Source organism: Mycobacterium sp. E1386, from assembly GCF_001672745.1.
Taxonomy (GTDB): Bacteria; Actinomycetota; Actinomycetes; order Mycobacteriales; family Mycobacteriaceae; genus Mycobacterium.
Genome location: NZ_LZKH01000192.1, coordinates 1 through 42,238, shown reverse-complemented (window position 1 = coordinate 42,238; position 42,238 = coordinate 1). Strand labels below are relative to the sequence as shown.

The window sequence follows — 42,238 nt, the reverse complement described above, 5'->3', positions numbered from 1 at the left end:
CAGCTCGCACTTCTCGGGACCACCCGCGATCCCGACGACACGAGCCCCGGCGGCCTTGGCGAGTTGGCCGGCGACCGACCCGACCGCGCCGGCCGCCGCGGAGACGACGACCGTCTCGCCCGGTCGCGGCTTGCCGATGTCGCGGATCCCGATCCACGCGGTGAGCCCGGTCATCCCGAGCGCACCCAGGTAGGCGCTCGGCGAGATGCCCGCTGCCACGTCCACCGGATTCACCATCGCCGTGTCCGAAAGGACCGCGTACTCCTGCCAGCCGAGCAGGCCCTGCACTTTCTGACCGACCGGATACTTGGAACTCTTGGAGGCGACCACCTCGCCGAGCCCGCCCGCGCGCATCACCTCGCCGATCCCGACCGGAGGCAGGTAGGACGGGGTGTCGTTGATCCACATGCGGTTGGTCGGATCCAGCGAGATCCAGTCGACCCGCACGAGCGCCTGGCCGTCGCCGATCTCGGGCACCGCCTCCTCGCTCAGTGCGAAGGTGTCCGGGCCTATGCGGCCGGTGGGGCGTTCGCGGAGCAGAAAACGGCGGTTTCGATCGGACATAAGCGCACCGTACCCTTCAACCAGGGGGCCGCCGAACGAAAGGTTTTGCGCGGTGAACGTGATGTCGCGAATCGTCGTTGTTCCCGTCGCCGCGCTGACGGTGCTGACAGCGGCCGCCCTGTCGCTGCCCGGGACGGCCGCCGCAGATCCGCCGCCCACCCAGCAGATCACCGTCGTGGCCGTCGGACCCGATGGCCAACCGATGAACGGTTACCACGTGGCGTCCGGACCGGGCAACGTCGGCCAGGCCAGCGAGTGCTCGTCACCGTCACCGTCAGCGCTGGCCGACAACGTCTATTCCTGCTCACCAACCGCGGTGGGCGCCCTCACCTGTTGGCCGTCGACGCCCGGATCGCTGCTGTGCGTGGACAATCCCTGGGACAGGAGCATGCATCGGGTGAACTACGACGGCCCGCTGCCGCCCGTGCAGGCGCCAACCACTCCGGACCCGTTCGCGCTGACTCTCGATGACGGCACGCGCTGCCTGTTCCGCAACGGTGGCGCCTGGGGTGGTCGCGCCGACGGGTATGTCCCGGTCTACGGGTGTGGCCCCGGCGGTGGCGGCAATACCGCGGTGTTGTGGCTGCCCAGCCAGGGCGCCGGGAGTTGCATCGACCGCTCATCATCGGCGTGGACGGTCAAGGTCGGTCAAATCGGCCGAGCCGACACCGTCTATCCACCGCCCCAGACCCGCGCGGTGACGGAAGCATGGTTTGCCGGGGGCAAGGCCGGCCAATAGGGCCTCGGCCGTGCTGCTATAACGCACGTATGTCAGCCCCCAGATACACGATCACCCACGTTTCAGACACCGCCCGCTGGACCGCGTTGCACCGGGCGACCGAAACCGCCCGTCCCGACGCGCTGTTCAGCGACCCGCTCGCCGAGCGCCTCGCGGGCGAGCACGGCCGCGAAATCGTCGCCAACGTCCCACGGTCGACCCGAAACGGCTGGTGGCTCGTCGCGCGCACCAAGATCATCGACGACGCCATCGCCGAAGCGATCGCCGGCGGCTGCGACCGGGTGCTGAACCTGGCCGCCGGTCTGGACACCCGCCCGTATCGGCTGGAGCTTCCGGCCGACTTCACGTGGGTGGAGGCGGACCTACCCGACCTGCTCGCGGAAAAGACGCAGCTCCTTGCCGACGAGGCGCCCCGGTGCCGGCTGACCCGCACCGCCGTCGACCTGGCCGACGCGGCGGCCCGCGACGCCTTCCTGGACGAGGCTCTGCGCGGCGCCACCAAGGCGCTGGTGCTGACCGAGGGCCTGTTGATGTATTTGGAAGACAGCGACGTCGTCGCGCTCTCCGCGGCGATCAAGCGACCCGAGGTCGCCTGGTGGCTGCTCGACTTCGCCGGTCCCGGTCTGAAGAAGATGCTGAACAAGAAGATGGCCGGCATGCTGCAGAACGCGCCGTTCAAGTTCGCACCCGAGAACGGGTTGGCCTATTTCGAAAACCTGGGCTGGCACACCGTCGAAGTCGAGGCGCTCTACCTCGCGGCCCACCGGTTGCATCGCTTGCCGGTGTGGATGCGCCCGCTCGCGTGGCTACCCCAGCCGGACCCGCGGCACCCGGGCGGCAGGGCATGGAGTGCGACCGCCCTGCTCACCCATTGAGCGCGCCTACCAGACGCGGATCCAATCGACGAGCATGTCGGCGGGATAGCTTCCCGGCCCCGGGTCGCCGCCGCCGGACCCGGCCACCGCCAGGTTGAATACCGGGTAGACCGTGTAGCCCGGTCCGTTGAACGGCCAATCCGGCAGCGAGCTCGCCGGCACGTCGAAATACGGCTGGGCCCCTTCGGAATAGTCCTTCCAGAACCGGATGCCGGCCTCGTCCCACTGCGTGCGCCAGGTGTGCCACGCGCTGTCCATCGCGATGTTGTGGGTTTTCCACTCGCCGCCGTTGGCTTTCGCGTGAACGGTGGTGGCCGAGGGCCAACTGCCGTTGCCGTACCACTCCATGACGTCGATCTCACCCTGGTCGTCATTACCCAGCCAGTAGGCGGGCCAGGCGCCCGCAGTCAGGCAATTGAGCTTGATACGGGCTTCCCAGGTATGGCCGACGCCACCCCGCCAGAGGCTTTGGACCTTGCCGCTGTAGTAGGTGGGGCCGTCCTTGGCGGCGCGCAGAACCAGGTTGGAGTTGCCGTCGAGGAAGACGTTGCGACGGTCGTCGCGGTACTGCCCGATGTGCTCGGGCAGCTCCCAATACGTCGGATCCTTGATGGATTCGCGGGCCTTCGCGACCGTCCACTTCGACGAATCCGGCGCCGAGCCGGCGGCTCCGTCGAATTCGTCGTGAAAAATGTAGGTGCCGGTTTGGCCGCTCGGAGTGGCGGGAGCGGGTGCGCGATTCGGGCGGGCCAGGGCCTGCGGCGCAGGCAGCGCGGCAGCGAGCACGCCGATCCCGGTCGTCAACATCATGCGGCGGCGGTCCATCTTGGGCATACGCGGGGACGATAGCAGCCACCGCCGTCCAGACCGAACTCCGAAATCTGTCGGTGCTCGCCGCTAACGTTTCGAATCGCCGGCGGGCCAGCACGGACGGCGGAGTGGTAACGGCGGCAGGATTAGTCGAAATTCATGGCTAATTCTCAACTTGGTGGGTGGTTTGGTCTCAGGATCGGCCGGGCATTCTGAGATCACAAGCCGATAACCACAAGTCGTAGAGTTTTTGCGGGTTGCACTGGGAGGAGTTAACGATCGTGGCGAATTCAACGGGAGCGACGGTTATTTCCCTTCAGTCTCACCCGCGATGGGCTGCGGCTCGGCGTCAGGAGCGCGAACGCCGTGAGGCTATGCGCCGTCATCCCGCTTTCCGCGCCAGCCAGCGTGCCGCGGTCGCCGGTGGCGAGGTCATCCCGCTGATCCGCGACTTCAAGCTCTACTCGAGCACCAACACTTCGGCCTGAACAATTCCGCGCGCAAATTGCGCAAAAGGCGGCCGCGGCGTGGGCTTGCTCGCACACGTAATCGGGCCGCGGAAAACGTTCCGATAACTTCCCCTCTCTCTTGAGGGAGCGCGCGGCTGCCCCCGTTGGGGAGCCACAGCCGGCCGCCCGAATTTTCGGATTGCACCCGTTTACATCATTCCCGCCGTTTACTACCGTGGGTAGTAGAAGTCGTTGGGAGACGCGATGTCGAACAATTCGTTTTCGAGTACAGCGCACCGTCCGCTCACCGCGGCGATGGTCGGGTTCGCCGCCGCGTACGCCCTGCACGCGATCGATCACCTTCGGCGGGGAATGGCGGCCTCGCCGCCGTCGATCATGGTCGGCGGCACGATCCAGGGCATCATCGTGCTGATCGCCGTAGTGCTCGTGGTGCGTCATCACCCGCGGGCTTGCGAGGCGGCGATCGCGGTGGGTTACGGCAGCGCCGCGCTGTTCGTCTATGCCCACGTGCTGCCGACGTTCCTGCCGGACTTTCAGGACAGCTTTACGTCCGGGCCCCGCATCAACGTCACCTGGTTCTCGTGGGTCACCGCGGCCGCCGAGATCGGCGCGGGCCTGGCGCTCGGGTACGTGGGAGTGCGGGCGCGACGGCGTTGGGCCGCGAGCTTGCCGGCACGGGTCGCGTCGCAGGCCTAGGTCGCGCACAACCGCGTCTAGCGATCCGCGCGCCGGATCGGATCAGAGCTTGCCGGCGACGAAGTCGGCCGCCTGGTTGGCCATCCCCGCGTCGATGTACGCACCGGCGAGGTGTTGCGGCCAGTTCGCCTTCCAGGTGTTCGGGTCGGCGGGGTTGCAGATGGGGTCGGCGCCGTGGCACAACTCGATGGTCCGGTCGTTATAGATCGGGCTGAAGTTCGTGATCGGACCGACCCACTGGCTGCCGTTGCCGAAGAGGGCCACGGCAGCGATGTGCTGGTCGGCGCCCGGCGGCAGCGGGCTGTCGAAGCCGAACGCGCTGATGGGCGCCGCGAGGACCACGTCGGTCACCGCCGCGCCGAGCGAGTAGCCGCCGAGCACCAGCCGGCTGTTCGGGCATGTGTTGATCATGTCCTGAACGTGGTGGCTCATGTCGTTGGCACCCTGAGCAACCTCGGTGTCGGCGGGGTAATTCACCGCGTAGACGCCGATGTTCTTGTTGACCTTGGATCGCAGTGCACTGATGAACGCGTTGCCCAGCGCTCCCGGTCCCGGCGATTCCATTCGGCCGCGGGCGAAGACCACCTGTGCCTGTGGGCAGTTCGCGGCCGCGGCGCTGGGCATTACGGACGAGGGGAGCGCAGCGGGCAAAGCGGCCGCGGCCACGATGAGGACCGCCGCCAGGCCGATGTCACCGAGTCTGCGGGGAAACACAGCATGATGGTAAAGCGGTCCCGGCCCGGCCGCTGGGCTTAGGCAAAGCGCCCTCAGTCCGGTCGCCTCGACCACCGTGGGGACGCCAGTGGCGCGAACGATAGGTTCAGCGGATGAGTCACGTCGATGCGAGTGCGCCCGAGCGCCTGTTCGCGCTGGCCGAACAGGTACCAGGGTTCCTGCCCGCCGACGAGGGACGGGCGCTCTACGACGCCGCGCTGCGGTATCTCGACGGCGGCGTCGCCGTCGAGATCGGCACGTATTGCGGCAAATCCACCCTGTTGCTCGGCGCCGCGGCCCAACAAACCGCGGGCGTGCTCTACACGATCGACCACCATCACGGCTCCGAGGAGCACCAGGCCGGCTGGGAGTACCACGACGCCTCGCTGGTCGACGAGGTCACGGGATTGTTCGACACACTGCCGACCTTCCGTCGCACGCTCGATGCCGCGGGGCTGGACGACCACGTCGTCGCCGTCGTGGGCAAGTCGCCGATCGTGGCCTCCGGATGGCGGTCGCCGCTGCGCTTTTTGTTCATCGACGGCGGCCACAGCGAGGCTGCCGCGAACCAGGACTTTGACGGATGGGCGAAGTGGGTGACCGTTGGCGGCGCGCTGGCCATCCACGACGTCTTCCCGGACCCGAGGGACGGCGGCCGACCCCCTTACTACATCTACTGTCGCGCACTCGATTCCGGCCAGTTCCGGGAGGTTTCGGCTACCGGGTCGCTGAGGGTCCTCGAGCGTGTCAGCGGCCAGCCGGGCGAGGCGATCTAGCCGGATTCACGTCAGCGGCCGGGGCCGGCCGAGACGCATTCGCAGTCGAAGTCGGTCTGCAGACCCATCGGCAAGCCCTCGGCACGGAAAATGCCGGCGCCCGCGGTGGTGTTGGACAGCGCGTCCGCGGCGAGGATCATCGCCGCTCCCGTCCACGTGGTGCGCTCCTCGGGCCAGCGTTTCCCATCGGCGAACACCAAACCCGTCCAATAGGAGCCGTCTTCCTCGCGGAGATGCTGCATGGCGCCGAACTGTCGATGGGCGGCGGATCGCTGACCGATGGCGTCCAGCGCCATCACCAGCTCGCATGTCTCGGCGCCGGTGACCCAGGGTCGGTCCACCACACAGCGAATGCCCAGTCCGCCGACCACGAAGTCGTCCCACCGCTGTTCGATTCGCGCGGCCGCCGCGGGCCCGCGCATCGCGCTACCGAGAATGGGGTAGTACCAGTCCATCGAGTAGCGGTCCTTCTCGGTGAACGCCTCGGGATGCGCGGCTATCGCGTGCCCGAGCCGGCCCAGCGCCAGTTCCCACTCCGGCTGCGGCTCGCCGACCAGGGCCGCCAGCGCCAAGGCGCACCGCATGCTGTGAAAGACGCTTGCGCAACCCGTCAGCAGCGCTTCGTCCAAAGGACCGGCTTCACTGCGGGCCCAACAGATCTCGCCATAGCCGACCTGCAAGTCGATGACGAAGTCGATCGCCTTGTGCACGACCGGCCACATCTGAGCGGCGAAGCGCCGGTCGCCGGTGACGAGCACGTGGTGCCAGACGCCGGTGGCGATGTAGGCGCAGAAGTTGCTGTCGCTGTTGGCATCTTCGATGACCCCGGCGCGCAGCTGGATCGGCCATGAGCCATCCGGCCGCTGGGTGCGGCGACTCCATTCGAACGCGGCGCGCGCCGGTTCCAGCAGCCCGGCGGCGGTGAGCGCCATCGCGCACTCCACGTGATCCCACGGGTCGGTGTGACCCCCCTCAGACCAGGGGATGGCCCCGGTGGGTTCCTGCATGGCTGCGATTGACAGCGCGGTTTGACGGCATTGCTCGGGGGTAAGGACGCCCGGGACCGATGGTGGGTTAGACCGACGCAACTGAATATCCCACCGTCGCTTCGCTTTCTGCTTGCGGCTGTTTGACGAAATACATCGCCACACTCTTGCCGACCAGCGGATTGAGTAGCGATTCCGCCAGCTGCGTGATCTTCGGCCGTTGCATCAGGTCCCACACCAGGAGTTGGTGGTACGCCGACACGGCCCGGTGATCGGTGTTAGACACTCCCACAGCGCATTTCAACCACCAGAAGGGGGAATGCAGTGCGTGCGCGTGGTGGGAATGCGTCATTCGCATTCCGCCATCCGAAATCTTGGCGCGCAAATCGCTGGCCCGGTAGATGCGTACGTGGCCGCCCTCGTTGCTGTGGTATTCATCGGACAGCAGCCAACAAACCCGCTCGGGAAGCCATCGCGGCACACTGACGGCCAGGGTGCCGCCGACCTTGAGCACCCTGATCAATTCGGCGATGGCGGCGTCGTCGTGCGGTATGTGTTCCAGGATTTCGGACGCGATCACGCAGTCGAATGTCTCGTCGGCGTACGGCAACTTCAACGCGTCACCGAGGACCACCTTCGCCGATGCGCCGGCGGGCGCCTCACCGCCCTCGGCCATCGCGCGCAAAATGGTGTCCACCGAACGCAATTCGCTCTCATCGCGGTCGAACGCCACGACGTCGGCACCGCGTCGATACGCTTCGAACGCATGCCGGCCGGCTCCGCAGCCGACGTCGATGACCTTCGTCGCCGGTCCCACCCGTAGCCGGTCGAAATCGACTGTCAGCATTGCGCTTCCCCTTCGGGAGCGGCCGGGGCGGCGTTGCGCGCGATCGCCCGCTCATACACCCGGACGGTTTGAGCGGCCACGGCCTCCCAGCTGAACACGTTGACCGCGCGGGTTCGTCCCGCCTTGCCCAGACTCCGTCGCTTCTCCGGCGAATCCAGCAGGTCTCCGAGGGCGCGGGTGAGCGCGTCGACGTCGGCGGGCGGTACCAGCTCGGCGCACGCGCCGTCGGTGCCGAGAACTTCGGGGAGCGCGCCGACCCGACTCGCGACGATCGGAGTCCCGCTGGCCATCGCCTCCACCGCCGGTAGCGAAAACCCTTCGTAGAGCGAGGGAATGCAGGCGACTTCGGCCGAGGCGAACAACGCGGCCAGCTCGGCATCGGAAAGCCCGCTGGTGATGTGGACCATGTCGGAGATGCCGAGCTCGGCGATCAGTTTGTGGGTGGGGCCGTTGGGTTCCACCTTGGCGACCAGCCGCAGCTCGAGATCCCTGCTCGTACGCAGCCGCGCGACGGCGTGCAGCAAGGTGCGCACACCCTTCAGCGGCGTATCGGCACTGGCAATCGCGATGACCCGCCCGGGTTGCCGGGGAAGGGATCCCGGCTTGAACAGTTCGGTGTTCACGCCCAGCGGCACCACGTGCAGCTGGTCGGGCGAAACCCCGAAGTCGCTCACGATGTCGGCGGCCGACGACGACGAAACTGTCAGCAGGTCCGGAATCTGGCGCGCCACTTGCTGCTGCATCGCCAGAAATCCATACCAGCGCTGCACCAACGGCTTTCGCCACCATCGCGCGGCCGCCAGGTCGAGCACGCGGTCACGGGTGATGGGATGGTGCACAGTAGCCACCACGGGCAGTCCCGCGCCCGCGATCGTGAGGAGGCCGGTGCCCAGGCTCTGGTTGTCGTGGACGACGTCGAAGTCGGCCGTCCGGGATGCCAGCAACCGGGCGGCGCGCATGGTGAACGTCCGCGGTTCCGGAAAGCCCGCCGTCCACGTGGTGAGCAGTTCCAACAGGTCGATCGAGTCGCGGATCTCACTGGGCCGTGGCACCCGGAAGGGATCGGGTTCACGGTAGAGGTCAAGGCTCGGCACTTGGGTCAGCCGCACCCGCGGGTCGAGCAGGTCGGGGTAGGGCTGGCCCGAGAACACCTCGACGTCATGACCCAGTTCCACCAGACCGTGGCTGAGATGGCGCACGTAGACGCCCTGTCCGCCGCAATGGGTTTTACTACGGTAGGACAGCAGGGCAATTCGCATACTCAACTCTTCTTTGCTGGTGAATGACCGCGGAATGGCGCCGAATCCATCGCGGTCAACGGGCTCCCGAACCCCGCGACAGCAAACTGGACATGTGTCCAGACTATAGTTCGATCACCTAATCGAGCGCAACGAGCTCGGGCGTCACCGGGTCCCGGGTAAACGGTCTGACGGAATTCCGGCACCCAAAGATCATGCCATTAGGCCCCGAACGGAATTGAACCGTTCGAGCCACCCGCGCGTGCTCCCAGGTATAGGAAGCTATACCCAGCTCGGGATGAGGAGTGGCCGTGGGTGCCGTGTTGAAACCGCGTTACGACGTCATCGTGTGTGGCGCCGGGTCCACGGGGTCGGTCGTCGCCGCCCGCCTCGAGTAGCAGCACCTTCACGTCCGGGTTCTCCGCCAGGCGGGCGGCTCCGACGACCTGCCGGCGGTGAAGGAAGCCGGCCAATGGCCGTCCAACCTGGGAAGCGACCGCGACTGGGGCTTCGCCGCCGAACCCGACCCGCGCCTGCACGGGCGCTCCATCCCGTTCTCGATGGGCAAAGTGCTGGGCGGCGGGTCGAGCATCAACTTGATGGTGTGGTCGCGCGGACACCGCGGCGACTGGGACCACTTCGCCGCCGAATCGGGCGAGCCCGCGTGGGCGTACGCGCGGGTCTTGGAACTGTATCGGCAACTCGAGGACTGGCAGGGCACAGGCGAGCCGGATCATCGTGGCAGGGGAGGACCGGTGTTCGTCGAGCAGGCCGCCGGCCATCCGCTTGGACCGGCGGTCTTGGACGCGGCGCGGGCTCACGGCATCCCCACCTACCAGAGTCCGAACGGCCGCTTGATGGAGAATGCGCGCGGCGCCGCTGTTGCCGACCTACGCAGCCGCAACGGCAGGCGCGAGTCCGTGTTCCGCACCTACGCCGGCCCGGTGCTGGGCCGGCCGAACCTGACGGTGTTGCCGCACGCGATGGTCACCCGCGTCATCTTCGAAGCCGACCGGGCGATGGGCATCGAAGTCTTGCATGCGGGTGCGGTTCATCAGGTGGCCGCCGAGGCGGAGGTCGTTTTGTCACTCGGCGCGATACATACCCCCAAGGTGCTGATGCAGTCCGGCGTGGGCGACGCGCAGGAATTGCGGCGTGTCGGAATCGCCGTCCGCCGGCACCTACCCGGCGTCGGACGCAATTTCCAGGATCATTTCGGGTTCGACTGCGTGTGGGAGTTTCCGGATTCGGTGCAGGGCAGCACCCAGGTTGCGGCGACGATGTTCTGGGACTCGGGAGCGGCCGATGTTCAGGGACCCGACCTCTTCGCCTGCTTGGGCCCCTTCCCCAAGGCGACCCCGGAGAACGCCGCGAGATACGGCCTGCCGGCCAACAGTTGGATTCTGTTCGGCTCCCCAACTCACCCCACGAGCCGCGGGCGCCTGCGGTTGTCGGGGCCGAACGCGGCCGACCCGATCCGCATCGAGGCGAACGCGCTGTCGAACCCCGACGACCTCAAGGCCGCGATCGCCTGCATCGAGACGCTGCGCGAAATCGGCAACTCCGCCGAACTGCGCCCGTTCGTCGCACGCGAAGTCATGCCGGGTGACCTCTCGGGCGCCGAACTCGATGATTACCTGCGTTATGCCGTGACCACTTACTGGCACGAATCGGGGACGGCGAAGATGGGTCGTGACCCCGCGTCGGTGGTTGACGGACGCCTGAAGGTGTACGGCATCGAGAACCTGCGCGTCGCCGACGCATCGATCATGCCGCGAATTACGAGCGGCAACACCATGGCTCCCTGTGTGGTGATCGGAGAGCGCGCCGCACAGTTCATCAAGGCCGAGCACCGGCTTTGAGCTGTTTGTTACCATCGCGCGGTGCAGGGTTCGGCTGCATCAGGTGAATGCCGCGGGCGGCGATCGGCTTCGCGACGCGACGTTCTGAAACTTGCCCTGGCGCCGGCTTTCCTCAGCTTCGTGACGTCGGCCGCCAGCTCCACCGCGCCAACGGCATCCGCCGCCGACATACGGCTGATCGACTTCGCCGAGCGCAGGATTTCCCCGGACGAGATCAAATCCGCGGGCTATGCCGGGGTGGTGAATTACGTTTCCGAGTCGCGGCCGGGCGCGAATTTCGAGGCCAAGCCGATCACCCGCGAGTACGCCGACGCGCTGCGCGCGGCGGGCCTGCAGATCGTCAGCAATTTCCAGTACGGCAAACCGGGGTGGCCGGACCCGTCGGACTACACCCGCGGCCACGACGGCGGGGTGGCGGATGCCCAGACGGCGCAACGGCTGCACGCCGCGGCCGGGGGCCCGGCGTCGGCCCCGATATTCTTCAGCGTCGACGACGACATCGACGAGAACACCTGGAACAGCATTGCGGTGCAATGGTTTCGGGGGATCAACTCCGCACTGGGCGTGGGCCGCACCGGCATCTATGGGCATGCCAATGCGTGCGGCTGGGCGATCCGGGACGGCGTCGTCGGGAACTCGACCACGCCCGGGCATCGGTGGGCGTGGCAGACCAAGTCGTGGTCACACGGCGCTCGTGAACCCGCGGCGGTGCTCTACCAGGCGGTGGTCAACAGCCCCGCCAACCCCAGCCCGCTCCTCGGCGGGATCAACGTGGACATCGACGAGGTGTTGGCCGCCGACTACGGCCAGTGGGACTTCGCGCGCTGACCTAACGCACGGCGCCCCGCGAGCCCATGGCCCGCGGGGCGCCGCTTGGTATCCGGGTGTTACTTCAGATCGAACCGGTCGTTGTTCATGACCTTGACCCACGCCGCGACGAAGTCCTCGACGAACTTCCCCTGATTGTCGTCCTGGGCGTAGACCTCGGCCAGCCCGCGCAGCACCGAATTCGACCCGAACACAAGGTCATTCGCGGTCGCGGTCCACTTGATCGCACCCGAGGCCCGGTCGCGGCCCTCGTAGACGTTCTCCGCGGTCTCCGACGGCTTCCACTCGGTACCCATGTCGAGCAGGTTGACGAAGAAGTCGTTGGTCAACGCTCCGGGCCGGTCGGTGAACACCCCGTGCTTGGTGCCGCCGTGGTTGGCGCCGAGCGCACGCAGGCCGCCGATGAGCACCGTCGTCTCCGGGGCGGTCACACCGAGTAGGTACGCCCGCTCCATCAGCAGGTGCTCCAGGGGAGCCTTCTCTCCCGCACGGACGTAGTTGCGGAAGCCGTCGGCCCGCGGCTCGAGCACCGCGAACGACTCCACATCCGTGTTCTCCTGGGAGGCGTCGGTGCGCCCCGGCGCGAAGTGCACCGAGATCTCGTAGCCGGCGTCCTTCGCCGCCTTTTCGACCGCCGCGGATCCCGCCAGCACGATCAGATCGGCCAGCGAGATCTTCTTGCCGCCCGATGCCGAGCCGTTGAAGTCCTGCTGGATCTTCTCCAGCACGGGCAACACCTTGTCCAGCTCGGAGGGCTCGTTGCACTCCCAGTTCCGTTGCGGCTCCAGGCGCAACCGCGCCCCGTTGGCGCCACCGCGCTTGTCGGTGTTGCGGTAGCTCCCGGCCGCCGACCAGGCGGTCTTGACCAGCTGGGGAACGGACAGGCCCGCCCCGAGGACCTTGGTCTTCAGCTCAGCGACGTCGTTCTCGTCGACCAGCTCGTGGTCGACGGCCGGAACCGGGTCCTGCCAGAGCTGCGGCTCGGGAATCCACGGGCCGAGGTAGCGGCTGATCGGTCCCATGTCGCGGTGCAGCAGCTTGTACCAGGCCTTGGCGAACGCCTCGGTCAGCTCCTCGGGGTGGTCCAGCCAGCGCCGCGTGATGTCGCGATAAATCGGGGACTCGCGCATCGAGATGTCGGTGACCAGCATCGTCGGCGCCCGGCCCGGCCCGCCGAACGGATCGGGGATGGTCCCGGCGCCGGCGCCGTCCTTGGCGACGAACTGCCAGGCATCACCGGGGCTCTTGGTGAGCTCCCACTCGTAGCCGTACAGCGTCTCCAGGAAGGTGTTGTCCCACTGGGTCGGGGTCGGCGTCCAGACCACCTCCAGGCCGCTGGTGATGGCGTCCTTGCCAACGCCGGTGCCATACGAGCTCTTCCAGCCCAGCCCCTGCTGTTCGATCGGGGCGGCCTCGGGCTCGGGTCCGACCAGATCGCCACTGCCGGCGCCGTGGGTCTTGCCGAAGCTGTGCCCGCCGACGATGAGCGCGGCCGTCTCCTCGTCGTTCATCGCCATACGGCCGAACGTCTCGCGGATGTCGATCGCCGCGGCGATGGGATCCGGCTTGCCTTCGGGCCCTTCGGGATTGACGTAGATCAGACCCATCGTCGTCGCCCCGTAGGGCTGGGCGAGGTCGCGCTCGCCGGAGTACCGCTTGTCGGTGCCCAGCCAGGTGTCCTCCTCGCCCCACAGGATTTCTTCCGGCTCGAAGACGTCTTCGCGGCCGAACGCGAAGCCGAAGGTCTTGAACCCCATCGATTCCAGGGCGCAGTTACCCGCGAAGATGATCAGGTCCGCCCAGGAGATCTTGTTGCCGTACTTCTTCTTCACCGGCCACAGCAGCCGGCGGGCCTTGTCCAGGCTCACGTTGTCCGGCCAGCTGTTGAGCGGGGCGAACCGCTGCATGCCCTGGCCGCCGCCGCCCCTGCCGTCGAAGATGCGGTACGTGCCGGCCGCGTGCCAGCTCATCCGGATGAAAAGGCCGCCATAGTGGCCGTAGTCGGCGGGCCACCAGTCCTGCGAGGTGGTCATCACCGAGATGACGTCTCGCTTCAGCGCCTCGACATCGAGCTTGGCGAACTCCTCGGCGTAGTTCCAGTCCTCGCCGTAGGGGGTCGATTTCGGGTTGTGGGGCTGCAGCATCGACGGGTCGACCTGATCCGGCCACCAGTCGCGGTTGGTCAGCGGCCCGCGCGCCTTCGGTTCGGGCGAGGAGATCGCGGGGTTTTCGCTCTCGCTCCTGCTGGCCGTCTTGGAGTCGTCGTGCGGCGGCCGGCTTTCGGATATATCTGACACAGCAATCCTTCCTTGGTGATTGGGCTGCGATCTAGGGACCTGCAGTCGAACAGTCGGGGCACACGCCCCAATAGATGACCTCGGCCTCGTCCAAGACGAAGCCGTCCAGAACGTCGTTGTCGTCAGACGGTGTGAGGCAGGGCGCCTCACCGACCGCACAGTCGATGTCGGCGATGACGCCGCAGGACCGGCACACGACGTGGTGGTGGTTGTCGCCGACTCGCGACTCGTAGCGGGCGACCGACCCGGACGGCTGGATCCGGCGCACCAGACCCACCGTGCTCAGCGCGTTGAGGACGTCGTACACGGCCTGGCGGGAGACATCGGGCAGCCCCACGCGCACCGCGGAGAAGATGGTCTCGGTGTCCGAATGCGGATGAGCGTCCACCGCCTCCAGCACGGCGATCCTCGGTCGGGTCACCCGGAGATCGGCCATCCGCAGTCGCTCCGCGTAATCGGCCGTCGATGACACCGCACCAATATGACGCACTTATCTGGAACGAGTCAAGAGTTTACTGTGAAGTGGCGCACAACTCACGGTGACGAATGAGCTACATCACGCGATTCTAGGTTGGCTTTAGCGCGCTGCCTTTGCGCCAGTCGTCCCAACTGATCGTCCAGTCGCCGTTCTGCGCCAGTGTCAACGGGGGGCCGCCGCTGTTGCGGACCTCGACCACATCACCCGGCACGGAGAAGTCGTAGAACCATTTCGCATTGTCGGCGTTGAGGTTCAGGCATCCGTGCGAGGTGTCCCGATGGCCCTGGGCCCAGACCGTGGCATCGAGCTCATGCAGATAGATGCCGTCGGTGCTGATCTTGGTGGCCCAGTTGATGGTTTCGCGGTAGCCCAGGCGGGAGTTCTTGGGCAGCCCGAACGTGGAGGAGTCCATCACGACGGGGTTGCCCTTGTCGAGCACGGTGTAGACGCCCGGGGGAGTCCACAGCGAGATGCTCTTGCCGCCGACGTTTTCGGTCCCGCCCATCCCCATCGAGGTGGGCATCGTGCGGACCAGGGCGCCGTTGTTGAAGACGCTGACCTGATGGGTCGCGTCGTCGGCGATGGAGACGTGGGCGTCGCCGATCCGGAACGACGCCTTGGTGTCGTCTTGCCCGAATAGGCCGTTACCCAAAGCGATTCCATAAATCTTGGCCTCGGCCGTGACGGTCGTGCCCGGCGCGTAGTAGTGCTCCGGGCGCCAGTGGGCGTTCTGGTCGTCGACCCAGTACCACGACCCCTCCACCTTGGGGTCGGTGGTCACCGCCAGATGCCGCTCCGCTTCGGCACGGTCGGCGATCTGCTCGTCGAAGTGGGCGACGATCACCATCCCGACGCCATAGGTCCCGCCGTCTTTGAGGGCGGCCTCCGACGTGGTGGTGAACGAAACCTTGGTCTGGTTAGACGGCTTCAGCGTCGAAAAGGACGAAACTTGCGTCGAGGCAACGCCATTGGGGCCCCGGCTGGTGACCGTCAGGGTGTAGGTGCGGCCATAGCCCAGGGGGACGGTGGGCTTCCATACGGTGCTATCCGGTGTCATGACGCCCTGCACGGACTTGCCGCTCTCGTTGACCATGCGGACCTCGGTCAGCGTCCCGGCGTCCGCCTTGACCATCACCTGTGCGAGCGGGTCCACGTCGCGCGCATCGGGGCCCGGCGTGATCGTGACCTGTGCCGGTCCAGCGGGTTTCGACGATGAGTTGCGATGACCGCAGCCACCTAGGGATGCCGCAACCAGGACCACGCCCATAACTGCGGCGACCACGAGCAGTAATCGCCGCAGCCCGCCGCTCCTGGGGATCCGGCGAACGGACCGGTCACTGGTCTTGGACATCATTGAGCTATCGGATCCTTGCGTTCTGTTGGGTGCCGGGTCGAATCGCTGCCCAGGCGGCCATGTTGTCCATCAGATGCCACGGACGTGCGGTTTTTAAACCGACCGGCGCACGGGCGAGGATCATGGCGGCATGGTCGACGACGAACTCGACAGTCTGTATTCGGCGCCGCCGAAGGATTTCACCGCGCAACGCACCAAGTTGGCCGCGGCGGCCAAGCGCCGGGGCGACGACGCCGGAGCCAAGCGGATTTCCGCGGCCAACAAACCCACCACCGCGGCATGGATCGTCAACCGGCTCGCGCTGCGCCACGCCGACACCAAACGGCGCCTGACCGACCTGGGCGACCGCCTGCGCGCCGCGCACGCGGCGATGGACGGCGCGCGTATCCGGGACCTGTCCGCCGAACAGCACCAGCTCGTCGGCGAGCTCACCCGAGCCGCTCTGCAAGCCGCCGATGTCAGCAACCCATCCTCGGCGGTGCGCGACGACGTCACCAGCACGCTGCAAGCGGCCATCGCCGACCCCGAGGTCAGGGACCGGCTCGGCCGGCTGGCCCGGCCCGAGCAGTGGTCGGGTTTCGGCGACTTCGGCGCCGCGGCACCCGTGACGGCCGCCCGGGCAGGGCGGGCGAAGGAGCGGTCCGCGCCGGCGCGGCCACAGCCGGCGAAACAGCCCGTGCGCGACGCCGCAGCGCAGCGGCGGCTCGAGACACTGACCGCAGCCGTGACAGCCGCTGAGCGCGAGCAGGCCGACGCCGAGGCCACACTCTCCGAGCGCCGGGCGGAGCGGGCCGCGGCCCGGCAGCGCCACGAGGAGGCGCTTGCGGCTCTGCGTGTCGCCGAGCGCGAACTCGAACGCGCCGAAGCGCACTACGAGCGGGCCAAGCACGCCGGCCGCGCCGCGGCAGAAACGGTCAAAGAGGCGAAAGCGCAGTTGAAGCGGGGCTGACAGGGTCCGCCGAAGCGCGGTGGTGTTTCCATGTGTGCAGCCGGGGTACTAGGCCACGCGTGACGTCTTTATGGTTGGCCGATCGGCCCGAACAGCCTTGGGCCGCAAGCAAGCTTGACGAGGGTCCCCGCTCCGCGGATGTCATCGTCGTGGGCGCCGGCATCACCGGGCTGATGACCGCGGTTCTGCTGGCCCGCGCCGGCAAGGACGTGCTGGTGCTCGAAGCGCGCACAGTGGGCGCCTGCGCCACCGGGAACACCACCGCGAAGATCAGCCTGCTGCAGGGCAGCCACCTATCGAAGATCCTGCCCAGGCATGGCAGGGAATTGGCTCGCGCCTACGTCGACGGGAATCGTGAAGGCCAGGACTGGGTGCTCGATTACTGCGGGTCCCATGGCATACCGGTGCAGCGCGAGGACGCCTACACCTACGCCCAGTCCACCAAGGGAGTGCCGTCCGCGCGCCTGGAGCTTCAGGCGTGCCAGGCGGTGGGGCTGCCCGCCGTCTGGGACGACGACGCCGGCGTGCCGTTCCCGTATCACGGCGGCGTGCGGCTGCCCGATCAGGCCCAGTTCGATCCGATGCCGTTCCTGGATGCGCTGGCCACCGAGCTGCTCAACCGCGGCGGACGGCTGGTCGAGCACACCCGAGTCCGCCGGGTGTCGAGCCGCGGCGAACGCGTGCGGGTCCACGTCAATGACGCCGCGCAGCGCGACGTCGAACTCCAAGCCGGCCAACTGGTTCTCGCCACCGGCATCCCAATCCTGGATCGCGGCGGATACTTTGCGCGCGTAAAGCCCAGCCGGTCCTACTGCATGGCGTTCAAGGTCCCCGGCAACGTCACCCGGCCGATGATGATCTCCACCGACTCGCCGACCCGCTCGGTGCGCTACGCGCCCGTCGCGGACGGGGAGCGGCTGATCGTGGGCGGGGCCGGCCACACCGTGGGCCGCAAGAAGAGCCCGTCGAAGGCGCTCGAGGAACTCGCGTCGTGGGCCCGCAAGCACTACCCGGGTGCCGAGCAGACGCACTTCTGGTCGGCGCAGGATTACACGCCCATCGACCAGCTGCCCTATGTCGGGCCCATCCTGCCGCGCACCGAAACCATCTTTGTGGCAACGGGATTCAACAAGTGGGGAATGACGAACGGCGCTGCCGCGGCGTTGGCGCTGTCGAGCCGCATCCTGGGTGGCCGGATGGACTGGGCGAGGGCGTTCGCCAGCTGGAGCCCGCATGAGTTGACCGGCCTGCCAACCGCCATGCAGGCCAACCTGGAGGTGGGCTTCGACCTGGCCAAGGGCTGGATCACCCCGCTGCTGCGGGCCGGACGGCGCAGCCCGGGGGCCGACGAGGGCGGCGTGGTCAGCGGCCCGCCGTGGCATCTGGAGGCGCGCTGCCGGGTCAATGGCACCGAGCACCGGGTATCGCCGGTGTGCCCGCACCTCGGGGGAATCGTGAACTGGAACGACGCCGACCAGGCGTGGGAATGCCCGCTGCACGGGTCGCGCTTCGCCCCGGACGGCACCCTCCTCGAGGGGCCGGCCACCCGAGACCTATCCGCCTGAATCCGCGCGAAGGGCTCAGTCCGTCTTTTGGTAGACGAGCCAGCGTAACTCGACCGGCGAGTGCTCACGGTCGACGTCGAACACATCGAGACCGTTGGCCCATCCCTCGAACCAGCCCGTGGGCGGCCAGGCGGCCTCGGGCAGGTGAGCCTTCTCGTATTCGTAGGCGGAATCGTCGGCAACCAGCTCGAGGGACAGCCCCGCCGCCGCGGTCTCCAGCTGGTCGCGCGTGTAGATCATGGTGTTGCACTGCTGACCGAATTGCAGCACGGATTCGTCGGGGACGTAGCCTTCGCGGGGCAAGAAGGCGTTGAACACCAGCCGCCCGCCGGTAGCAAGGCATTCGGCGGCGAGCTCGAATACGCCGCGCAACTCACGGGTCGTTCGGAAGTCGGGCACCACCTCGGAGAGCACCATCAGCTGGTATTCGTCGTGGACGCTTTCCATCGCGGTGAAGACATCGCTCTGGATCACGTGCACGGCCAGCGACTCGCTCTCCGCCTCGGAGCGCATGACGTCGGCGAGCTTGGCCGCCATCTCCACCGCGTCCACCGGGTGGCCGCGGCGTGCCAGGGCCAGGGCGTTGCGCCCGGTTCCCGCTCCGACGTCCAGCACGCGGTAAGTCGTCGGGTCGGCCGCTTCGGCGGCCAGCGCCAGCACCCGCGCGTCGGGCTCGGTGCCGAACAGCGGCGCCGGGCGCACGGCCACCCACTCGTCGTAGTCGGCGTCGAGCGTCCGCCACTCGGCCTTGACGCGGATGTTGATGCTCGTTCCGAAGTACGCGTTGAACGAGATGAGGATGTCCGAGCGGGGGGAGGCCTTGAAGCCCTTCGCCAGCTCGGTCTCGAGCGAGATCCGCAGCTGAGCCGACTGTTCGGGCGTGTGCCAGACGCCCAGTGTGGCGCACAGGTTGGCGCACAGCTGTACGTATTCGTCGATCAGGCTCGGGACGGCCGGCACCCTGATGTGCCCCTCGGCCGAGGTCCGGCGATACAACCGCCTGACCATCGCTTCGTAAAGCATCGACGGGTCGACAGGGCCGGAAGGCGGATCTTGCACCAGAACCTTCTACACGACCCGGCCGCTTTGCACCACCGATCGGACCACCGCGTCGATCAGTCCGAGCGGGCGGCGTCTTCCACGAGGTCGGCGGCCTTGGCGACACTCTCGGCGGGCTTGCTCATCTGCGCGGCGACCTCACGGGCGCGAGCCGCGCATTCCGGAGTCAGCACAGAGCGTAGGTCGGCGACCAGCGAGTCCAAGGTGCTGTCCAGAAAGCGCCGTCCCGCACCGACTTTCAGTCGTTCGACGGCTTCCGCCCACATCGGCTGATCCCATACCGTCCAGAGGATGAGCGTGGGAACTCCGGCGCGCAGGCCTGCCGCCGTGGTGCCCGAGCCACCGTGGTGGACCACCGCGCGGCAGGCGGGGAAGACGGCCGCGTAATTCAGCGCGCCCACCACCTTGACGTGGTCGAACCGCGGCACGCCACCGAAGTCGTTCGCGCCGGCGCAGATCAGCGCACGCTCGCCCAATCGCGCGCAGGCGGCACTGATGACGGCGACGGTCTCGGCGGGAGAGTCGATGGGTGTGCTGCCGAAGCCGAAGTAGATCGGCGGCGTGCCGGCCGCAATCCAGGACAAGGCCTCATCGTCGGCATCCGTCGGCAACTCCAGAGTCAGCGACCCGACAAAGGGGCGTCGACCGCCCGGCTCCACCCATTCGGCGGCCGGCCCGGGCAAGCACAGCTCGTCGTAAGTCTGAAGTTCGAGCAATCCGTCGTCGCGGGCCGCCGGGACGGCCGCCTCGGGCAGGCCGAGCGCACGGCGTTGGGCTTCTCCGGCCTCCCTCGTGATTCCCGAATACAAGTCGCTCGACGGCATGATCCGCGCCGGGAAGACGTGCAGCGCGGCGAGCGGAATCCCGTGATGTTCGGCGACATTGGCAGCGAGCGCCTGGTCGTTCATGTGCGCCAGGAGCAGGTCGGCCCCCTTCGCCACCGATGTCAGCGTCGCGCTCTTCTTCGCCCAGATTCGGTTAACACGCTCGCTGGCTTCAGACAGCGCGCCGATCCCGTACTGAAAGCGGCCGAGAAACTCCGAGGCCGCATCCATCGAGCCTTGGGTATCCGGCCCGTAGGCGACCGCGGGGACTTCCGCCGACTCGACGAAGCCGACCTTGTCCGGCGGGACGGCCAGGCGCACGTCGTGACCCCGGCGCGACAGCTCCCGGCCGAGGGCGGCGCAGGGCTCGATGTCGCCCCGCCCGCCGTAGCTTGCCAGCACAAATTTCATCCACTCCGACCTAACTCGCGGTGACGGTATTGATCCAAGCAGACCGGCCAGTCGGGGCCGCCGGACGCGGACCCCGCCGGCGCCGCCCGCCTTCGGCGTGGCGCGTCCGGTGCGGTTGACGGGTTTGGCGGCGATCCGGAGGTAACTTATCGGTGCTCTGGGACACCCCAACGTCGTTGAATTCCTGGTCACCGCCCATGCTCGAGCCCCTGCCGCAAAGGCTCCGCGGCCAGAGGCCAGGGCCCGGTCGACCGTCATCGCGGTACCTGTACTACTTAAAGGATCGAAGATTTGTTTGCTGTCCGTTGGGCAACCCCACTACGGCCAGAAACGGGCCGTTCACACTGCGGCCACCAGTTGAACCGTCCGGAGGAGACGACTCATGGATTTCGCAGCACTACCTCCGGAAATCAACTCCGGGCGGATGTACACAGGGCCGGGGGCCGCGCCGATGCTGGCCGCCGCGATGGCCTGGGACGCGCTGGCCGTCGCGTTGCATTCGGCGGCGGACTCGTACCAGGTGGAGGTCACGGCGTTGACGGGCGGGCCCTGGCTGGGGCCATCGGCGGCGGCGATGTCGGCCGCGGCCGCCCGGTACGTGGCCTGGACACGGGCCGCCGCCGCGCAGGCTGAACAGACCGCCACCCAGGCCAAAGCCGCGGCCGCCGCCTACGAGGCGGCGTTCGCGGAATCGGTGCCGCCGCCCGTCATCGCGGCCAACCGCAGCCTGCTGATGTCGCTGATCGCGACCAACATCTTGGGGCAGAACACGCCGGCGATCGCGACCACCGAGGCGCAGTACTCGGAGATGTGGGCGCAGGACGCCGGGGCGATGTACGGCTACGCGGCGTCGTCGGCGGCGGCGACGCGGCTGACACCGTTCGCCTCGCCGCAAGAGAGCAGCAATCCGGGCGGGTCGGTGCGGCAAGCGGCCGCCGTCAACGCCGCCGGCACCTCGGCCGGAAAGGTGCAGAGTGCCCTCTCGCCGACCCAGCAGGCCTTCACCGCGACGCCCGACGCGTTGCTCAACCTCGCAAGCCCCCTCGACTATGGCTTCGGCGGACGCGACCTGCTGGGCCTGGCGGCGGACCTGAGCGCGGTGTTCGTCGACCCGGAAGTCGGAACGGCGGGGCTCGCCGCCGCGATCGTAGCGCTTCCCTACGACGTGTCCGGCGCACTGACCGGTTTCCACACCGATGACATCGTCAGCGGCTGGGCAGGGGTGCAATCCTGGCCCGGGTGGGCACCCGTGCCCCCCACCCCCTTCCCGGTGATCACCAACCTGGCGGGCGGTTCGGCCGCGACCGCGAGCCTGGGCCAGGCGAATATGGTCGGCGGTTTGTCGGTTCCGCCGGGCTGGGCGGCGGCCGCCCCCGCGGTACGCCCCGCCGCCCTGGCCTTGCCCGCCACCACTGTCGGCGCGGCCGCGCAGGCCTCGTCCAGCGGCTCCGGAAGCCTGTTCGGCGAAATGGCCGCGGCGAGCATGGCGGGGCGCGCTATGGCCGGTACGACAGGTGCGGGTGTCGCCGGCCGCGCCGAACGGCTCAGGGCCACAACGCAAAAGGCGACGCAGGATGGTTCGGGGGCGCCGCAGGTTCCGGCGGGCGGCCCGATCACCAGCATCGCCGCCGAGCTGCGCGAGCTGGCATCCCTGCGCGATGCGGGAATCATCACCGAGGACGAATTCAACGAGCAAAAACAACGGCTGCTCCCACACTGACTCCAAAAACCGGGGATAGCTGATCGCGTTCCGTTCACTGCTTCCCGAATGATGTCCAATATCGACAGATGTCGCGGGCAATTGTTTCGTACGATATTTGTATGTCGCGGCGACATTTCGCGATTGATATCGAACCGAACTATGAATTGATGAGCAGGTAAGCGGCGCGCCATTCTTCGCCTATCACGGCAAGCCGAAGTGTTACCGTTTGCACGCGCCAAGCTTTTCCGATCGAACTTCGCGAGCGCCCATGTTCACTTCCACGACAGCGTCCCCGCGCCGCACCGCGCTGGTGGCGGCGTGCGTCGGCGTGTGCCTGCTTTCATCGTGTCGCCCGGCGCCGCCCTCTACACCGCAAGCGAACGCGCCGTCGGCCATCGTCAGCAGCGCCCCCAGCAATCCCACGCCGACGCCGGCGGCCGGCGCGCATCCGTCGATCGAAGGCGGCGTCTACGGCGATCCCGCTACGGCCGCAAAGTATTGGCAGCCACAGTCGCTGGAGGACAACTGCGGGCTGATGTCGGTGGCCGACGTGGTCGGCGAGATCACCGGCCACGCACCTACGGAGCAGCAGATGATCAAGCTGGCGGAGTCGACGCCCTCACAGACCAATCCCGGGCCCATCTACGCACCGCGCGACGACCCGAGCCACGCCAGCGGTGACGGCGGCATCGAAATGGCCGATGCGGTAGTGCTACTCGACCACTACGGCATCAAGTCGGAGGTAACCTACGCGGCGCATCCGGATCAGACCGGTCTACCCGCGCTCGAGCGGTACCTCGCCGATAATCGCAAGGTGATCGCCTGGGTCAACTCCGCCGTCATCTGGAACACCAGCGACCAGCGGACCAAGGCCGATCACTTTCTGGTCGTCACCGGGATCGACACCAACAGGGAGATCGTCCACCTCAACGACCCCGGGGTCGATCACCCCGACGAACAGGTCACCATTCCGACCTTCGTGACCGGCTGGCAAACCGGACAGGAATCGATTGTCGTCACCGCGACTCCTGGCTGAGTGCCGGCTTTCCCGGGCAGACGGACCGGCCCTCCGGGGTGTGATCAACACTCACGCCGAGGTCACGGAAATGGTCCCGGCCGCCGATTACCACGACAACAGCAATTTTCTTAGTTTTAATATTCGCCGCATCGCCCGCTCATATACTGACCCCACCTCGACACCGACAACAAAAGAAGGGCACGAAATGCTTGCACCGCGTTGGCTGGCCAAACTGACAATTCCCGTCATGGTTGGCGCTGCCCTCACCGCAACCACCGCGATTGCCTCGGCCGACAGCACGGACGACGCATACATCGCGAAACTGCACAACTTGGGATTCACCTGGCCGTCGGGGAGTGACTCCGACATGATCGCAATGGGGCACGCGGTCTGCGCCGACCGGATGGCCGGCAAAACACCGGATGCGATTGCCGCCGATTTGCATTCGAGCATGAGCTCGAAGGGCTTCTCGTTCGCGGACATGACCGGCTGGGTCAGCGCGGCGGAGTCGACCTACTGCCCGGGCTGATCGCTCCCTGACCCACCACTCGGTTTCGCGCCCCGCCCGCATACGCTGAGCGAGACAGTTGGTGCGGTCTCGCCGAGTGGGGATGGGCAGTGGAGGGTTCGACGGCCTTTTCAGGTTTCGCGGCGGTGGACATGCAGGTGCACAGCCTGCTCCGCTACCCAGTGAAGTCGATGCTCGGCGAAGCCGTGCCCGACCTGTACGTCGACGAGCATGGCGCCGAAGGCGACCGGCGGCTGGCGTTGCTCGACGCCGCCACCGGGCATGTGGCCAGCGCCAAGAACGCCCGGTTGTGGCGCGGCCTGTTGAAGTGCACTGCGAATGCGGACGCCGGTCGGGTAAGCATCGGACTGCCCGACGGCACCAGCGTGAGTGCCGACGACCCCGGCATCGACGACCTGCTTTCCGCTCTGATGGGACGGCCGGTCCGGCTGATCGCGCAGCGCCCCGAGGGCGCCACGCTGGTGCGTCCGGACCCGGAGAAGTTGCTCGAGCTGGGCTTGGACGCCGAGGTCGGCGGCCGCATCCTGGAGATCGCCCAGGCGACTCCGGGCGATGCCTTCACCGACGAAGCCCCACTGCACGCGATCACCACCGCCACGCTCGAGCACATCGGCGTCGAGGCGCTGCGGTACCGGCCCAACCTGGTGATCACAACGCCGCCGGGTTACCCGCCCTACGCCGAAAACGACTGGGTCGGCGGGGAGATCGCCGTCGGCGACGCACGGCTGCGGGTCCTGACTGCCACATCACGGTGTGTCGTACCCACGCTCGAGCACGGTCCACTGCCACGCGCTCCGCAGGCGCTCCGCACACCTGCGGCCGAAAACCGTTGGGACACAGGGGGTCACGGCGCCCAACCGTGCGCTGGCGCCTATCTCGCCGTGGTGACGCAAGGGGTCATCCGCGTCGGTGACCAGGTCACCATCGGCGGGTAGGCGGTTCAATCGGTGCGCGGCGGTCTTGTCATGCGCCAAGTCAGGCGCCCAGATTGCGCAGCGCAGTGTCGAGCTCCTCGGCCTGCTCGGCCAGCTCGCGTTCCGAGAGCTGCGTGCCTCCGGCCCGCTCCAGCACCTCCTGGCGCGTCGCGATCTGCAGGGCGCCACGGTAATCCGGTGCATCCAACTCCGCCGGCGAGGCGACGTCGATGCGGCCCTCGATCGCGACCAGCGCCGCGTGTTCATCCTCGGCGGCCAGCAGCCGCCGGACATCGTCAGCGTTGACGTTCATCTCAAGTCGCCCCAACCATTTTCATGACAAGCAATACCGCTACCGCGAGGAAGACCACGGCGAAGACACAAACGGCGATCACCGTGAGTAGGGAACTGGGGGTGAATCGCCCGGTCGCCGGCGGCTGGTGTTCACCGACGCCCGACGTTTGCGGCGCCGCAGGGGGAGTGGATCCCGGTGGCACGCCGCCACCGGCCTCTAGGCCGGGCGTTTGCACCGGGTCGGGATTAGGGGGTTGTGCTGTCATCGCTGACGCCTGTCCTTCCTGGGCTTACGGTGTCGCTCGCACCGGGTTTCATACCGGGCCGCATCGCCACCCGCGCACCGCGTTGCATTCCCGCCCAGAACGCGCCCAAACGGGATGCTGCGATTACTGGCCGATCATCGGCGCCCGCCCTGCGATCACGTTGTGTATGAGAAGCATTCAGGCGGCCGGAGGCCAGGCACCTAGGATTCCGAGTGCGGAGTGGGGCTTTGCGCGGATTCCCACTTCGCCTCCAGCGACCTGGTCACCGTCGTGCCGGCGGGCAGGTCCAGCTGAAAGGTCTCCCCGTCGTCGTCCTGGAAGGTGACGATGTAACCGGCGTCGGTGGAGTCTTTGAACACCACCTTGTAGGGCTGTTCACCCGAGCCACGATCGACGGCGATGACGTCGCCAGGCGAGACGTCGTCGATGAGGTCGTTACCGGAGGCTTTGGACATACGGTCGACGGTAGCCGATCAGGCGACCGCGCCCGTATCTCGATCACATTCGCTCCCCGGCGACCACCACCCTGCGCACGAATTCCGTTGCAGCGCTGGCACGTTCATTCGCACCCGGGAGGATGATCCGGCCCCCACGCGCGGGTGACGCAGGTCACATGCGTGTTTGATCGGCGTCATCGGTGGAATCACTGCCTTGATACGAACGAACGCAATTCTTGGCTAAACGCCGCAAGGAGATTTTCGATGAGCGAGCAGAACAAAGCCGACGAAGCGCGCAGGGGCCTGATCGATTCGGTCAAAGGCAAAGCCAAAGAGGTCGTCGGGGCGGTTACCGGCAACGAGTCGCTGACCGCCGAGGGGCAGCTCGAGCAGACCCAGGCGCACGAGCGCAAGGAAGCGAACGCGATGGAGGCCGTGGCCGAGGCGCAGGCCAAGCAGGCGCAGGACGCCGCGGCCGAGGCCAAGGTTGAGGGCGCCCAAGAACGCGTCGCGGCAAACGCGCAAGCCGTCGCCGCCGAGGAATCGATCGAAGCCCAGGAGGCGGCTCAGAAGCGGGCCGCCGAGCAGGCTGCACGGCAGCGGGCGACCGCCGAGAAGACTCAGGCCGAACTCGACGCGCAGCGCGAAGCGCAGCGAGCGAAGGCCGAGGAGCGCGCCGAGATCCGTGAAGCGTCGGAGGACATCATCGACGCCGTCGCCGAGCACCAGACGTCGGTCCAGGTGGCGCGCAACGAAGAGTCGGAGGCCGACCGCCTGCGACGCCAGGCCCAGAACGTGACCGACGAAGCCGACCTGCCCTGACGGCGGGCCACACACAGGAGAAGTTGATGAAGATATCCGAAGTCCCGTTCGCGGTTTTGCGGTTCCACTACCAGCTGGCCCGTTTCCCGTTGCAGGTCATCGAGGACCGGGTTGTCACCCGAATCCCGACCGAAGCGCCCGCTCGCCTGCTGTTCGAGCGTTCGCTCGGCATGCTGGACACCACGGTCGGCAATGTGCTCGATGACCCAAAGCTGGTCGAGCGTGGGACGGCGCTCGTCGAGCGCAGTGACGCGCTGGGCCGCGCGGCGCAGCTGGACGCGAAGGCCGCGGCCCGCAAGGAACAGGCCGACGCGAAGCTGAAGGGCGCCCGCGACGAGGCGATCGAGGACCGGCAGGAAGCGCAGGCCGCCACGCAGCAGGAGATCACGCAGGCCCGCAACGCCGCCGAGCAACGCAAACAGGAAGCCGCACAATCGGCCCAGCGGCAGAGTGCCGCGGCGAAGCGGCGCGCCGACGAGGCGGCGGACAGGCAGAAGCGCACGGTCGAGTCGGCCAAACGCCAGGTGGAGACCAGAACCCAGGCCGCCGAGAAGGCCGCATCCAAGGCCGCGGCGGCGAAAATCGACGAGGCCGAAGACAAGTTGGGCGACGCCGCCGACAAGCGCTCCGAGGCGGACCGGGTCGCGGAACTGGCGGCCGCCGAGAAGCGGCTGCGGCAGGAGGAACGCGCTAACGACTGACGCGCGCGCAGCTCAGACCCGCGGCGGCGGCCCCTGGTTGACCTTGTTAGCGGCGAATGTCGCGGCCTGGGCGGTCATTCCGGCGTCGATGTAGGACACGTGCGCCATCAGGTTGCCGCCACCGGAGCAGATCGGGTCGTCGGTCGCACACAAGCTGATGACCTTCGATCCATACGCCGGGTTGATCGTGGGTAGCGGTTGGCCGCCCCACAACATCGTCGAGAGTCCACTGCTGGGCTCGCCGAAGAGGGCGACGGCGGCGACGTGATCGGCGACCGGAGCCGGCATCGCGTTGGTGGCCAGGTCGATCACCGTCGAGCCCTGGGAATAGCCGCCGAGCACGATCCGCGAGTTCGGGCAGCTGGCGACGGTGTCTTGGACGTGTGCGCTGGCGTCATTGGCTCCGGCATTCGCGCTGTTGTGGTAGTCGTCGTTGGCCGGGTAGTTCACGGCGTAGACGTCGACGGACTTCCCGCCGAGTTGCGCGGTGAGCGAGTCCACGAACGCCTGCCCGATGTTGCCCAGACCGGGCTCCTGATGAGTGCCGCGGGCGAAGACCACCGAGACGTCGGAGCACGCATCGGCGGCAGCGGTGGGCAGGGCTGATGATTCCCAGAAGGGGCTGCTCAGCACCGCCCACGTCGCCACCACAGGGAGACCAACAATGCGAGTAAGTCTGCGTGCACTCATGCCGAAATCCTGTCACATCAGTGCACGCCTGGGTGCCGACGGTCGGCTCTACCGTGATGACGCGGGAGCAGGCAGCCGAATCGCTCTGGCGCACAAGGGATTCTCAGTCGGCAATAGTCCGGATGCGAATGGGGCCCGCCCACTCATCGTCGGGATCGACGACGGTGCCGCGCTGCGTTATCTCCACGTGGCCCGATTTCGCCAGGTCACGCGCGGCGTCGCGCGCGTCCGGCATCAGCTCACGCCAGTCCGCACCACCCACGGCACGGGCGGCATCAGAGGGGCAGATGCTGCTGCGCGGGCCGCGATGCTCGGCCAGCGCGCGGATTGACGATTCCAGTCGGTGCCTGATCGGCCCATCCCCGAGCGCGACCCCGGCATGGTCGGCGCCGGGGCCACCGCCGTCAAGCACCCGGCGGAGTTCGGCTCGTAATCGCTCAGCCACGCTTAGCGGCCGCGCCATTGGGGCTTGCGCTTCTCGGCCCAGGCCCGGAGACCCTCGGCGACGTCCTCGGTCACACCGGCCACCTTGCGCATGGTCTCGCCGAAACGGACCGACTCGATCCAGCCCATGTCCGCCGTCCGCCACGCCACTTCCTTGGTCGCCCGTTGGGCCAGGGGAGCGGCCTCGGTAAGGGTCCTCGCCCAGGCCCGGGCTTCGGCCTGCAAGTCGTCCGGCTCCACCAGCTTCCACACCAGGCCGATTTCCTTGGCCCGCTCGGCGCTCATGGGCTTGCCGGTCAGGAGCAGTTCCATGGCGTTGGCCCAGCCGACCCGCTGGGGCAGCCGGATGGCCCCGACGATGGTGGGCACGCCGATCGACACCTCGGGAAAGCAGAACGTCGCCTCGGTGCTGGCGATGACGAAGTCGCAGAAGAGTAGGCCGGTCACTCCATAGCCGATGCAGGGCCCGTGCACGGCGGCGATGGTCGGCTTGAACAACTCCATCCCGGACTCGAAGGAGTTGATCGTCGGCTTCTCCCAGAAGGTGCCGCCGAAGGTGCCCACCGAGCCCTCGCCGTCCTTGAGATCGCCGCCGGCGCAGTAGACGCTCCCGTTGGCGGTCAGGATCGCGACCCACGCATCCAGGTCGTCGCGGAACCGCTCCCACGCCGCGTTCAAGTCCTGGCGAAGAGGCCCGTTGATGGCGTTGCGAGCCTCGGGGCGGTTAAGGGTGATGGTGGCGATGTGGTCGTCCAGCTCATACGTGACGAGACTCATGGGTTCACCCTAGGGCGCCGAGTGTGCCTGCTGAGTACGAGAACTGGCCTGAATTCGTCCATACGTCCGACACTCGGCGGACGGCGGGCGGCCCGACCCCCTAAGTACGGCAAGTCGCGGTGACCCCTGGGGTTTGCAGCCGCCCGGCAAGCCAGGGCAGCGTCGCGGCGAATGCCGTTGCGGCAGAGGGCCAGTCGTGCCTTCCGGGCAGTTCGACGATGCTGCAGTCGATGCCATGGGCGGAACCGAGACCGCAGAGCGATTCCGCGGCGGTCTGACCGACCGCCTTCGGCCGGGCGCCATGTCCGCCCGGAACCGCGAAAAGCCCGGACAGGTCGGAGTAGGTGCCGTGGCGCGCGATGACCGTGCTGGGATCGAACGACGACCAGGCCTCCGAGTCGCCGCCGAACAACCGGTCGACGGTTTGGGATCGCGTGCCCGCATTGGGCGCGAGGTCACCGCCGACGTCGACGAAGGCGCCGAACGTGCCGGGATGCATGACGGCCAAATCGACCGCACAGGTACCGCCGGAGGAGAAGCCGACGACGCCCCACCTCGCCGCCGCGAATTGGACATTGATCGCGGGAACGACATCGGCGGTCAGGTGGTCGGCGGCATTGCCGCGTGACCCGTTCACACACTCGGTGTCGACGCCGAACCCGCCGGTCGCGTCGGCGAAGACGGCAATAGGCGCGTTGCCGGCGTGCGTCGCGGCAAAGGCGTCGAGGGTGCTGACGGCCTCGCCGGCGCGAATCCAGTCGGCCGGTGTGTTGAATTCACCGCCGAGCATGAGCACCGCCGGCAGCCGCACTGGTGGTGTGCTGCTGAACCAGGCCGGTGGCAGGTAGACCCATTCGCCGCGGTGGCGAAAACCCGACGCTTGGTCACCGGAGTCAACCGCGAGGACCACACCTCGCGACGGCTTGACGCCTTTGTGCCGCATCGCCGCAACGGCATCCCAGTCGGCTTGGCCGGGCAACGGCGCATTGGTCAGTTGGCCCCAGGCGGCGTAGACGGTGGGGAAGTAGCCCAGCCAGCCGTTGATGGTCAGTCCCGTGCTCAGCAGGCAGAACGAGGCCGCGAAGACGGACGCGTTGCGGCGCCACCAACCGGCACCACGCCAGCCGACTACCGCGATCACAACGGAGAATCCCGTGAGGGAGACCCACAGCCACATCGGCCACGGCGCCGGCTCGCTGGCCAGACCGAGTGTTTCGTAATGCCAGTGAATGATCGCGCCGAACAGGGCGCCCGTAACCGCCCCCGCCGGCACCGACAGCACCCGCCAGCGGCGCCCCCGCCATCCGATCGCGTACACCAACGCCACGATCGTGAGCAGCTCGACGGCGATCGGGATGGCGCCCCGCATCAACGAGATTCGCCACAGGGGATTGGTGTAGTCGGCCGCCTGCGCGAGACGCGAAATCGCCGCCGGCTTGGGATATTCCATAGCCGCTGTGGACTACCCGCGCCGCTTGCGCGCGAATCACCGTCGCCCGACCCGACGATGTCCCCGGGCGGGCACGCCTATCCTGGCCCGAGTGGCCGAACTGTCCGTCGCGGAACTGCGCACCCGCCTCGACGGTCTGACCATCCGCGACGCCGCGCGCCTCGGGAGGCGCCTGAAGAATCTGCGCGCAGCCAAACCCGACCAGCTTCGGCAACTCGCCGAGCAGCTCACGCGCGCCGAAGCGCTCGTCGCCGCGCGGCAATCCGCGGTGCCGGCCATCAGCTATCCCGAGCTGCCGGTCAGCGCGCGGCGGCAGGAGATCGCCGACGCGATTCGGACGAACCAGGTCGTCGTCGTCGCCGGTGAAACCGGTTCGGGCAAGACCACGCAACTGCCGAAAATCTGTCTCGACGCCGGCCGGGGCGTCCGCGGAACCATCGGGCACACCCAGCCCCGGCGGCTGGCCGCCCGCACGGTCGCGCAGCGCATCGCCGACGAATTGGGCAGCCCGCTCGGCGAGACTGTCGGCTACACAGTCCGGTTCACCGATCAGGTCAGCGACCGCACCCTGGTGAAGCTGATGACCGACGGCATCCTGCTCGCCGAGATTCAGCGCGACCGCCGGCTGCTGCGCTACGACACCGTGATCCTCGACGAGGCCCATGAGCGCAGCCTGAACATTGACTTCCTGCTCGGTTACCTGCGCGAGCTGCTGCCGCGCCGCCCGGACCTGAAGGTCATCGTCACCTCGGCGACGATCGAGCCGCAACGGTTCGCGGATCACTTCGGCGGTGCGCCGATCCTCGAGGTGTCCGGGCGTACGTACCCGGTGGAGATCCGCTACCGGCCGCTGGAAGTCCCCGTGTCAAGCGGTCGGGAGGATGATCCCGACGACCCAGACCACGAGATCGTGCGCACCGAGACTCGCGACGAGGTCGAGGCGATCGTCGACGCGATCGCTGAGCTCGAGGCCGAGCCGGCCTGGGACGTCCTGGTGTTCCTCTCGGGCGAACGCGAAATCCGGGATACCGCAGAGGCTTTGACTTTCTTGACGGGCGGCCCAGACTACACCGAGGTGCTTCCGCTGTACGCCCGGCTGCCGACCGCCGAGCAGCAGAAGGTGTTCGCGGCACACACCGGGCGCCGGGTCGTGCTGGCAACCAACGTCGCCGAGACGTCGCTGACGGTGCCGGGTATTCGCTATGTCGTCGACCCCGGCACCGCCCGCATCTCGCGCTACAGCCGCCGCCTGAAGGTGCAGCGGTTGCCGATCGAACCGATCTCGCAGGCCTCTGCCGCCCAACGCGCAGGGCGCTGCGGCCGGGTCGCCGCCGGCGTTTGCATCCGCCTGTACTCCGAAGAGGACTTCGCGGGCCGTCCGCGCTATACCGAGCCCGAAATCCTGCGGACCAACCTCGCCGCGGTGCTGTTGCAGATGGCGGCGCTGCGGCTAGGAGAGGTCGAAAACTTCCCGTTTCTCGACCCGCCGGACCGGCGCAGCGTCCGCGACGGGGTGCAGCTGCTGCAGGAATTGGGAGCTTTCGACGCCCAGGGCGGGATCACTGATCTCGGCCTCCGCCTGGCTCGCCTGCCGCTCGACCCCCGGCTGGGCCGGATGATCCTGCAGGCCCACACGGAGGGATGCGTGCGGGAGGTCCTGGTGTTGGCCGCGGCGCTGACCATCCACGACCCGCGGGAGCGGCCCACCGACCGCGAGGAGGCTGCCCGTCAGAAGCACGCCCGCTTCGCCGATGAGAACTCCGACTTCCTGTCGTACCTCAACCTCTGGCGCTACCTTCGCGAAAAGCGGAAGACCCTGTCGGGCAACGGCTTTCGCCGTATGTGCCGCGACGAATTTCTGCACTACCTGCGCATCCGCGAGTGGCAGGACCTGGTCGGACAACTCCGCGGCATCGCCCGCGACCTGGGCATAGTTGAAGGCGCCGCGTCCGATGAGCCTGCCGACCCGGCGCAGGTGCACGCGGCGCTGCTGGCCGGGTTGCTGTCGCACGTGGGGATGCGCCGCGAGGACGGGCGCGACTACCTGGGGGCGCGCAACTCGCATTTCGTCCTCGCACCGGGCTCAGCGCTCACCAAGCGGCCGCCGCGATGGGTGGTCGTGGCGGAGCTGGTCGAAACCAGCCGCCTGTACGGGCGCACCGCCGCGCGCATCCAGCCCGAGGTGGTCGAGCGGATCGCGGGCGACCTCGTGCAGCGCACCCACAGCGAACCGCACTGGGACGCCAGACGCGGCGAGGTGATGGCCTACGAGCGGGTAACGCTTTACGGACTGCCGCTGGTGGCGCGCCGCCGCGTCGGATACGCCCGGGTGGAGCCGGCGCTGGCGCGGGAATTGTTCATCCGGCATGCGCTGGTCGAGGGCGACTGGCAGACGCGCCATCACTTCTTCCGCGACAACGCGCGGCTGCGCGCCGACCTCGAAGAGCTGGAGGAGCGGGCCCGCCGCCGCGACCTGATCGTCGGTGACGACGAGGTCTACGCGCTCTACGACGCCCGCATCCCGGCCGAAGTCGTCTCCGCGCGGCACTTCGACGCCTGGTGGAAGAAGCAGCGACACAGAACACCCGAACTGCTGACCTTCACCCGTGGCGACCTGTTGCGCACCGTCGACACCCCCGATGCCGAGCGGCCGACCGCCTGGCATTCGGGCGATGTCACGCTGCCCCTGACCTACCGATTCGAGCCGGGCGCGGCCGACGACGGCGTGACGGTGCACGTGCCGATCGACGTGCTCGCGCGGTTGGGCGGTGACGAGTTCGCCTGGCAGGTTCCGGCGCTGCGGGAGGAGCTGGTGACCGCGCTCATCCGCTCACTGCCAAAAGACTTGCGCCGCAACTTCGTTCCCGCCCCCGATACCGCCCGTGCCGTGCTGGCAGGGATCGACCCGGCGGGGGAGCCGTTGCTGGAGGGGCTGCAGCGCGAATTGCGCCGCCGCACCGGCGTTCTGGTGCCCGTCGACGCGTTCGACCTGGACAAGTTACCGGCGCATCTGCGGGTGACCTTCGCCGTCGAGTCCGCCGACGGTACCGAGGTCGCCCGCGGAAAAGACCTCGACGCGTTGCAACTACGGCTCGCGGCGTCCACCCGCCAGGCCGTGGCCGAGGCGGTCGCCGCCGAGCTGGAACGGTCGGGCCTGCGCAACTGGCCCGACGACCTCGACGAGCTGCCGCACGTCGTCGAGCGGACGATCGACGGCCGCGCCGTGCGAGGCTTTCCCGGCTTCGTCGACACGGGCAGCGCCGTCGACCTTCGGGTCTTCACGACGCCGGCGGAGCGGGACAACGCGCTGGGGTCGGGGATGCGGCGGTTGGTCCGGCTGAGCGTGCCTTCGCCGGCCAAAGCGGTTGAGCGACAACTGAGCCCGCGGACACGCCTGGCGCTCGGCGCGAACCCGGATGGCTCCCTGACCGCGCTGCTCGAGGACTGCGCCGATGCCGCGGCGGAGGCGCTAGGGCCCGGGCCGGTGTGGACCCGCGCCGAATTCGCCGCGCTACGCGAGCGGGTGGGCAAGGCGCTAGTGTCCGCGACCGCCGACGTCGTGGCCCGCGTGGAGCAGGTGCTGGCCGCCGCGCAGGACGTGCAACTCGCCCTGCCCGGTCGGCCGTCGCCCGCGCAGTCCGACGCGATCGCCGACGTCCGCGCTCAGCTGGATCGGCTCTTGCCGCCGGGATTCGTCGCAGCCACCGGACGCGCCCATCTCGCCGATCTCACCCGCTACCTGACCGCAATCCGCCGGCGCCTCGAGAGGCTGCCGCACGGGATCGAGGCGGACCGGGTGCGGATGCAGCGCGTGCGAGCCGTGCAGCGCGCCTACGAGGAATTGACACAGTCGCTGCCTCGCGCACGGCAGGCGGCGGCCGACGTGCGCGACGTTGGGCGGCAGATCGAGGAATTGCGGGTGAGCCTGTGGGCCCAGCAGCTGGGCACCCCGCGGCCCGTGAGCGAGCAGCGGATCTACCGAGCGATCGATGCGCTGCGCGACCGTACGTGAATTATTGCCCTCCCACTCTCAACCTATAGCGCACCGGGGGGCTTGTGGCAAGGGCGGGGTGATGCCGCACAATCGCTGGCCGAAGCCAATTTTCGCTCTTATCAGGGGGTTGAGAGTGTCCTCACACGAGAACGTCGACCACGCGGTGCTGATCGCTGGAGGAGGCCCGACGGGCCTGATGCTGGCCGGCGAACTGGCGCTGGCGGGGGTCGATGTGGCGATAGTCGAACGGCGCGCCGGCCAGGACCTCATCGGTGCGCGCGCCGGGGGTCTGCACGCGCGCACCATCGAGGTCCTCGATCAGCGGGGTATCGCCGATCGGTTTCTTGCCCGGGGTCAGGTCGCCCAGGTCGCCGGGTTTTCCCAGATTCGGCTGGACATCAGCGACTTTCCCACCCGGCATCCCTACGGTCTCGCGTTGTGGCAGAACGAGATCGAACGCATACTCGCCGACTGGGTGGACGAGCTGGGCGTGCGGTTCTATCGCGGACACGAGGTGACGGGTATCGCCCAAGACCGCAGGGGCGTCGACGTCGCGTTGTCCGACGGCCGATCCCTGCGAGGTGCATACCTCGTCGGCTGCGACGGCGGGCGCAGCGTGGTCCGTAAAGCCGCAGGCATCGAGTTCCCCGGCTGGGATCCGACGACGAGCTACCTGCTCGGCGAGGTTCAAATAGATTGGGGGACAGGCGATTCACCGGTGTGGGGAATCCGCCACGACTCACTCGGCGTGCACTCCCTCGCCGCCCCGGAGGAGGGCGGACCGGTGCGTGTCATGGTCACCGAGCGGCGCCTCGGGTCAAGCAGCGAGCCCACGCTGGGCGATCTGAGTGAGGCGCTGATCGCCGTATACGGAACGGACTACGGGATACACAGTCCCGCTTGGCTTTCCAGATTCACCGACACGGCACGGCAAGCCGCAGCCTATCGCGACCGACGCATCCTGCTGGCCGGGGACGCCGCGCACGTCCACCATCCGGTGGGCGGGCAGGGGCTGAACACCGGCGTCCAGGATGCGGTCAATCTGGGATGGAAGCTGGGACAGGTGGTCAACGGGACGTCGCCCGACAGCTTGCTCGACAGCTACCACGCCGAACGGCACCCGGTCGCCGCGCGCGTTCTGCGCAACGCGATTGCGCAGATGGCGCTCCTTCGCCCCGACGACCGAACCAAGGCGCTGCGCGACACGATGTCCGACCTGCTCGCCATGGACGAACCTCGCAAACGGTTCGCCGCGATGATGTCCGGCCTGGACATCTGCTACGACCTGGGCGACGCACACCCGCTGCTCGGACGCCGCATGCCGGATCTTGATCTGGCCACCGCCGAGGGGACACTGCGGGTTTTCACGCTGCTGCACCGGGCCCGCCCGGTGCTGCTCAACCTCGGGGAAGCGGGCCGATTCGACAAGGCGTCCCGGACCGACAGGGTCCAGCTGATCGACGCGGAATACGCCGGTAACTGGGAACTTCCAGCAGTCGGCACGGTACCGGCCCCCGATGCGGTCTTGATTCGTCCCGACGGGCACGTCGCCTGGGTCGGAAACGGCACTGGTGACGGCTTGGGCGACGCGCTCACGGCCTGGTTCGGCGCCCCGCCCGGCGCTTAGGGCTAGTCCGGCGGTTCGTCGCCCGAGCCGAGGGTGGGGGCGCGTTCCCAGTCGCTGGGCTTGCCGGCAACACCTTCGGCCTCCCGGTCGTCGGCGACCTTCTCCTCGAGCTGGTCGACGATGTCTTCCAGCTCCTGAGAGTGACCCCGGAGGTCTTTGTCGGGTTTCGTCATATCGCTTTCCATCGACTGTGGTCGGGCAGCGCCCGTCGCTATCCAGTACCCCATCCACCGGCTGGTAATCGGCTGGGGATTGTGATCCTCAACATGGCAGCGAAGGCCGCGTTGACCGAGCTAGGAGTGACGGACGCGACATTACGCCCCAGCGGTGGAAGTATCGCAAGGGTGGCCGATAAGAAACCGCAGACCATCTCCTACCCGGCGGCCGACAGGCGTCCGCGCCGCCACGAATCCGAGCCGCTCGATCCCCACGTCATCGTTCTGTTTGGTGCGACGGGGGATCTGGCGAAACGCAGGCTGATACCCGGCCTGGCCTACCTGGACCAGTCCGAGCTTGCGCCCGACATCCAGATCGTCGCGACGTCGCTGGAAGACCTCAGCGACGACGAGTTCCGAGAGATCGCCAAAGATGCGATCGAGTCGTTCGGCAGGCACAAGCTCACGTCCGAGCAGTGGGCCAATTTCGCGAAGATCATCACCTACGTCCCGCAGGGAAAGGGACCGGAAGCGCTGGCGGCGGCGGTCGCGGAAGCCGAAGCCGAGCTGGGCCCCAACGTCAGGCGGCTGCATTACCTGTCGGTGCCGCCCAAGGCCGCGCGCGAAGTCATCACCATGCTGAGCGACGCCAAGCTCGTCGAGCGCTCGCGGGTGGTTATGGAGAAGCCGTTCGGAACCGACCTGGCCAGCGCGGTGGCGCTCAACGATTTCGTGCACGAAACGTTCGAGGAATCCCAGATCTTCCGCATCGACCACTTCCTCGGCAAGGAGGCCGCGCAGAACATTCTGGCGTTCCGCTTCGCCAACGGACTCTTCGAGCCGATCTGGAACCGCAACTTCATCGACCATATCCAGATCGACATCCCCGAGGCCCTCGGCCTGGATCAGCGGGCGAACTTCTACGAGGAGACCGGCGCCTACAAGGACATGGTCGTGACCCACCTGTTCCAGGTGATGGCGTTCGTCGTCATGGAGCCGCCCACTGCGCTCGAGCCGTTTGCCATCAGTGAAGAAAAGAACAAGGTGTTCCGCTCGATGCTGCCGGTCAAGCCCTCCAACGTGGTGCGCGGCCAATACAACGGATACCGCGAAGAGAAAGGCGTGGCAAGGGATTCCGACACCGAGACGTTCATCGCCCTCAAGGTCGGCATCGACAACTGGCGCTGGGCGGGCGTGCCCATCTATCTGCGGACCGGCAAGAAGATGGCCGAAGGCATCCGCATCATCTCGATCGCATTCAGAGAGGCGCCCCGGACGATGTTTCCGCCCGGCTCGGGGGTTGGGACTCAGGGGCCCGACCACCTGACGTTCGACCTGGCCGACAACTCAAAGGTTTCGCTGTCTTTCTACGGCAAGCGGCCGGGCCCCGGGATGAAGCTGGACAAGTTGTCCATGCAGTTCTCCTCGCAGGAGATCGACACCGTCGTGGACGTGCTGGAGGCGTACGAACGGCTCATCCTCGACGCGATGCGCGGTGACCACACGCTGTTCAACACCGCGGAGGGCATCGAATCATTGTGGGAGCGTTCGCAGGAGCTGCTCGACGACCCTCCGCCGGCGAAGATGTATCAACCGGGCACCTGGGGTCCCAACGCCATCCATCAATTGATCGCACCCAATGCGTGGCGGTTGCCCTTCGAGCGCGAGTGGCGCGACGCCAGGCCCGACTCGTAGCCGGCGCGGTCAGCCCAGTTCGGCGCTGATGTAGGTGATGGCGTTCCGAAATTCCTTGAGCATCTCATTGTCGGGAACGACGAAGCCGTAGCCGGCGTATAGCTGATCGGTGGGGTGGTGGGTGACGATCCAGCCGGTGGCGGCCAGGTGCTCCGCGGCGGGTTGGCGCGCCCCCTCCCACACCAGATCGGCGACGTCGATGTCCAGTCCGTGCTTACGCCAGGTGGTGCGCATCGCCCGGGCGCGCTCGTCGGTGAACACGCCCATGTTGGTGATGTTCTCGGTGGCCAGCCGACTGCCCGGTGCGCTGAGCGCGGTGATGCTGTCCAGGAGCCGGTCCTGCGCCTGCGGCGGCAGGTAGGGGAGCAGACCCTCGGCGATCCAGGCCGTCGGCGCCGTAGGGTCAAACCCATTGCCGCGCAGCGCGGTTCGCCAATCGTCGCGCAGATCGATACCTACCGTTCGGCGTTCGGCGGTCGGTTCGGCGCCGATCCGGGCCAGCGTTTCGCTCTTGAAGGCGATGACCTCGGGCTGATCAACCTCGTAGACCACCGTGCCCGCGGCCCACGCCAACCGATAGGCGCGGGCGTCCAGCCCGGCGGCCAAGATCACGGCCTGACGTATCCCGCTGCTGGACGCCGATGTGAGGAAATCGTCGAAAAACCTGGTGCGCACGGCGATCTGCTCGCGACGCTGCTGCAGGGTCACAGGCATGTCGTCGTTGTCGAGCGGGATCTGGCCATCGAGCATGCGGACGAAGAACGGGTGGCCGACCGCGCGCACCAACGGCTCGGCGAACCGGTCATCCAGCAGCGGATCGGGCTCGCGGGAGGCCAGCGCCCGCGACGCGGCGACCATCGTCGCGGTCGCCCCAACGCTGGACGCCAAATCCCAGCTGTCGCCCTCGGTGCGCGCCGAACCAAGTGATGACACTCGCCGCTCCCTCCTGGAATTCGGCCGCCGCGGCGGCATGATTTCGGATGTTCGCCGCCAACGGGGCGCGGCTACACCACCTGGGTCGAAGGGTACTTTCTGCCTAAGCCGCACTCACCAAGCCCCCGCTGAACTCGAGACAGGAAGCGAACCACTGGATGGCACCGACTCTGCGCCCGCGCCGCTCGGCGTTGTACCTGCCCGGCAACAAGCCCCGCGCATTGGAGAAGGGGAAATCGCTGCCCGCGGACGTGGTCATCCTCGACCTCGAGGACGCCGTAGGACCTGACGCCAAAGCCGATTCACGGGCCGCTGTGTGCGGCGCGATCTCCCCGGAAAGCTACGGGCCCCGGGAGGTCGTGGTGCGCGTCAACGGCCTGGACACCGACTGGCACGACGAGGACCTGGCCGCCGTGGCCGGTTCTGCCGCTCACGGCGTGCTGGTGCCGAAGGTCGAGTCGGGCGATCAGGTCCGGGCGCTGGCCGCGACACTGGTCAAGCTAAACGCCCCGGAGTCGTTGCAGCTCTGGGTGATGATCGAAACGCCGCGGTCCTTCCTGAGGGTCGAGGAGATCGCCTCGGCCAGCGACCGATTGGCCGCGCTGGTGATCGGCACCAACGACCTGGTGAACGATCTGCACGGCTTGCATGTGCCGGGCCGGGCACCGGTCGTGCCCGCGTTGTCGTTGGCGGTGCTGGGAGCCAGGGCGGCCGGAAAGGTGATCCTGGACGGCGTGTTCAACGACATCACCGACGAAGACGGATTTCGCGCCGAGGCCCGGCAGGGGCGTGAAATGGGTTTCGACGGCAAGACTTTGATCCATCCGTCCCAGATCGGCCCGGCCAACGACCTGTTTGGTCCGTCGCAGCGGGAAGTCGCGGACGCCCGCAAGGTTGTCGCGGCCTATCAGGAGGCACGGGCCGCGGGGACCAGTGTCATCACGGTGGACGGTCGGATGATCGAGAGCCTGCACGTCCGCAATGCCGAGCGAATCCTCGCGCTCGCGGACCTCATCGCGGAACTGGCCTCCGCCTCCTAGGCGTACGAGGCTATTGCTTGTCGACTCGGCCGCCGATCTGGCCGGCAAGTTTGACCGCCACGTCCGCTCCCGCTGGCGTTGGAGATCGGTCCCACTTGGAATTCGCAGGAAGGGACGCCAACGGGCGTCCGGACACCCCGTGCTCTACCGTGATGGCAGGCGGGGACAGGGGTGCCCAGTTTCGACGAGGGCGCCATGCCCGGACCGGTGAGTCGACGGTGACCACGCGGTAGGTTGAACGCGGTTCCGAACGACTCGAGAGGAGACACCGTGCGTCACAGCGCGGCCATGCCCGAGGCCGACCGCACGTGGATGGTTGACACGCTGCTCGCGCTGCTGCAGACACCCAGTCCGGCGGGGCGGACGGACGCGGTGATGCAGCTCATCGGCGACATCTTCGACGACTTTGGTGTGCCGTTCTCCCTGACCCGGCGCGGCGCGCTGACCGCCGAACTCCCCGGGGAATCGGCGACCATCGACCGCGCGCTGGTCGTTCACGCCGACACCATCGGCTGCATGGTGCGACGGCTCAAGGACAACGGCCGTCTCGAGGTCATTCCGGTCGGCACCTTCTCGGCCCGGTTCGCCGCGGGCGCCCGGGTGCGGATCTTCTCCGACGACCCCGACGAATTCATCACCGGCACGGTCATGCCGCTCAAAGCCAGTGGGCACGCCTTCGGCGACGAGATCGACCTGCAGCCAACCGACTGGGAACACGTCGAGGTCCGCGTCGACCGCAAGGTGTCCTCGCGGGAGGACCTCGTCCGTCTCGGCCTGCAGATCGGCGACTTCGTCGCGCTGATCGCCAGCCCCGAACTGACCGCCGACGGCTACATCGTTTCTCGTCACCTCGACGGCAAGGCGGGCGTCGCGATCGCGCTTGCACTGGCCAAGAATTTCGCCGAAAACAAGCTGGTGCTGCCGCACCGCACGATGGTGATGATCACCATCACCGAGGAAGTCGGCCACGGGGCGAGCCATGGCTTGCCCGCCGATGTCGCCGAATTGGTCTCGGTGGACAACGCGGTGTGCGCGCCCGGCCAACACTCCATCGAGGACGGGGTGACCATTCCGATGGCCGACCTGCACGGCCCGTTCGACTATCACCTGACCCGCAAGCTGTGTCGGCTCGCGCAGGAGCAGGAAATCCCTTGCGCGCGGGATGTCTTCCGCTTTTACCGCTCCGATGCCGCCGCGGCCATCGAGGCGGGCGCGGGCACCCGCGCGGCGCTCGTAGGCTTCGGACTCGACGGCAGCCACGGTTGGGAACGCACCCATCTGGATTCGCTGCAGGCGGTGTACTGCCTGCTGCACACCTGGCTGCAGACGCCGCTGACCTTCGCCAAATGGGATGCCAAGCCGTCAGGCAAGCTCCGGGACTTTCCGTCGTCCAAGCAGCCCGCCCCGAGCGAGCGGTGGGTACCGCTGGCCCGCGGGGAACACGATTCACCCGGCGAGGCGTCGCCGGGATCGCACTGGCCGCCGTCGGAAGGCCCGCAGGCCTGAGGCGTTAGCGCCTAGTTTCCGGCGCCGCGGGGGATCCGGTCGGCGCGCCAGCACCGCGATTTCATGGGGACGTCGACCGCGTCGGCCTCAGCGAAACGCTCAGTCAAGGCGGCGCGGGCATTGGCGAGTCGCTCAGCGCGCTCCTCGGGAGACGCGATGATCACCCGGCTGTAGGTGCCCACCATCGCGACGACATCGTCGATGCTCATCCTCCGCGCGAACGTGAACGTCTCGCGGGCGACGTTGTGGAAGATCTGCGGGTCGGGGAGCACGACGTTCTCGTGGCGCCGGCGGAAGCGGTCGGGGGATTCCGCCTCGGGTGTGTCCTCACCCGGCAGCAGGTCGAGGTCGCGCACCCAATCCACGTCACGATCCCGGCTGGTCCAAATCAGGCCGAATCGCCCGCCGTCGCGCAGTACCCGGCCGATCTCCGGAACGGCCCGCTCGGGATCCATCCAGTGCCACGCCGACGATACGAACACGGCGTCCGCGGAGACGTCGGGAAGCGGAATCGACTCCCCAGTGCCTTCGACGGCACGAACCTCGGGAGACCGCTCGGTGAGTACCGCCCGCATGCGCGCGTCGGGCTCCACGGCGCTGACCGCCGCCGCCCTGTCCACCAGTGTGCGGGTGAACAGCCCGGTGCCCGCGCCCAAGTCGACGGCGACCCCGCAATGGGGCGGAACCAGCCAGTCCACTGCCTGCTGCGGAGGGTGCGGACGCAACCCGTCATAGTCCTCGGCGATCGAGCCGAAGGACGTCGCGCGCTCTTGACGATCAGTCACACGCAACAACGTATTGCAGCTCGCTGTGCAAGAGATGAGGAAGAGCGCGCGGCGTCACCACAGGGCGCTGTGATTGACGAGCGCGTCGGCCACCAGACCTATGCCGAAGACCAGGAA

38 protein-coding genes and 2 pseudogenes are annotated in these 42,238 nt (G+C 67.7%); 19 read left to right on the top strand and 21 right to left on the bottom strand.

The window, feature by feature from the left end:
* Positions 1–564, bottom strand: a pseudogene (locus tag A5709_RS19610) (NADP-dependent oxidoreductase); the annotation flags it as partial.
* A 52-nt stretch (positions 565–616) separates the two neighbouring features.
* On the opposite strand from A5709_RS19610, the gene A5709_RS19605 reads away from it, so the two are divergent.
* The gene (locus A5709_RS19605; protein ID WP_068121785.1) at positions 617–1,303 is read left to right on the top strand and encodes a hypothetical protein; all 687 of its coding nucleotides are present in this window, start codon (positions 617–619) and stop codon (positions 1,301–1,303) included.
* A 29-nt stretch (positions 1,304–1,332) separates the two neighbouring features.
* Positions 1,333–2,178 carry an SAM-dependent methyltransferase gene (locus A5709_RS19600; protein WP_068012006.1) on the top strand — a complete coding sequence of 282 codons (846 nt, stop codon included), beginning with the start codon at positions 1,333–1,335 and terminating at the stop codon, positions 2,176–2,178.
* A 6-nt stretch (positions 2,179–2,184) separates the two neighbouring features.
* Here A5709_RS19600 and A5709_RS19595 read toward each other — a convergent pair whose 3' ends face one another.
* Positions 2,185–3,012 carry a family 16 glycosylhydrolase gene (locus tag A5709_RS19595; RefSeq protein ID WP_068121784.1) on the bottom strand — a complete coding sequence of 276 codons (828 nt, stop codon included), beginning with the start codon at positions 3,010–3,012 and terminating at the stop codon, positions 2,185–2,187.
* Between the two features lie 689 nt (positions 3,013–3,701).
* Between A5709_RS19595 and A5709_RS28935 the strand changes: the two genes are divergently transcribed.
* Positions 3,702–4,154: a hypothetical protein gene (locus tag A5709_RS28935; protein WP_231987010.1), complete on the top strand. Its 453-nt coding sequence runs from the start codon at positions 3,702–3,704 to the stop codon at positions 4,152–4,154.
* Positions 4,155–4,196: 42 nt separating this feature from the next.
* Here the strand turns inward: A5709_RS28935 and A5709_RS19585 are convergent, their stop codons facing one another.
* Positions 4,197–4,868, bottom strand: a complete 672-nt coding sequence (locus tag A5709_RS19585) for a cutinase family protein (RefSeq protein WP_068121781.1) — start codon at positions 4,866–4,868, stop codon at positions 4,197–4,199.
* Between the two features lie 113 nt (positions 4,869–4,981).
* Here A5709_RS19585 and A5709_RS19580 point away from each other — a divergent pair, with 113 nt between their 5' ends.
* Positions 4,982–5,644, top strand: a complete 663-nt coding sequence (locus A5709_RS19580; protein ID WP_068121780.1) for a class I SAM-dependent methyltransferase — start codon at positions 4,982–4,984, stop codon at positions 5,642–5,644.
* 11 nt (positions 5,645–5,655) lie between these two features.
* Here the strand turns inward: A5709_RS19580 and A5709_RS19575 are convergent, their stop codons facing one another.
* Genes A5709_RS19575 through A5709_RS19565 form a run of 3 tightly spaced genes read right to left on the bottom strand, consistent with a single transcriptional unit; the run spans position 5,656 to position 8,736 of the window.
* Positions 5,656–6,732 (bottom strand): prenyltransferase, encoded by a 1,077-nt coding sequence (locus A5709_RS19575; RefSeq protein WP_067950833.1) that lies wholly within the window; start codon positions 6,730–6,732, stop codon positions 5,656–5,658.
* A complete protein-coding gene (locus A5709_RS19570; RefSeq protein ID WP_068121777.1) occupies positions 6,719–7,477 on the bottom strand; it encodes a class I SAM-dependent methyltransferase in 759 nt (252 codons plus the stop codon). The genes A5709_RS19575 and A5709_RS19570 overlap by 14 nt, the downstream gene beginning before the upstream one ends.
* Complete coding sequence (locus tag A5709_RS19565; RefSeq protein ID WP_067950837.1) at positions 7,471–8,736, bottom strand: glycosyltransferase family 4 protein; 1,266 nt, start codon at positions 8,734–8,736, stop codon at positions 7,471–7,473. The genes A5709_RS19570 and A5709_RS19565 overlap by 7 nt, the downstream gene beginning before the upstream one ends.
* Before the next feature lie 290 nt (positions 8,737–9,026).
* Between A5709_RS19565 and A5709_RS19560 the strand changes: the two are divergent.
* Together A5709_RS19560 and A5709_RS19555 are read left to right on the top strand one after the other, a co-directional pair.
* Positions 9,027–10,577, top strand: a pseudogene (locus A5709_RS19560) (GMC family oxidoreductase).
* 21 nt (positions 10,578–10,598) lie between these two features.
* The gene (locus tag A5709_RS19555; RefSeq protein ID WP_068121773.1) at positions 10,599–11,405 is read left to right on the top strand and encodes a DUF1906 domain-containing protein; all 807 of its coding nucleotides are present in this window, start codon (positions 10,599–10,601) and stop codon (positions 11,403–11,405) included.
* 59 nt (positions 11,406–11,464) lie between these two features.
* Here the strand turns inward: A5709_RS19555 and katG are convergent, their stop codons facing one another.
* The 3 genes from katG to A5709_RS19540 form a co-directional block, all read right to left on the bottom strand.
* Positions 11,465–13,708, bottom strand: coding sequence for a catalase/peroxidase HPI (katG, locus tag A5709_RS19550; RefSeq protein WP_369827381.1), 2,244 nt, complete (start codon positions 13,706–13,708; stop codon positions 11,465–11,467).
* A 25-nt stretch (positions 13,709–13,733) separates the two neighbouring features.
* Positions 13,734–14,174 carry a Fur family transcriptional regulator gene (locus A5709_RS19545; protein ID WP_067950843.1) on the bottom strand — a complete coding sequence of 147 codons (441 nt, stop codon included), beginning with the start codon at positions 14,172–14,174 and terminating at the stop codon, positions 13,734–13,736.
* A 94-nt stretch (positions 14,175–14,268) separates the two neighbouring features.
* Positions 14,269–15,447: an Ig-like domain-containing protein gene (locus A5709_RS19540; protein WP_369827380.1), complete on the bottom strand. Its 1,179-nt coding sequence runs from the start codon at positions 15,445–15,447 to the stop codon at positions 14,269–14,271.
* Positions 15,448–15,664: 217 nt separating this feature from the next.
* Here A5709_RS19540 and A5709_RS19535 point away from each other — a divergent pair, with 217 nt between their 5' ends.
* A complete protein-coding gene (locus A5709_RS19535) occupies positions 15,665–16,483 on the top strand; it encodes a hypothetical protein (RefSeq protein ID WP_068121764.1) in 819 nt (272 codons plus the stop codon).
* A gap of 59 nt (positions 16,484–16,542) precedes the next feature.
* Positions 16,543–18,048 carry an FAD-dependent oxidoreductase gene (locus A5709_RS19530; protein WP_197520200.1) on the top strand — a complete coding sequence of 502 codons (1,506 nt, stop codon included), beginning with the start codon at positions 16,543–16,545 and terminating at the stop codon, positions 18,046–18,048.
* Positions 18,049–18,063: 15 nt separating this feature from the next.
* Here the strand turns inward: A5709_RS19530 and A5709_RS19525 are convergent, their stop codons facing one another.
* Both A5709_RS19525 and A5709_RS19520 read right to left on the bottom strand, forming a co-directional pair.
* Positions 18,064–19,107, bottom strand: a complete 1,044-nt coding sequence (locus tag A5709_RS19525) for a bifunctional 2-polyprenyl-6-hydroxyphenol methylase/3-demethylubiquinol 3-O-methyltransferase UbiG (RefSeq protein ID WP_067950851.1) — start codon at positions 19,105–19,107, stop codon at positions 18,064–18,066.
* Between the two features lie 56 nt (positions 19,108–19,163).
* Complete coding sequence (locus tag A5709_RS19520; protein WP_067950853.1) at positions 19,164–20,342, bottom strand: glycosyltransferase; 1,179 nt, start codon at positions 20,340–20,342, stop codon at positions 19,164–19,166.
* Positions 20,343–20,724: 382 nt separating this feature from the next.
* On the opposite strand from A5709_RS19520, the gene A5709_RS19515 reads away from it, so the two are divergent.
* From A5709_RS19515 to A5709_RS19500, 4 genes are all read left to right on the top strand, one after another.
* Complete coding sequence (locus A5709_RS19515; protein ID WP_068121758.1) at positions 20,725–22,062, top strand: PPE domain-containing protein; 1,338 nt, start codon at positions 20,725–20,727, stop codon at positions 22,060–22,062.
* 250 nt (positions 22,063–22,312) lie between these two features.
* Complete coding sequence (locus A5709_RS19510) at positions 22,313–23,080, top strand: C39 family peptidase (protein ID WP_067950858.1); 768 nt, start codon at positions 22,313–22,315, stop codon at positions 23,078–23,080.
* Between the two features lie 40 nt (positions 23,081–23,120).
* Positions 23,121–23,591, top strand: coding sequence for a DUF732 domain-containing protein (locus tag A5709_RS19505; RefSeq protein WP_231972009.1), 471 nt, complete (start codon positions 23,121–23,123; stop codon positions 23,589–23,591).
* A gap of 131 nt (positions 23,592–23,722) precedes the next feature.
* Positions 23,723–24,526 (top strand): MOSC domain-containing protein, encoded by an 804-nt coding sequence (locus A5709_RS19500; RefSeq protein ID WP_369827379.1) that lies wholly within the window; start codon positions 23,723–23,725, stop codon positions 24,524–24,526.
* A gap of 40 nt (positions 24,527–24,566) precedes the next feature.
* Here the strand turns inward: A5709_RS19500 and A5709_RS19495 are convergent, their stop codons facing one another.
* The 3 genes from A5709_RS19495 to A5709_RS19490 form a co-directional block, all read right to left on the bottom strand.
* On the bottom strand, positions 24,567–24,818 hold the full coding sequence (locus tag A5709_RS19495) for a hypothetical protein (protein WP_068009695.1): 252 nt from the start codon (positions 24,816–24,818) through the stop codon (positions 24,567–24,569).
* Position 24,819: 1 nt separating this feature from the next.
* A complete protein-coding gene (locus tag A5709_RS28930; RefSeq protein ID WP_082953300.1) occupies positions 24,820–25,065 on the bottom strand; it encodes a DUF6480 family protein in 246 nt (81 codons plus the stop codon).
* A 200-nt stretch (positions 25,066–25,265) separates the two neighbouring features.
* Positions 25,266–25,520, bottom strand: a complete 255-nt coding sequence (locus A5709_RS19490) for a hypothetical protein (protein WP_067950869.1) — start codon at positions 25,518–25,520, stop codon at positions 25,266–25,268.
* Between the two features lie 246 nt (positions 25,521–25,766).
* On the opposite strand from A5709_RS19490, the gene A5709_RS19485 reads away from it, so the two are divergent.
* Together A5709_RS19485 and A5709_RS19480 are read left to right on the top strand one after the other, a co-directional pair.
* Positions 25,767–26,324: a CsbD family protein gene (locus tag A5709_RS19485; protein WP_067950871.1), complete on the top strand. Its 558-nt coding sequence runs from the start codon at positions 25,767–25,769 to the stop codon at positions 26,322–26,324.
* Positions 26,325–26,350: 26 nt separating this feature from the next.
* Complete coding sequence (locus tag A5709_RS19480) at positions 26,351–27,025, top strand: IF2 family translation initiation factor (RefSeq protein ID WP_067950873.1); 675 nt, start codon at positions 26,351–26,353, stop codon at positions 27,023–27,025.
* A 12-nt stretch (positions 27,026–27,037) separates the two neighbouring features.
* Here the strand turns inward: A5709_RS19480 and A5709_RS19475 are convergent, their stop codons facing one another.
* The 4 genes from A5709_RS19475 to A5709_RS19460 all read right to left on the bottom strand — a co-directional run bounded on the left by A5709_RS19475 (position 27,038) and on the right by A5709_RS19460 (position 30,386).
* A complete protein-coding gene (locus A5709_RS19475; RefSeq protein ID WP_068121752.1) occupies positions 27,038–27,715 on the bottom strand; it encodes a cutinase family protein in 678 nt (225 codons plus the stop codon).
* A 103-nt stretch (positions 27,716–27,818) separates the two neighbouring features.
* A complete protein-coding gene (locus A5709_RS19470) occupies positions 27,819–28,160 on the bottom strand; it encodes a DUF3253 domain-containing protein (RefSeq protein ID WP_231972010.1) in 342 nt (113 codons plus the stop codon).
* A 2-nt stretch (positions 28,161–28,162) separates the two neighbouring features.
* Positions 28,163–28,936 carry an enoyl-CoA hydratase/isomerase family protein gene (locus tag A5709_RS19465; protein WP_068121749.1) on the bottom strand — a complete coding sequence of 258 codons (774 nt, stop codon included), beginning with the start codon at positions 28,934–28,936 and terminating at the stop codon, positions 28,163–28,165.
* Positions 28,937–29,036: 100 nt separating this feature from the next.
* Positions 29,037–30,386 (bottom strand): alpha/beta hydrolase family protein, encoded by a 1,350-nt coding sequence (locus A5709_RS19460; RefSeq protein ID WP_231972011.1) that lies wholly within the window; start codon positions 30,384–30,386, stop codon positions 29,037–29,039.
* Between the two features lie 91 nt (positions 30,387–30,477).
* Here A5709_RS19460 and hrpA point away from each other — a divergent pair, with 91 nt between their 5' ends.
* Positions 30,478–34,398, top strand: a complete 3,921-nt coding sequence (hrpA, locus tag A5709_RS19455) for an ATP-dependent RNA helicase HrpA (RefSeq protein ID WP_068121746.1) — start codon at positions 30,478–30,480, stop codon at positions 34,396–34,398.
* Between the two features lie 100 nt (positions 34,399–34,498).
* Positions 34,499–36,007: an FAD-dependent monooxygenase gene (locus tag A5709_RS19450; RefSeq protein ID WP_068121789.1), complete on the top strand. Its 1,509-nt coding sequence runs from the start codon at positions 34,499–34,501 to the stop codon at positions 36,005–36,007.
* 2 nt (positions 36,008–36,009) lie between these two features.
* Here A5709_RS19450 and A5709_RS19445 read toward each other — a convergent pair whose 3' ends face one another.
* Positions 36,010–36,192, bottom strand: coding sequence for a hypothetical protein (locus A5709_RS19445; protein WP_068121744.1), 183 nt, complete (start codon positions 36,190–36,192; stop codon positions 36,010–36,012).
* 159 nt (positions 36,193–36,351) lie between these two features.
* On the opposite strand from A5709_RS19445, the gene zwf reads away from it, so the two are divergent.
* A complete protein-coding gene (gene zwf / locus A5709_RS19440; RefSeq protein ID WP_068121741.1) occupies positions 36,352–37,857 on the top strand; it encodes a glucose-6-phosphate dehydrogenase in 1,506 nt (501 codons plus the stop codon).
* Between the two features lie 9 nt (positions 37,858–37,866).
* On the opposite strand, the gene A5709_RS19435 is transcribed toward zwf, so the two are convergent.
* A complete protein-coding gene (locus tag A5709_RS19435; RefSeq protein WP_068121737.1) occupies positions 37,867–38,790 on the bottom strand; it encodes a class I SAM-dependent methyltransferase in 924 nt (307 codons plus the stop codon).
* 158 nt (positions 38,791–38,948) lie between these two features.
* Between A5709_RS19435 and A5709_RS19430 the strand changes: the two genes are divergently transcribed.
* Both A5709_RS19430 and A5709_RS19425 read left to right on the top strand, forming a co-directional pair.
* The gene (locus A5709_RS19430) at positions 38,949–39,830 is read left to right on the top strand and encodes a CoA ester lyase (RefSeq protein WP_068121733.1); all 882 of its coding nucleotides are present in this window, start codon (positions 38,949–38,951) and stop codon (positions 39,828–39,830) included.
* Between the two features lie 270 nt (positions 39,831–40,100).
* A complete protein-coding gene (locus A5709_RS19425; RefSeq protein ID WP_156673217.1) occupies positions 40,101–41,336 on the top strand; it encodes an osmoprotectant NAGGN system M42 family peptidase in 1,236 nt (411 codons plus the stop codon).
* Positions 41,337–41,347: 11 nt separating this feature from the next.
* Here the strand turns inward: A5709_RS19425 and A5709_RS19420 are convergent, their stop codons facing one another.
* Complete coding sequence (locus tag A5709_RS19420) at positions 41,348–42,121, bottom strand: class I SAM-dependent methyltransferase (protein ID WP_068121730.1); 774 nt, start codon at positions 42,119–42,121, stop codon at positions 41,348–41,350.
* Positions 42,122–42,238 lie beyond the last annotated feature (117 nt).

What these genes read in the sequence shown, in the direction of transcription:
- A5709_RS19565 (WP_067950837.1), bottom strand. Translation starts at nt 8,736, where the DNA reads ATGCGAATTGCCCTGCTGTCCTACCGTAGTAAAACCCATTGCGGCGGA.
- A5709_RS19500 (WP_369827379.1), top strand. Translation starts at nt 23,723, where the DNA reads ATGCAGGTGCACAGCCTGCTCCGCTACCCAGTGAAGTCGATGCTCGGC.
- A5709_RS19570 (WP_068121777.1), bottom strand. Translation starts at nt 7,477, where the DNA reads ATGCTGACAGTCGATTTCGACCGGCTACGGGTGGGACCGGCGACGAAG.
- A5709_RS19535 (WP_068121764.1), top strand. Translation starts at nt 15,665, where the DNA reads ATGGTCGACGACGAACTCGACAGTCTGTATTCGGCGCCGCCGAAGGAT.
- A5709_RS28930 (WP_082953300.1), bottom strand. Translation starts at nt 25,065, where the DNA reads ATGACAGCACAACCCCCTAATCCCGACCCGGTGCAAACGCCCGGCCTA.
- A5709_RS19475 (WP_068121752.1), bottom strand. Translation starts at nt 27,715, where the DNA reads ATGAGTGCACGCAGACTTACTCGCATTGTTGGTCTCCCTGTGGTGGCG.
- A5709_RS19460 (WP_231972011.1), bottom strand. Translation starts at nt 30,386, where the DNA reads ATGGAATATCCCAAGCCGGCGGCGATTTCGCGTCTCGCGCAGGCGGCC.
- A5709_RS19510 (WP_067950858.1), top strand. Translation starts at nt 22,313, where the DNA reads ATGTTCACTTCCACGACAGCGTCCCCGCGCCGCACCGCGCTGGTGGCG.
- A5709_RS19490 (WP_067950869.1), bottom strand. Translation starts at nt 25,520, where the DNA reads ATGTCCAAAGCCTCCGGTAACGACCTCATCGACGACGTCTCGCCTGGC.
- A5709_RS19595 (WP_068121784.1), bottom strand. Translation starts at nt 3,012, where the DNA reads ATGCCCAAGATGGACCGCCGCCGCATGATGTTGACGACCGGGATCGGC.
- A5709_RS19445 (WP_068121744.1), bottom strand. Translation starts at nt 36,192, where the DNA reads ATGGAAAGCGATATGACGAAACCCGACAAAGACCTCCGGGGTCACTCT.
- A5709_RS19540 (WP_369827380.1), bottom strand. Translation starts at nt 15,447, where the DNA reads ATGGGCGTGGTCCTGGTTGCGGCATCCCTAGGTGGCTGCGGTCATCGC.
- A5709_RS19430 (WP_068121733.1), top strand. Translation starts at nt 38,949, where the DNA reads ATGGCACCGACTCTGCGCCCGCGCCGCTCGGCGTTGTACCTGCCCGGC.
- A5709_RS19580 (WP_068121780.1), top strand. Translation starts at nt 4,982, where the DNA reads ATGAGTCACGTCGATGCGAGTGCGCCCGAGCGCCTGTTCGCGCTGGCC.
- A5709_RS19520 (WP_067950853.1), bottom strand. Translation starts at nt 20,342, where the DNA reads ATGAAATTTGTGCTGGCAAGCTACGGCGGGCGGGGCGACATCGAGCCC.
- A5709_RS19485 (WP_067950871.1), top strand. Translation starts at nt 25,767, where the DNA reads ATGAGCGAGCAGAACAAAGCCGACGAAGCGCGCAGGGGCCTGATCGAT.
- A5709_RS19515 (WP_068121758.1), top strand. Translation starts at nt 20,725, where the DNA reads ATGGATTTCGCAGCACTACCTCCGGAAATCAACTCCGGGCGGATGTAC.
- A5709_RS28935 (WP_231987010.1), top strand. Translation starts at nt 3,702, where the DNA reads ATGTCGAACAATTCGTTTTCGAGTACAGCGCACCGTCCGCTCACCGCG.
- A5709_RS19465 (WP_068121749.1), bottom strand. Translation starts at nt 28,936, where the DNA reads ATGAGTCTCGTCACGTATGAGCTGGACGACCACATCGCCACCATCACC.
- A5709_RS19480 (WP_067950873.1), top strand. Translation starts at nt 26,351, where the DNA reads ATGAAGATATCCGAAGTCCCGTTCGCGGTTTTGCGGTTCCACTACCAG.
- A5709_RS19495 (WP_068009695.1), bottom strand. Translation starts at nt 24,818, where the DNA reads ATGAACGTCAACGCTGACGATGTCCGGCGGCTGCTGGCCGCCGAGGAT.
- A5709_RS19600 (WP_068012006.1), top strand. Translation starts at nt 1,333, where the DNA reads ATGTCAGCCCCCAGATACACGATCACCCACGTTTCAGACACCGCCCGC.